This is a genomic window from Lamprocystis purpurea DSM 4197 (genome assembly GCF_000379525.1).
Taxonomy (GTDB): domain Bacteria; phylum Pseudomonadota; class Gammaproteobacteria; order Chromatiales; family Chromatiaceae; genus Thiodictyon; species Thiodictyon purpureum.
The window spans coordinates 57,553-115,223 of sequence record NZ_KB902542.1 but is presented as its reverse complement, the minus strand read 5'-3'; the positions used below and the strand labels follow the sequence as shown (position 1 = coordinate 115,223).

The 57,671-nt window shown below is 64.1% G+C and carries 48 protein-coding genes and 2 pseudogenes (2 of these 50 only partly in view); 29 read left to right on the top strand and 21 right to left on the bottom strand.

Annotation, left to right across the window (positions count from 1 at the left end; all coding sequences use genetic code 11):
* Both A39O_RS35410 and A39O_RS39390 read left to right on the top strand, forming a co-directional pair.
* Positions 1-2, top strand: a pseudogene (locus A39O_RS35410) (transposase); its annotated part reaches 483 nt to the left of the window's first position; the annotation flags it as partial.
* 373 nt (positions 3-375) lie between these two features.
* Positions 376-1,146, top strand: coding sequence for a methyltransferase domain-containing protein (locus A39O_RS39390; RefSeq protein WP_083924911.1), 771 nt, complete (start codon positions 376-378; stop codon positions 1,144-1,146).
* 544 nt (positions 1,147-1,690) lie between these two features.
* Here A39O_RS39390 and A39O_RS37200 read toward each other — a convergent pair.
* The 3 genes from A39O_RS37200 to A39O_RS0126915 form a co-directional block, all read right to left on the bottom strand.
* Entirely contained in the window at positions 1,691-1,945 is a 255-nt protein-coding gene (locus A39O_RS37200) for a hypothetical protein (protein ID WP_020507767.1), read from the bottom strand.
* Between the two features lie 27 nt (positions 1,946-1,972).
* Positions 1,973-2,287, bottom strand: a complete 315-nt coding sequence (locus A39O_RS37195) for a reverse transcriptase domain-containing protein (protein WP_020507766.1) — start codon at positions 2,285-2,287, stop codon at positions 1,973-1,975.
* A 224-nt stretch (positions 2,288-2,511) separates the two neighbouring features.
* Entirely contained in the window at positions 2,512-2,742 is a 231-nt protein-coding gene (locus A39O_RS0126915) for a hypothetical protein (RefSeq protein ID WP_020507765.1), read from the bottom strand.
* Between the two features lie 76 nt (positions 2,743-2,818).
* Between A39O_RS0126915 and A39O_RS43715 the strand changes: the two are divergent.
* From A39O_RS43715 to A39O_RS41305, 4 genes and pseudogenes are all read left to right on the top strand, one after another.
* Positions 2,819-2,940: pseudogene (locus A39O_RS43715) on the top strand (IS91 family transposase); the annotation flags it as partial.
* A gap of 573 nt (positions 2,941-3,513) precedes the next feature.
* Entirely contained in the window at positions 3,514-3,780 is a 267-nt protein-coding gene (locus tag A39O_RS0126910) for a DUF4160 domain-containing protein (RefSeq protein ID WP_026199769.1), read from the top strand.
* Positions 3,781-3,791: 11 nt separating this feature from the next.
* The gene (locus A39O_RS39385; protein WP_083924913.1) at positions 3,792-4,154 is read left to right on the top strand and encodes a DUF2442 domain-containing protein; all 363 of its coding nucleotides are present in this window, start codon (positions 3,792-3,794) and stop codon (positions 4,152-4,154) included.
* Between the two features lie 495 nt (positions 4,155-4,649).
* Complete coding sequence (locus A39O_RS41305; RefSeq protein ID WP_157640439.1) at positions 4,650-4,976, top strand: type 2 periplasmic-binding domain-containing protein; 327 nt, start codon at positions 4,650-4,652, stop codon at positions 4,974-4,976.
* Positions 4,977-5,690: 714 nt separating this feature from the next.
* Here the strand turns inward: A39O_RS41305 and ilvD are convergent.
* Positions 5,691-7,544 carry a dihydroxy-acid dehydratase gene (ilvD, locus tag A39O_RS0126905; protein ID WP_026199768.1) on the bottom strand — a complete coding sequence of 618 codons (1,854 nt, stop codon included), beginning with the start codon at positions 7,542-7,544 and terminating at the stop codon, positions 5,691-5,693.
* A 193-nt stretch (positions 7,545-7,737) separates the two neighbouring features.
* On the opposite strand from ilvD, the gene A39O_RS0126900 reads away from it, so the two are divergent.
* Positions 7,738-9,903 (top strand): GumC family protein, encoded by a 2,166-nt coding sequence (locus tag A39O_RS0126900; RefSeq protein ID WP_020507762.1) that lies wholly within the window; start codon positions 7,738-7,740, stop codon positions 9,901-9,903.
* A complete protein-coding gene (locus A39O_RS0126895; protein WP_026199767.1) occupies positions 9,900-11,141 on the top strand; it encodes a J domain-containing protein in 1,242 nt (413 codons plus the stop codon). The genes A39O_RS0126900 and A39O_RS0126895 overlap by 4 nt, the downstream gene beginning before the upstream one ends.
* 25 nt (positions 11,142-11,166) lie before the next feature.
* Here the strand turns inward: A39O_RS0126895 and A39O_RS35400 are convergent, their stop codons facing one another.
* The 3 genes from A39O_RS35400 to A39O_RS0126880 form a co-directional block, all read right to left on the bottom strand.
* Positions 11,167-12,372 carry a glycosyltransferase family 4 protein gene (locus A39O_RS35400; protein WP_020507761.1) on the bottom strand — a complete coding sequence of 402 codons (1,206 nt, stop codon included), beginning with the start codon at positions 12,370-12,372 and terminating at the stop codon, positions 11,167-11,169.
* The gene (locus A39O_RS0126885) at positions 12,365-13,222 is read right to left on the bottom strand and encodes a lysophospholipid acyltransferase family protein (RefSeq protein ID WP_020507760.1); all 858 of its coding nucleotides are present in this window, start codon (positions 13,220-13,222) and stop codon (positions 12,365-12,367) included. Before A39O_RS0126885 ends, A39O_RS35400 begins: the two co-directional genes overlap by 8 nt.
* Positions 13,223-13,342: 120 nt before the next feature.
* Positions 13,343-14,110, bottom strand: coding sequence for a GNAT family N-acetyltransferase (locus A39O_RS0126880; RefSeq protein ID WP_020507759.1), 768 nt, complete (start codon positions 14,108-14,110; stop codon positions 13,343-13,345).
* Between the two features lie 236 nt (positions 14,111-14,346).
* Here A39O_RS0126880 and A39O_RS0126875 point away from each other — a divergent pair, with 236 nt between their 5' ends.
* From A39O_RS0126875 to A39O_RS0126865, 3 genes are all read left to right on the top strand, one after another.
* Positions 14,347-14,631 carry a type II toxin-antitoxin system TacA family antitoxin gene (locus A39O_RS0126875; protein WP_020507758.1) on the top strand — a complete coding sequence of 95 codons (285 nt, stop codon included), beginning with the start codon at positions 14,347-14,349 and terminating at the stop codon, positions 14,629-14,631.
* Positions 14,628-15,122, top strand: a complete 495-nt coding sequence (locus A39O_RS0126870; protein WP_020507757.1) for a GNAT family N-acetyltransferase — start codon at positions 14,628-14,630, stop codon at positions 15,120-15,122. Before A39O_RS0126875 ends, A39O_RS0126870 begins: the two co-directional genes overlap by 4 nt.
* 471 nt (positions 15,123-15,593) lie before the next feature.
* Positions 15,594-15,833, top strand: a complete 240-nt coding sequence (locus tag A39O_RS0126865; RefSeq protein ID WP_026199766.1) for a DUF433 domain-containing protein — start codon at positions 15,594-15,596, stop codon at positions 15,831-15,833.
* 249 nt (positions 15,834-16,082) lie between these two features.
* Here A39O_RS0126865 and A39O_RS0126860 read toward each other — a convergent pair whose 3' ends face one another.
* Positions 16,083-18,176 (bottom strand): ATP-binding protein, encoded by a 2,094-nt coding sequence (locus A39O_RS0126860; RefSeq protein ID WP_245561989.1) that lies wholly within the window; start codon positions 18,174-18,176, stop codon positions 16,083-16,085.
* 360 nt (positions 18,177-18,536) lie between these two features.
* Here A39O_RS0126860 and A39O_RS0126855 point away from each other — a divergent pair, with 360 nt between their 5' ends.
* Complete coding sequence (locus A39O_RS0126855; RefSeq protein ID WP_020507754.1) at positions 18,537-19,427, top strand: phosphoribulokinase; 891 nt, start codon at positions 18,537-18,539, stop codon at positions 19,425-19,427.
* A gap of 109 nt (positions 19,428-19,536) precedes the next feature.
* Here A39O_RS0126855 and A39O_RS0126850 read toward each other — a convergent pair whose 3' ends face one another.
* Together A39O_RS0126850 and A39O_RS0126845 are read right to left on the bottom strand one after the other, a co-directional pair.
* A complete protein-coding gene (locus tag A39O_RS0126850) occupies positions 19,537-20,814 on the bottom strand; it encodes an NCS2 family permease (protein ID WP_020507753.1) in 1,278 nt (425 codons plus the stop codon).
* Positions 20,815-20,816: 2 nt separating this feature from the next.
* The gene (locus A39O_RS0126845) at positions 20,817-21,815 is read right to left on the bottom strand and encodes a ribonuclease T2 family protein (protein WP_020507752.1); all 999 of its coding nucleotides are present in this window, start codon (positions 21,813-21,815) and stop codon (positions 20,817-20,819) included.
* A gap of 280 nt (positions 21,816-22,095) precedes the next feature.
* Here A39O_RS0126845 and A39O_RS0126840 point away from each other — a divergent pair, with 280 nt between their 5' ends.
* From A39O_RS0126840 to A39O_RS0126805, 8 genes are read left to right on the top strand one after another with little or no spacing between them, the layout of a single operon-like run.
* Positions 22,096-24,099 (top strand): methyl-accepting chemotaxis protein, encoded by a 2,004-nt coding sequence (locus A39O_RS0126840; protein ID WP_020507751.1) that lies wholly within the window; start codon positions 22,096-22,098, stop codon positions 24,097-24,099.
* The gene (gene cheB / locus A39O_RS0126835) at positions 24,099-25,151 is read left to right on the top strand and encodes a chemotaxis-specific protein-glutamate methyltransferase CheB (protein ID WP_020507750.1); all 1,053 of its coding nucleotides are present in this window, start codon (positions 24,099-24,101) and stop codon (positions 25,149-25,151) included. The genes A39O_RS0126840 and cheB overlap by 1 nt, the downstream gene beginning before the upstream one ends.
* On the top strand, positions 25,148-26,734 hold the full coding sequence (locus tag A39O_RS37190; protein ID WP_020507749.1) for a CheR family methyltransferase: 1,587 nt from the start codon (positions 25,148-25,150) through the stop codon (positions 26,732-26,734). The genes cheB and A39O_RS37190 overlap by 4 nt, the downstream gene beginning before the upstream one ends.
* Before the next feature lie 10 nt (positions 26,735-26,744).
* Positions 26,745-28,955 (top strand): hybrid sensor histidine kinase/response regulator, encoded by a 2,211-nt coding sequence (locus A39O_RS0126825; protein WP_020507748.1) that lies wholly within the window; start codon positions 26,745-26,747, stop codon positions 28,953-28,955.
* A 5-nt stretch (positions 28,956-28,960) separates the two neighbouring features.
* Positions 28,961-29,347, top strand: a complete 387-nt coding sequence (locus A39O_RS0126820; RefSeq protein ID WP_040528886.1) for a response regulator — start codon at positions 28,961-28,963, stop codon at positions 29,345-29,347.
* A 51-nt stretch (positions 29,348-29,398) separates the two neighbouring features.
* Positions 29,399-31,141, top strand: coding sequence for a diguanylate cyclase (locus A39O_RS0126815; protein ID WP_020507746.1), 1,743 nt, complete (start codon positions 29,399-29,401; stop codon positions 31,139-31,141).
* The gene (locus A39O_RS0126810) at positions 31,131-31,697 is read left to right on the top strand and encodes a chemotaxis protein CheW (RefSeq protein ID WP_020507745.1); all 567 of its coding nucleotides are present in this window, start codon (positions 31,131-31,133) and stop codon (positions 31,695-31,697) included. The genes A39O_RS0126815 and A39O_RS0126810 overlap by 11 nt, the downstream gene beginning before the upstream one ends.
* 16 nt (positions 31,698-31,713) lie before the next feature.
* Complete coding sequence (locus tag A39O_RS0126805; protein ID WP_020507744.1) at positions 31,714-32,124, top strand: hypothetical protein; 411 nt, start codon at positions 31,714-31,716, stop codon at positions 32,122-32,124.
* Between the two features lie 68 nt (positions 32,125-32,192).
* On the opposite strand, the gene A39O_RS0126800 is transcribed toward A39O_RS0126805, so the two are convergent.
* From A39O_RS0126800 to A39O_RS35380, 11 genes are all read right to left on the bottom strand, one after another.
* Positions 32,193-35,567 (bottom strand): Swt1 family HEPN domain-containing protein, encoded by a 3,375-nt coding sequence (locus tag A39O_RS0126800; RefSeq protein WP_020507743.1) that lies wholly within the window; start codon positions 35,565-35,567, stop codon positions 32,193-32,195.
* 8 nt (positions 35,568-35,575) lie between these two features.
* On the bottom strand, positions 35,576-35,914 hold the full coding sequence (locus A39O_RS0126795; protein ID WP_020507742.1) for a HepT-like ribonuclease domain-containing protein: 339 nt from the start codon (positions 35,912-35,914) through the stop codon (positions 35,576-35,578).
* A complete protein-coding gene (locus A39O_RS0126790) occupies positions 35,904-36,206 on the bottom strand; it encodes a nucleotidyltransferase family protein (protein WP_020507741.1) in 303 nt (100 codons plus the stop codon). The genes A39O_RS0126795 and A39O_RS0126790 overlap by 11 nt, the downstream gene beginning before the upstream one ends.
* A 162-nt stretch (positions 36,207-36,368) precedes the next feature.
* Positions 36,369-36,680, bottom strand: coding sequence for a nucleotidyltransferase domain-containing protein (locus A39O_RS0126785; protein WP_020507740.1), 312 nt, complete (start codon positions 36,678-36,680; stop codon positions 36,369-36,371).
* Positions 36,680-39,628 (bottom strand): DUF1156 domain-containing protein, encoded by a 2,949-nt coding sequence (locus A39O_RS35390; protein WP_020507739.1) that lies wholly within the window; start codon positions 39,626-39,628, stop codon positions 36,680-36,682. Before A39O_RS35390 ends, A39O_RS0126785 begins: the two co-directional genes overlap by 1 nt.
* Before the next feature lie 15 nt (positions 39,629-39,643).
* Positions 39,644-40,333 (bottom strand): RloB family protein, encoded by a 690-nt coding sequence (locus A39O_RS0126775; protein ID WP_020507738.1) that lies wholly within the window; start codon positions 40,331-40,333, stop codon positions 39,644-39,646.
* Positions 40,320-41,756 (bottom strand): AAA family ATPase, encoded by a 1,437-nt coding sequence (locus A39O_RS0126770; RefSeq protein WP_211211740.1) that lies wholly within the window; start codon positions 41,754-41,756, stop codon positions 40,320-40,322. The genes A39O_RS0126775 and A39O_RS0126770 overlap by 14 nt, the downstream gene beginning before the upstream one ends.
* Positions 41,753-45,763: a helicase-related protein gene (locus tag A39O_RS43860; RefSeq protein ID WP_020507736.1), complete on the bottom strand. Its 4,011-nt coding sequence runs from the start codon at positions 45,761-45,763 to the stop codon at positions 41,753-41,755. Before A39O_RS43860 ends, A39O_RS0126770 begins: the two co-directional genes overlap by 4 nt.
* Before the next feature lie 75 nt (positions 45,764-45,838).
* A complete protein-coding gene (locus tag A39O_RS39380) occupies positions 45,839-46,018 on the bottom strand; it encodes a type I restriction-modification system subunit M N-terminal domain-containing protein (RefSeq protein WP_083924908.1) in 180 nt (59 codons plus the stop codon).
* Positions 46,019-46,060: 42 nt separating this feature from the next.
* Entirely contained in the window at positions 46,061-46,726 is a 666-nt protein-coding gene (locus A39O_RS0126760) for a hypothetical protein (protein WP_020507735.1), read from the bottom strand.
* A gap of 5 nt (positions 46,727-46,731) precedes the next feature.
* A complete protein-coding gene (locus A39O_RS35380) occupies positions 46,732-47,133 on the bottom strand; it encodes a S24 family peptidase (protein WP_020507734.1) in 402 nt (133 codons plus the stop codon).
* 109 nt (positions 47,134-47,242) lie between these two features.
* On the opposite strand from A39O_RS35380, the gene A39O_RS0126750 reads away from it, so the two are divergent.
* The 9 genes from A39O_RS0126750 to A39O_RS0126710 form a co-directional block, all read left to right on the top strand.
* Positions 47,243-49,051: an ABCB family ABC transporter ATP-binding protein/permease gene (locus tag A39O_RS0126750; RefSeq protein WP_020507733.1), complete on the top strand. Its 1,809-nt coding sequence runs from the start codon at positions 47,243-47,245 to the stop codon at positions 49,049-49,051.
* Positions 49,048-50,772 carry a sensor histidine kinase gene (locus tag A39O_RS0126745; RefSeq protein WP_020507732.1) on the top strand — a complete coding sequence of 575 codons (1,725 nt, stop codon included), beginning with the start codon at positions 49,048-49,050 and terminating at the stop codon, positions 50,770-50,772. The genes A39O_RS0126750 and A39O_RS0126745 overlap by 4 nt, the downstream gene beginning before the upstream one ends.
* Positions 50,772-51,434: a response regulator gene (locus tag A39O_RS0126740; protein ID WP_020507731.1), complete on the top strand. Its 663-nt coding sequence runs from the start codon at positions 50,772-50,774 to the stop codon at positions 51,432-51,434. The genes A39O_RS0126745 and A39O_RS0126740 overlap by 1 nt, the downstream gene beginning before the upstream one ends.
* 40 nt (positions 51,435-51,474) lie before the next feature.
* Complete coding sequence (locus A39O_RS0126735) at positions 51,475-51,939, top strand: rhodanese-like domain-containing protein (RefSeq protein ID WP_020507730.1); 465 nt, start codon at positions 51,475-51,477, stop codon at positions 51,937-51,939.
* A 155-nt stretch (positions 51,940-52,094) separates the two neighbouring features.
* Positions 52,095-52,865 (top strand): hypothetical protein, encoded by a 771-nt coding sequence (locus tag A39O_RS0126730; RefSeq protein WP_020507729.1) that lies wholly within the window; start codon positions 52,095-52,097, stop codon positions 52,863-52,865.
* Between the two features lie 196 nt (positions 52,866-53,061).
* Complete coding sequence (locus tag A39O_RS0126725; RefSeq protein ID WP_245561988.1) at positions 53,062-54,150, top strand: outer membrane beta-barrel protein; 1,089 nt, start codon at positions 53,062-53,064, stop codon at positions 54,148-54,150.
* 96 nt (positions 54,151-54,246) lie between these two features.
* Positions 54,247-54,747, top strand: coding sequence for a polysaccharide biosynthesis/export family protein (locus tag A39O_RS0126720; RefSeq protein ID WP_169338499.1), 501 nt, complete (start codon positions 54,247-54,249; stop codon positions 54,745-54,747).
* Positions 54,747-57,029 carry a GumC family protein gene (locus A39O_RS35375; protein ID WP_020507726.1) on the top strand — a complete coding sequence of 761 codons (2,283 nt, stop codon included), beginning with the start codon at positions 54,747-54,749 and terminating at the stop codon, positions 57,027-57,029. Before A39O_RS0126720 ends, A39O_RS35375 begins: the two co-directional genes overlap by 1 nt.
* 102 nt (positions 57,030-57,131) lie before the next feature.
* Positions 57,132-57,671, top strand: partial view of a hypothetical protein gene (locus tag A39O_RS0126710; protein WP_157640437.1) — the 5' portion only. The gene runs 150 nt beyond the window's last position; the window shows 540 of its 690 coding nt (coding positions 1-540); it begins with the start codon at positions 57,132-57,134; its stop codon lies off the right edge, out of view.

The window sequence follows — 57,671 nt, the reverse complement described above, 5'->3', positions numbered from 1 at the left end:
GATGAACGCGCCTGCCCCAGCCTAAGCACCAAGGCTCACCCGTCACGTTGGACAGGCCGCATGCGGTCTGCGCTCGCCCCCACGCTGGAACATGGTCTAGAATCGACCCAACATCGTCCGCGTGTCAGCCCCACGTCCTCCTCGGATGTCCACTTTACGCCGCTCTGACCGTCGCCCATGTGCTGAGATACCGCCCGGCACCGGTCGACGACCCTGGGCTCGGGGATACAATTCCCTATCTCTAAAGAAGACCGCGCCCGCAGCGGGCACCGTACCAGGACCGGATTAGTCCAACAAGCGTTTATCCGTTAGCGTAACCTCGGTTATAAATAGGCGGATTGCATATCGCATAACTAAATCACGGAAATCTATAGCATGAATAGAAATAATTTTTTTTCATATCTAAAAAAGACGCTTCAACGGCGTATCGACAATCAACTAATGTTGCATGGCCTCCCTTCCGACTTGGATCTTTCTCTAACACCAGATTATAAAGAGAAAATGCCCATCTTCGCAAAGCACAGGGAAATCTATAAGTGGTTATCCGAGTTTGCCAATAATAAGAATTGCTCAGTGTTAGAAATAGGGGCAAGAAAAGTGCAAATTCCCAAGGAATTTCAATGGATGAACTTTATACCCGAATGTAATTACACCGGCTTTGATGTCCTTCCCGGTGAAAATGTAGATGTTGTCGGAGATGCTCATAATTTGCACGAACACTTTAAACCATCAACATTTGATGTTGTGGTATCTCTAGCAGTTTTTGAACATCTAGCTATGCCTTGGCTTGTTGCTGAAGAAGTTACAAAAGTACTCAAGGTTGGCGGATACGTGGCAATTGAAACACATTTCTCATTTTCAGAACATGAGTTACCATGGCATTTTTTTCAATTCAATAATAGAGGATTGGAAATTCTTTTTAACCCATTGCTTGGGTTTGAAATAATTGACTCAGGCATGTCTAACCCAATTGTAGGGAGGTTTTCTAACTTTGCTTCAGATTATCTCAAAGGTCAGCCTATTGGTAATTTATATTGCCATTCATCTATTATTGCCAAGAAGATAAAGGAACCAATTCCGGATTTTAGCTGGGATAAAGTACTAACCCAAATCAATTCCATGTATCCACCTCCAGAAAAAGGCTGATAGGGAAAGGGGAAACGAAGATCGTCAAAGATCGGGGTCACAAAGATAGCAAAGATAGGGGTCAAGCAAAGATAGGGGTCAGGTCTTTCCTTTTGCCTCCGCTGGCTGACCAAACAACAGATCGCCTAGCAACCGCCTGGCCGCCGACCCAAAACCACGGCCTTGATCATCAATCCGGCCAGATCCAAGCCGACACTCGTCGCGGCCGCGACGGACTGCCGCAGCGACGGGTGGCCGGAATGATGATCAAGGCCAAAACCACGTTATCAGTTCAATGCTAAACTCCAGTTCCGTGCTGGCGGATCTTGGGCCGGCTAGGCGTAACGTAAGCGCACATTCGACAGAGGACCGCATGAATTACGGTGGAATTACGGTGACAGTTTACTAAATGCATTCTTTACTTAATTCCAGAACCGAGAAACGCATAGCGAATGCCTCCGGCGTAGGGACTCCGGTTGCCCGGAGCCCCCGCCACAGACCCGAACGTGCAGTTTTCCCGCATCCGGTTCCTCGGTCGTACTCGCTTTCGCGCGAGCGACACGTTTCACGCAAACACCAGTTCGTGTTGCAAGCAGCGCGACTCGGTGATGCGGGGTTTGGCGATACCAAGCTTTTCGATGGCGCGACCGAAGGCCGCCCATGTGAAACTCTTACGCTTACCCCCGCGCCGGTTCAGCCACTTGAACGCATAGGCAACGGCCGTATTGTAGAAGCGCCACAGGTCCGCCGAGTTACCCCGTAGACCATAGTAATTGTAATACCCTACCAGCCGACGATTGAGTCCTTTGATAAACTCCATGCCCGGCAGGTGCCGGTGGCTCTTGGTCTATTCCTTGATGCGCCGAATCGCCCCTTGCAAGCGCTTGCGGGCCGTGCGACGCTTCACCCGTGGAATGCCTTCCCGGTCGATACACCAGAACAGCTCGAAACCCAGAAAGGTCACGCGCCGTTGCATACTCGGATGGAAGCGGCTAAAACGCAAAACCTGCGTCTTCTCGGGCGCCAGCGCCAGGCCGAATTTCTCCAGCCGTTGCGACAACACCCGATAGAACCGCCGTGCATCCTTCTCGAAGCAGAAGGCGCAGACGAAATCGTCGGCATACCGGCACAGCAGCACCTCGCCCCGACAGCGGGGCTTCACCACGCACTCGAGAGGATGGGGTCACGAGAGGATGGGGTCAGGTCTTTCCTTTTGCCTCGTGTTTGGCGAAAGGAAAGACCTGACCCCTTGCCCATGCTGGCGGGGCCGCGCACGGCCCCGCCAGGGGCGCCCACCACCCCAGCACTACCGCACTGCCTGAGCCGACCGCTCCGGCCCCACCACCGGCCAAGATAATTGTCACTGACCGGCCAAGATAGTTGACATCAGACAGGCTGCGGCGCGTCGGGCGTCGTCTCCTCTTCCATCCCACTGGGTTTGAAGGTCGGCTTGCGCTTCTCGCCCTTGAGCACTGCGATCTCGTCGCACAACTGCTGAATCGTTTCCGCCTGCCGCTGATTTTCCTGCGCCAGCGCTTCGATCAGCACCACCAGCCGCTCGACCAACGGAGTGCGCTCCGCGTCGGGGATCTCGGGCAGGAGGAACGGGCTGGGCATGTCAAAGTGCGGCAGAAGGGTGAGGGTTAATTTCGATGCGATACTTTAACTAATCTCGTCAGCGTACTGATACTGTTGCCGTGACTTTTTGAGAAGTTACCTGCCGAAGGGTTCATCCGGGTGCGGCATTTCGGCTTCCTGGCGAACCACTGCCGGGCGCACTGTCTTGCGCTGTTCCGCTCGGCGCTCGTCACCCCGGCGCCGGAACCTGCTGAAGCACCGTGGGTCCCCGCACCTTTTGACGGCGATCCGTGACCCACGTGCCGTACGGGACGGCTGCATGTGATCCTGCACCTAGCCCCGCGGCGGCGTGGCCAAGGGGTGAAGAACGCGCCTGCCCCAGCCTAAGCACCACGGCTTACCCGTCACGTTGGACAAGCCGCGCGCGGCCTGCGACCTCGCTCGTCCCCACGCTGGAAAATGGTCTACAATCGACTCGAAATCGCGCTCGCGTCAGCCCTGCGGCTCCCTCGGATGCCCGCTTTACGCCGCTCCGACCGTCGCCCACGTGCTGAGATACCGCCCTGCACCGACCGGCGACCCTGGGCTCGGGGATACAATTCCCTATCTCTAATGCGGAAAAGGGGCCAGGCTCGATTACGAATCCAATCACGGAAAAGGGGCCAGGCTCGATTACGAATCCAATAATTGCCTAACGAGCGCCCAAAGAGCGAGCGCGCGCCATCAGGGTTCGAGCTGGTTTGCAGAGTTCGCGGGTGGCGAGCGCCGTCTAGGGCAACGCGTTAGGCGCGGACAGGCTAGGATAAGATCATGCCAACCATATCGATGTTCTACGGGCTCATCATCCGGATGTATTATGCTCCCGGCGAACATCCGCCTCCTCATTTTCATGTTTACTACGGAGAGCACAAAGCTGTAGTCGACATTCGCACTTGCGAGATCAAAGAGGGAAACCTGCCAAAGAAGCAAGCGAAGCTGGTCTTGGCCTGGGCGGAATTACATGAAGAGGACTTGATGGCTGACTGGAATCTTGTCATGAACGGCGAAGAGCCCTTCAGAATTCCGCCGTTGCAATAGTGAGGCACACCATGCACCCTTCTGCTAAGCACGTATCGCCTTTGGCCGATTACGTTTTGTTCATTGAATTCGATAATGACGAAAGCGGTCACCTTGACATGAAGCCCTTTTTGGATTTCGGCGTATTCAATAGAATACGAGATCCCGAAATCTTTAACCAGGTGCGTGTCTCCTTCGACAGCGTCGAATGGCCGAGCGGAATCGATCTAGATCCCGAATTCATTTATACGAAGTGCAACAAGACACCTCACCCAGCAATCGCGTATGCGCCGACCAAGAGCTGCGCGCGCAGCTCAGTGGTAGATTCGAGGCCCGTAAGTTGGGGTGAGGAACGAACCCCAACATTCGCAAGCTCAGACCGAGTTGCGGAATGAATTCAAGAAAGAGCCTCCGGCGTAGGGACTCCGGTTGCCCGGAGCCCCCGCCACAGGACCCGGACGGGAAAAGACCGGGGTCACAAAAGACCGGGGTCAGGTCTTTCCCTTTGCCTCCGCTGGCTGATCAAAAAAATAGATCGCCTGACAACCGCCTAAGCGCCGACCCAATATCACGCTATGAGTTTACTGCTAAACTCCAAGTCCGTGCCGGCGTGGTTTTGGCCGGCTAGGCGTAACGTAGGCGCACATTAGACAGAGGACCGCTGTAATCGAACTGACCAAAGACTTGATCGCTCAATCTCGAGTTATCGCCAAGAGCGAGCGCATACGGGACGTGCAGCGGTTGGTCAATATGTATGGTGGCAAGCCGTCTGGTTGGGCCAAGAAAAGCAGCCCCACACTTGAGCAAGATGGCATCGCCTATGAGTAGCATTGGTACGAGCATTACGGCATTGGCCGATTTGAAACCAAGCTGAAGGTTGTCACACGATAATGATTGTACACCTGAAGTCATCCAATCCACATTATCCCGACCTATCTGCATCTCAACCGTATTTTGTTATCGGGATCGAAGCAGATGATCTTAGAATACTGAATGATAGAGGGAAGCCCTATCTCTATCCTGCGGATCTGTTCGAAGTTATTGATTCAAAGCGCCCCCCGGATTGGGTTACTGAGTTTGGCACTGACGGGGAAGAGTATTCATATCCGGTTTCGTTGAATCAACCCGGCTTCTTCGAGGATTTTTTCGACCAACAGCCTGCGCAGACTTCAACGTTCTGGCACGTGCTCAATCAAACGCTAGCGAAAGCTGCTTGATTGAAAGAAATCGCTAAATGGGCTTAAAACAATGACGGGGTCAGGTCTTTCCTTTTGCCTCGCGTTTGGCAAAGAAGAGGACGGGCAAAAGGAAAGACCTGACCCCTTGCCCCGCGCACCCTATCCTCCCCGGCAGAAAGTGCGTAGTCAGGCCATCCTGGCCTGGCGGCGTCGGGGCTGGAACAGTCAGGGCTGGAAGCCCTGACGACGCAGCCTCGCACGCCGGTCGTTGCGACAGTGGTCGAGAGGACTCTCATGTTCCGGGGTGGCCCAGGCGCCATGGCCGTTAGCCGGTCGACGATTGCGCTGCAATTCTGATTTCGTTGACTTGTTTCCAGGTATCACCCTTCAACAAGCGCGCGCCGTGTTGGAGCACGCGGCACACACGTCAGGCGATTCCCGAGAATAAGCATACCGACGGCGCGTGCCTGCAAGGTCCATAGGGCTGCAGGGGCGTCAGTAGGGGCGACTTAAGTCGCCCCCACAGCCCCCTGCGGATCTTGCTGCACCCGCACAACAGACCGCGGGCCGAGGTTTCAGCCGAAAGCGGTGCCGCCGCCCGCTAAAGCGTCGGCCTCCGGTCGCGTCGCCCCGCTCACCGAAGGTTGAATCCGCGCGCTACGATGTTCTTTGGAAATCGCCTTATCCATCGTATGGAAGGGCGAGGCTTTTCGGCAAACAACGGCCGCGGCTTGCCCGGCCGACCAGCGCCTCTCACCCCAGTTGGGACAGATCCCGCACCGCCCCATGGGCCGCACTGGTGGTGAGCGCGGCATAGGCGCGCAGGGCGGCTGAGACCTCGCGCTGCCGCTTGACCGGCCGCCAGGCGTCTTTCCCGCGGGCGTTCATGGCCGCGCGACGCGCTTCGAGCACGGCGGGCGCGACCAGCAATTCGATGCGCCGGTTGGGGATATCGATCTCGATCAAGTCGCCGTCCTCCACCAAACCGATCAACCCGCCCTCGGCCGCCTCCGGTGAGACATGCCCGATGGAGAGCCCGGAGGTGCCGCCGGAGAAACGCCCGTCGGTCACCAGGGCGCAGGCCTTGCCGAGCCCCTTGGATTTCAGATAGCTGGTGGGATAGAGCATCTCCTGCATGCCTGGACCGCCCTTGGGGCCCTCGTAGCGGATCAGCACCAGGTCGCCTGCGTGGATCTGGTCGGTCAGGATGGCCGTCACGGCGTCTTCCTGGCTCTCGCAAATGCGCGCCGGCCCGCGGAAGGTCAGGTTGGCCGCGTCGACCCCGGCGGTCTTGACGATGCACCCCTGCTCGGCCAGATTGCCGAAGAGGACGGCCAGCCCGCCGTCCAATGAGTAAGCATGTTCCAGGTTACGAATGCAGCCCGCGGCCCGATCCAGATCCAGGTCCGGCCACCGGCTGGACTGACTGAAGGCGACCTGGGTGGGGATGCCGCCGGGGCCGGCCAGGAAGCGGGTCCGCGCGGTCTCCGTGGCCGAGTCGCGGGCGATATCCCAGGCGTCCAGCGCCTCACCCAGGGTGCGCGCGTGCACTGTCGGCACGTCACGGTGGAGCAACCCGGCCCGATCCAGTTCACCCAGGATACCAATGACTCCGCCGGCGCGATGCACATCTTCCATATGGTAAAGATGGCTGGACGGCGCGACCTTGCACAGATTCGGCACCCGGCGGCTCAGGGCGTCCATGTCCGCCATCGTGAAAGCCACCCCGGCCTCGTGGGCCGCCGCCAGCAGGTGCAGGACGGTGTTGGTGGAGCCGCCCATGGCGATATCCAGGCTCATGGCGTTCTCGAAAGCCGCGAAGCTCGCGATGCTGCGCGGCAGGGCCGTGGCATCGTCCTGCTCGTACCAGCGCCGCGCCAGATCCACGATCAGCCGCCCGGCCTCCAGGAACAACTGTTCCCGATCGGCATGAGTGGCAAGCAGGCTGCCGTTGCCGGGCAGGCTCAACCCCAGCGCCTCGGTCAGACAGTTCATCGAGTTGGCGGTGAACATGCCGGAACAGGACCCGCAGGTGGGACAGGCCGAGCGCTCGATGGCGGCGACGTCCGCATCGGTCTCCCCGGCGTCGGCCGCGGCGACCATGGCATCCACCAGATCGAGCTTGATCTCACCCTTGCCGGCCAGTGCGACCTTACCCGCCTCCATGGGTCCGCCCGAGACGAACACCGTCGGGATATTGAGCCGCAAGGCCGCCATCAGCATCCCGGGCGTGATCTTGTCGCAGTTGGAGATGCACACCAGGGCGTCGGCGCAGTGCGCGTTGACCATATACTCCACCGAGTCGGCGATGATATCGCGCGACGGCAGTGAATAGAGCATACCACCATGGCCCATGGCGATCCCGTCGTCGACCGCGATGGTGTTGAATTCCTTGGCGACGCCGCCGGCCCGCTCGATCTCGCGCGCGACCAGTTGGCCCAGGTCCTTCAAATGCACATGACCGGGGACGAACTGGGTGAACGAGTTGGCGACCGCGATGATCGGCTTGTCGAAATCGCCGTCGGTCATGCCGGTGGCGCGCCACAGGGCGCGGGCGCCGGCCATGTTGCGGCCGTGGGTGGTGGTGCGTGAACGGTATTGAGGCATGGTCTTCTCTCGCTGGTCGTGCGCCTGTGCCGGCGGCCTTGAACCGGGTTCGAAAGCGCGGGACTATACACCAGAGGCCCCGCGGGCACCGCCCCGCCAATCTGCGAGGTCGACCGCCTAAAGCCTCGACCTCCGGTCTACTTGCGGCCGGAACGATGATCAAGGCCGCCATGCTGTTGAGGCAGGAACTGACTTGAGCCACTCCGCGACCGGGCCGACCTACCCACTGACCGAGGCCGCGACCGCGGGCGGGCCCGACGGATCCGACCGGCACCGTTACTGGACCGGCGTGCTCCGGCGGCGGTGGAGCATCGCCGCGATCACCCTGACCGCAATCGTCCTGGCACTGCTCATGACCCGCCTCGCCGCGCCCATGTACCGGGGCTCGGTGTTGCTGCAGATCGAGCACGCCGCCGCGGGCCAGGTCGACCCGACCGCCCCCACGAACGCCGACGGCCAATCGGCGTTTTACGGAACCCAGTTTGAATTGCTGCGCAGCCGCGCGCTCGCCCGCCGGGTGATCGACCAACTGGCGCTGCGCGCGACACCGCGGCCGGTATTCGCTGAGCTGGCGGCCGGTGTCGGCAGTCTGTGGACCGGCCGGCCCCCGGAGCCGGCGGAGCTGGAGACGCTCTTTCTGGAACACCTGACGGTGACACCGGTCAAGGACTCTCATCTGGTGCGGATCGCATTCGACAGCCCGGTGCCCGACGAGGCCGCGGCGGTCGCCAACGCGCTCGCCGCGGGCTTCATCAGCGCCACGCGCGAGCGTGGCGACCAGGCCCGCGCGGACGCGCGGGCCGCGCTCGCGGAGCAGTCCCGGCAGGTTCAGGCCGACCTCGCGGCGGCCGAGCGGCGCCTGGCCGCTGCGACCAGCGCGGCGGAAGGCATCGACCCGGAGGCCCAGGCGCAGCTCCTGATGACCCGGCTGAGTGAACTGAGCCGGGAACAAGCCGCCGTCGAAGCCGCGCGCATCGCCGCGCAGGCGCACCACCAACAGTTGGCGCGGGAGGGACCGGCGCGCAGCGCCGAGGTCCTGGCGAACCCGCTGATCCAGACGCTCAAGGAACGCCAGGCGGAACTGTCCGCGCGCTATCAGGAGAAGTTGCAGGTCTATAAGCCCGACTACCCCAAGATGAAGCAGCTCAGGCAGCAACTGGACGTGATCGAGCAGCAGATCGAACAGGAATCCGCCGGCATTGGCGACGCCGCGCGCGCCGCTTATGAGACGACAGTGCGCCGGGAGACGCGGCTGGCCGCGCGCATCGACGCGCTCAAGTCAGAGGTTCTGGCCCTGCAAACCAGCGCCGCCCGGTACCAGGAACTGCAACGCGCGGTCGACACCCAGCGCGAACGCCATGCCGGACTCCTCGAACGCCTCAAAGCCATCGAGGCCAACCCCGGCAGCGCGCCCGGCACCATCGCCATCGTCGATGCCGCCCAGCCCCCGCGCACACCCATTGCTCCGCTGCTGTGGCACAACCTCGCCATCGCCCTCGCGATCGGCCTGTGCGGCGGGATCGCCTTCGCGGTCGTCAGCGAGGCCCTGGACGACACCCTGAAAACCAGCGCCGACACCGAACGCGGCGTCGGGGCGCCGGTATTGAGCCGGATTCCCTGGATGGCCGCGGGACACCAGGACCCGCATGGCGCCGTGCTCATCTGGTTGCCGCTGCGCGATCCTCGCGGCGCGGTGGCCGCGGCCTACCGGTCGCTGTGCGCCGCGCTGAACCGCGCCGGGGACGACGGCGCCCCGCGGGTCATCCACTTTTGCAGCGCCGCGGCCGGCGAGGGCAAGACCAGTTGCGCCGGTGCCACGGCCGTCACCTTCGCCCGGACCGGCAGCAAGGTCCTGTTGATCGACTGCGACCTGCGCCGTCCATCGATCCACCACGCCTTCAATCTCCCCAACACGCGCGGACTCGCCAACTGCCTGAGCGATGGCGCCGACCCGGCCGCGGTCGCGCAGGCCACCGCGGTGGCCGGACTCTTCGTGATCAGCAGCGGCCCACGCCCGCCGCATTCAGCGGCACTGCTCGGCACGGCCCGGATGACCGACCTGATCCGCGATGCCGCCCGGCGTTTCGACCAGGTAATTCTCGATGGACCACCGGTTGCGGGGCGCGCGGACGCCCTGATCCTGGCCGGTCTGGCCCAGGCGACCCTGATGGTGGTTGCCGCCTCGACGACCCGAGCCGGCGCGCTCACCGGGTCGCTGCGGCGGTTGCGCGGCGCCAATGCCAACATCCTGGGTGCCATTCTGGTCAAGTATCGGCGCGGGCCGGACGACGACGGGTCCGACGCGGCGTCCCCGCGCGGAGTCCTGACCGGCGAGCGCACGCGTCGAACGGCCCCATGAGCGCGTTCAGGCGCAAGACGCCACCTCATGCCGGAAGGGACCCGACGCCGGGTGCAGCGCTGCTGGTCCTCGCCCTCGCCTGCCGGGAAGCGCCACAGCGCTATGCGCACCTGCGCGATCCCCGGCGGCCGCTGCCGCCCTGTTTCAACCATCTGCCCAGCGCCTTGAGCGCCGCCCTGGCACCCGGTCAGGCCGCCGCCACCGCCGCCGGCTTGGGAACCGCGCAGGAGCGCCTGCGAACCGCGCTCATGGCCTTGATCCGCGAAGTTCTGCTGCATCCGGATGCCGATCATTACCGCACGCTGGGACTTCCCCGAACGGCCGATCCCGAGTCCATCGCGGCGCATTACCACGCGCTGGTCGGACTCTTTCACCCGGATCGGGCCGCCGACAGCCGCGCGGCCGACACGGCGCGACTCACCGCGCGACTTAATCAGGCCTATCGCTGCCTGAAGGACCCGATCGCACGACGAAACTATGACCGCGAACTGCTGAAAACAGGGTGGGTGCGGCACCGCTGGAGCACCGGGCTCGGGGTTCGGACAAGGGGCGGCGAACCGGGCGCCCGCCCCCGTGCCTGGCTGGTCGGCAGCACCCTCCTGCTGATGGCCGCCGTGCTGGCATTCGCGCTTGGCGGGCCGCGGCAGACACTGCGGATGGCCGAAACCAGCCCTTTGCAGCAGCAGGACACGCGGGTGACTCAGCAGACCCTTGGAGCCCCGCAGCGTCCGCTGCTTGACGCCCACGCGCTCCCTGAAGGCACGGCTGATCCAGGACCGGCAACGTCCGAGCAGGCGTGGGTCCCCAACGCGCCGCCGACCATGGGAACCAGGATTACCAAGGTCGTCGCTTCGCGGCTGCCGCCGGTCGCGCCGGTGAAGCGCCCGGAAGACCTGATCGAGCGCTTCCGGCGCCATTTCGCGGCCGGCGATCTCCCCGCCATCCTCCTACTGCTGGCCGATGATGCACGGATCACCAATCGCGGAGACACGCGGGCGCGGGACCCGGGGGCCGACTTCTTCGCGGTCGCGCTCAACCGGACGCTCCGGCTGACCGCACCACGTCTGGATCCGGGTGACGACGACCGCCGGTTCGCGGCCAACCTCGGCCTGCAACGGGCCAACGGGGCGAGACCGGCCGGCGAGATCCGTCTGGAACTGGAACGCGACGGCAGCGGCTATCGCATCGCCGCCCTGGTGTACCGCATCGACCCCGCGACCAAGAGCACGGGGCATTGATCCTGGAACGGCTCGCTTCCCGCACTCACTCCGGAACTGCTGCCGCGGCCGGGGTCGGCTCCGGATCGCCTTGCCGTCGGCGGATCACCTCGTAGAGCAGTTGTTCCACCCCGCCCAGCACCCGCTCCCAACTCATATGGAGCGCGGTACGGCGGGCGGCCTCGCCCAGTGCGCGCAGCCGGCCGCGATCCTGGATGGCACTCAGACCGGCGGCCACGAAGCCCGCCCGATCCCCCATGGGCGCCGTCACCCCGTTGACCCCGGAGACGATCGCCGCATGCGCCGCGGCATAGTCGAAAGCGACCACCGGCAGCGCGCTCGCCATCGCCTCGGTCACCACGTTGCCGAAGGTCTCGGTCAGACTGGGGAACAGAAACAGGTCGCCGCTCGCGTAGTGAGCGGCCAAGTCTTCGCCGACCCTGGCCCCGGTGCAAATGAAGCGGGGATGGTCACGGTGCAGACCGGCGAGTGCCGGTCCATCCCCGACCAACACGAAACGCGCCGACGGCTGCTGCATCTCGATTGCCGCGAAGGTCTCGCGTGCGAGCTCCAGATTCTTTTCCGCGGCGACCCGCCCGACATAGAGCACCGCCAGATCGTCCGGGCCGCAGCCCCAGGAGGCGCGCAACGCCTCCAGCCGCCGGGTCGGCGCGAACAAGGTGACATCCACACCGCGCCCGAACACCTGCACGTTGGTAAAGCCGGCCGCGGTGAGCTCCGCCCGCAGTTCCGCCGTCGGCACCAGGGTGGCGTCCGAGCGGTTGTGAAAATGCCGCAAGGTGTTGGTGATCTGCCGGGTCAGAAAGCCCAGTCCGTAATGCCGGCTGTACTGCTGAAACTGGGTGTGGAATCCGGTCACGGCGGGGACCCGCAACGCGACCGCGGCAGCCAGCGCCGCATGTCCGAGCGGACCCTGGGTGGCGATATAGATCAGATCCGGCCGCTGGCGACCCCAGAGTCGGCGCAGCCGCCAATAGACCGGCAACCCCAGGCGCAGCCCCCGGTAACCGGGGATCGGAACCCCGGGCACCAGGGTTTGTTCGATCGGCGCGGCAAGGTGCCCGGCGCGCTCTCCCGCTTGTCGCGGACGCACCAGATGCAACTGGTGACCGCGGTCCCTGAATCCCTCGACCAGATGGCGCATGGTATTGGCGACACCGTTGATCTCGGGCGGGTAGGTCTCGGTGACCACCGTCAACCGCAAGGGGGACTGCGACGCGCGCTCATTCATGGGAAGAATCCGCACTGATCCGGGCGGCCGTCTCAGCCTGCAAAGCGCCGGCACGCGCACCGGGACGGGGTGGCGCATCCAGCCCAGCCGCCTCCGGCAAGCCCAGGGCGGTGACGATCCGGCGCCGCGCAAGCGCCGACAGCGCGCGTCGCTGGTCCTCGACACGCGGCCAAATGGGCGGCAGGAACTGCACCTCGCAGACCAATCCGGGATGGCGCAGCACGCGCCACAGGTTGGTCAACAGGGCCTCGTCATCGACGAAGGCGATGTCCTGATCCGGCGTCGGATCGGCCCCGCGGTGATACAGGATGGCCACGGGCTGCACCCCCAGCCCCGGTTGCTGGGCAATGGCGAACAGCCGTGGGTAGAACCGGCGCACCCCCAGGCCGCGGCTGGTGGTGCCCTCGGGAAAGATGGCCAAGGTCTCCCCGCGCGCGATGCGCTCGCTGATCCGGGCGGTCACCGACTCGACCTGATTAGCGCCCCGCGCGATGAACAGCGTGCCGACCAGATCGGACATCCAACCGATCAGGGGCCAGCCGCGGATCTCCGCCTTGGCCAAAAACGCCATGTGTCCCGAGGCGCCCAGGACCATCGGGTCCAGCCAGGAGACGTGATTGCACACCAAGAGGCAGCGGTCCGCGACCGCACCCACGGTGTTCACCCGCACCCCCAGCGCCCGGCTCATCCGCCCGTACCACCACTGCACCACCCCGGGCAGCCAGGCCGGTCGGCGACCCGCGCGGGACACCAGAGCGACCCCGCACAGGATCAGCACGCCGGTGATCACGTGCTCAAGAAAGCGCAAACCCCGCCACAGCGAGCGGAATATCCCAGCGCGTGCCGTCATGTGTCGAGTACCCCGATCCACCTGAAGTTGCACCGTCATTCCGGCAGGATGCCGGAACCCGGTGCCATGGATGGTACCTTGCCGCAAGCACGGACCTGCAAGAGAAGATGGAGCGCCCAACTAGGTCCCCGCCGTCCGTTCCAGGAAATGGCGCGCATAGGAAGGATTCAGATCTTCCATACGCAGCAACATCAGCACATCGGCCACCTGGAAATCCGGATCGCGACAGGCCTCACCGCAGACCTGGGCGCCCAGCCGCACATAGGCGCGCAACAGGGCCGGCAGGGGTGCATCGAGAATCGTATCGGCGACTGAAGTCGTGAGCAATGGCACGCGCGGCGTCACCCGCAACGACTCCGGGGCCAGCGCCTGACGACGCAGCCGGTTCATGATCGCCGCCGCCTGCACATCCCCCTCACCCAACGGGAAACTGGCGCAGCCGAACAGATAATCAAACCCGTGGAGTTGCACATAACCGGCCAGCCCCGACCACAGCACGGCGATGGCCGACCCCTGGCGGTGCGCGGCGGCGATACAGGTCCGCCCCACCTCGAGCTTGCGGCCCGGCAGCGCGGGGATGGGACCCAAATCGAACTCGCTCGCGGAGTAGAACCGCCCCAGGCGGGCGGCCTGGTCGTCGGTCAGGATGCGCGTGCAGCCCACCACCTGACCAGTCCCGGAATCCCGCACCAACAGATGTTGGCAATAGGGGTCCAAGCCATCCACGTCGAGACCAGCCCGCGCGGAATGCAGTTGCGCGCCCAACTCCTGCGCAAAGACCTGGTACCGCAAGGCTTGAGCCTCGCGCACCTCGTGCTCGCTCGCGGCGAGTTCCACATACAAGCGATCACCACGCTTGGCGGCCAGGGCAGACGCGAACGCAACCATCTCACACCCTCGGGGCTGACGAAAGACACCAAATGAAGAGACGAGTAGGATAATTCGCAACTGTTGCGGAGACATGTTGGAGCGATGACGATGTGGTGACCGGACCTGGCCGCTTGGTGAATCACGCGAAGGCCGAGCAGCGGGACCTCAGCCGCGGCTGCGCTTGCTTTGAGACGCTGTCCTTGACACGTCCGTGATTCCGCCGTACATACTTAAGTACCAACAGGAGATCCCACATGCAAGCCGCATCCAACCGCACCGCCCGCCTCGAAGCACGGATTGCGCCCGAGGCACTGGTTCTGGTCAAACGTGCCGCCGAGATTCAGGGGCGCAGCGTCAGCGATTTTGTCGTCGCCGCCGCGCAGGAAGCCGCGTGTCGCGCCATTGAGGAAACCAGCATCATCCGACTGTCCGCGGAGGATCAGCGGCGCTTCGTCGATGCGCTGCTCGATCCCCCGACCCCGACGGCTGCGCTGCTGCGTGCCCAAGAGGCTCACGCCCGACTGTTCGGTTCAGAGTGACGGCGCCGTTTCGACTCGAGCCGCTGGGGCCCCACCATGACCGGAAAGGCTTTGCCTGTGGCGTCGAGGCACTGGATCAGTACTTCGCAGAGCGCGTCACCCAGGATATGCGCCGCCGCCTGACGGCCTGCTATGTCGCCATTGAGGCCGCAACGTCACGGGTTGCCGGGTACTACACGCTGGCCGCCGCGGGCATTCCCTTGGGCGACCTGCCGCAGTCCATTGTCAAGCGTCTGCCGCGGTATCCGTCGATACCCGTGGCCAGGCTGGGTCGCCTCGCTGTCGATCAGGACTATCGAGGTCGACGTCTCGGCAGCGCCATGCTCTGGGATGCGATCACACGGGCCGCGCGCTCAGAGGTGGCGGTCTTTGCCCTGGTCGTCGATGCCAAGGATGCGCAGGCCGAGGCATTTTATCGTCACCAGGGGTTTTCATCTCTTGGCCTGGTTCCAAGGCAACTCTTCCTGCCACTGAAGGATGTCGCGAAATAGTGCCGCCTGCACCGAACCGACGGCGCCTTGCCTTGCCAAAATTTGCCATCGTGGCTACGCTGACGACATGACTACCATAAACTCTCCTTGCCCGACGCGCTCAAGTCATAATGTGAACGAGCAGGTCGCCGGGCGCCGCTTCGGCACCAGCAGTGAGTAGGTGCGCGACCTGATCCGGCGGGACCAGGATCGGCAGCGTTTGCGCGGCTCCTCGCGGGCGCCGACTCCGCCCCGACGGCACCCGCCGACCGGGCCTATTTCGAAGCCCCGCGGGCTCGCGCCGGCCAGTGCTCCGCTGAGTGACCGGCAAGCCCGTCATCCCGCGCGAATGGGCCGTGCGGGATGTCGAGGCGATCATCGACGACTGTCTGGCGGCGGACGCCGCGCCGGCCGCACTGGGCTTCATTGATACAAATGTATCATCGAAGCAACCAGGGCAAGACCGAAGCCCATCATCGGTTGTTGACGACCATGAAACAAGACGATCTTCTGCAACGCATCACCAGCCGCCCCGATGTATTCGGCGGCAAGCCGATCGTTCGCGATCTGCGCATCTCGGTGGAATTGGTCTTGAGCTTATTGGCGCAAGGCGAATCCTCCGCCGCGATCCTGGAGGACTACCCCGATCTGGATCAGGCGGATATCAATGCCTGTCTCGCTGTCGGTACCGAGCGTATCCGGATCTCCCGAATGCCGCCGGACTCCAAATGACAACCGCGAGGAATCCTATATGGCCCGCGTGGGCCTAATCCCCGCGAGCGCGGGGGAACCGCGAAGTCGTGCGGGGCGGCGATGCGGCCTTGATCGTCGTTCCGGCGACTGGAGGTCGAGGCTTTAGCCGGTCCGGCGCGCAAGCACCACTGATTTTCTTTGAGATCTCGGGAATCGCCACAGGCTAAAGCCTCGACCTCCAGTTGCGGACAGGCCGTCGCCGGCCGGAACGATGATCAAGGCCGCCACTCACCGCCCCCGCAGCGCCAGCCGTTCGATGGTCTGACGCAGTAACTCGGGGCTGACCGGTTTCGCCAGGAAGTCGACCATGCCGGCCTCCAGACAGGTCTGCTTGACATCTTCGGACGCGTTCGCCGTCAGAGCGACGATGGGCAGGGGCTGTCCCAGCGCCTGCCGGCGATACGCTTGCGCGAATTGAATACCGTCGAGTTTCGGCATACGCAGATCGACGATGGCGATGCCATAGCCCCCTTGCAAGGCTTCACGCAGGGCCTGCTCACCATCCTCGACCAGGGTGAAGGCGATTCCCATCTTTTGCAGGAAGGCCGTGATCACCTTGGCGGCAATCGCATTGTCCTCGGCGACCAACACCCGGATACCGGCCAGGGTCGCCGGATCGCCCCCGCCGAATCCGCGGTTCTCCTGGTAACAGGGATGCGCCGCGCGCACGAGCCCGAGCAGCGCCTCGACGGCATCGACCAGGTCCCCGGCAAGAAAGGGCTTGCTCAAGCAGCGCGCCGCGGTGCGCGGCACCTCGGGGCGTCGTGCCGCGTAGGTGAGAAAAAGGCAGGGACATTCATAGCCCAACAGGCTGCTGATCTTGGCGCGAGCGGCATCCAGCGCGAACCCGCGCGGCCGGTCGCCGATCACGAGAAAGTCCAGGTTCGCGGCCCCCGACGCCAAGGCGCTGACATCCACCGGGTCGGCCAGGCCCTGGCAGGTGACACCCTCCCGACGCAGCACCTCGCAGACCAGGTCGCGGTGCGTTTGGTTGGCTTCGATCACCAACCCGCGCCGTCCTTGCAGGCGCGCCGATGGGGCGGGCGGCGGGGGCAGCACACCTCCCAGCAACGGCAGCCGCACCCGGAAGCGGCTGCCCTGACCATCGACGCTCTCTACCCCGATGGTACCGCCCATCAGGCGTGACAACTCCAGCGCGATGGTCGTGCCGAGACCAGAGCCGCCGAAGCGGCGGGTGGTGGACTCATCGGCCTGGCTGAAACTCTCGAAGATCTGCTCGAGCTTGTCGGCCGGGATGCCGATCCCGGTATCCTCGACCTCCAATAACAGATGCGGCTCGCTGATCCCCTCCTCCGCGGGCCGCACCAGTACCCGGACCCGGACTTCGCCTTCTTCGGTAAACTTGACCGCGTTACCCACCAGGTTGAACAGAATCTGACGGACCCGTAACTGATCGCCCACGACAGTCTGGGGAACATCGGGCGTCACGATACAGATCAGTTCGACTCCCTCGGCCAAGGCGAGACTCTCAAGCACTCCGCAGACCTCCCGCACCACCGCGCGCGGACTGAAGGGGACCTGCTCCAGGGTCAGTCGTGCCGCATCGATCTTGGAGAAGTCCAGGATATCCCCGATCAGGGCACCGAGCACATTGGCCGAATTGGAAATGGAGAGCAGGTAGTCGCGCTGCTCGGCGTCGAGCGTGGTGCTCTTGAGCAACTCGGTCATGCCGATCACACCGGTGAGCGGCGTGCGCAGTTCATGGGTCATGAAAGCCAGAAAATCGCCCTTGGCCTTGTTGGCGCGTTCCGCCTCGTCCTTGGCCCGCTGCACCCGCCGCAACAGCGCGAACTGATAGAGCGGCAGCAGCAACAGGAAAAAGAGGAAAAAGACCGCTTCATAGGTATGGCGCTGCCACTGACCCAACGCGGTCAAGACCAGGCTGTAGGCGATCACGGCCTCGGCGGAGGCCAGCACCAGATGACTGGTTCCATAGCGGGTCCCGGCCGAGATGAAGATCCAGATGTAGAGCAGATAGAAGGGGCTGATCGCCTCACGGGTGACAAAAATCGCCAGGCTGATGGCGACAATATCCAGCGACAGTGCAACATAACGCCGACTCGGCCAATCGGGACGGACCAGGACGCTGGCGAAGACGGCGGCGTTGATCAGCACAAAAATACTAAAAACTGTAATAAAATAAGGGATATCGACCTTGTAATAACCGGTGATGGCGGCCAGCGAAATATAGCCGGTACCGAAGGTCCAGACCGCGAACCGAACCAGGGCGGATTGGAACTCGGGGTTTGCCCGCATCCCCTCCGGAAGACCCAGATCACCACGCTTGGGTGCCATCGCCATGCTTCGCTACTCCGCCGGCGAACGCCGACGCCGGGCCGCAAAGAACGGCCCATGCGCAGCGACACCTGTTGTTGTCATTGTTTGATCAAGAGCGCCTACCAACCCCGGCGACCCCTTCCCGACCTGGAAGGTCCCGGTCAACCGATCCAGGCACCGTGACGGCGCGGCGCCAAGGCCCTGTTACCGGTTAGAACCCGACAAATTTCCACTGGCACTCGGCCCCCAAACTCATGGTATATTAGCTAATCCTTCTCGAACGACAACGACCAAGCACCGACCAAAACCCCGGCGAGCGCGCCTCACCAGGTGCCTGGGGCCGTGTAAATTAGGCCGGACCTGAGAGAACAAGGGGAGAACGCCATGTCCAAGAAACACCCGATTGTCGCCGTCACCGGCTCGTCCGGCGCCGGTACGACCACCGTCAAGCGCGCTTTCGAACACATTTTTTATCGAGACGGCATTACTGCCGCGGTCATCGAGGGTGACAGCTTTCACCGGTACGACCGTGCCGCCATGAAGGTCGAGGCCACCCGCGCCGCCGCGGAACACCGCAACCTGAGTCATTTCGGCCCCGAGGCCAACCACTTCGAACTGCTGGCGGGGCTATTCCACAGCTACGGCGAGACCGGCACCGGCAAGAAGCGGTATTACATCCATAGCGACAGCGAGGCCGCGGAGCAGAACGCCCGGCTCGGCACCCAACTGACGGCCGGTCAGTTCACGCCGTGGGAAGATCTGCCGGACAACACTGATTTGCTCTTCTACGAAGGCCTGCACGGGCTGGTCGTCACCGAGGAAGACAATGTCGCCGCCCATGTGGACTTGGGCGTGGGCGTGGTGCCCATCGTGAATCTGGAATGGATCCAGAAGATTCACCGTGACAACCTGGAGCGCGGCTACTCGGCCGAGGCCATCGTCGACACCATCATGCGGCGCATGCCGGACTACATCCGCCATATCACGCCCCAGTTTTCACTGACCGACATCAACTTCCAGCGCGTCGCCACGGTCGACACCTCCAACCCGTTCATCGCGCGCGACATCCCCACCGCCGACGAAAGTTTCGTCATCATCCGCTTCAAGGAGCCGGAGAAACTGGAAGTCAGCTTCCCCTACCTGCTCTCCATGATCAAGGACTCCTTCATGTCGCGGCGTAACAGCATGGTGGTGCCCGGCGGCAAGATGGGGATGGCGATGGAGATCATCCTGCAGCCGATCATCGAACGCATGATGGATGCGCGACGGGTCTAGCGGAGCCTTCCCGCAAACCTCAAAGGCATCGCGAGCACCGGAGTCCTGGCGGGACGCCGGGCTCGGGTGCCTGGGATGACGACCCGGCGGCGCACCCGGATGCTGCCGCCTACTGAATCGCAAACTTTGCCGCCGAGGCCGCCGCGATCAGCCACACCGCCCCGCTCACCTCGCGCCGGCGACCGGCGAGCGTCTTGACCACCGCATAGACGATGAACCCCAACCCGATGCCGGCGGCGATCGAGAAGGTGAACGGCATCGTCAGCGCCGTCACCACCGCCGGCAGCGTGTCGGTCAGATCATCCCAGTTGAGATCCCGCAGTGCCTGTGCCATCAGGCAGGCGACGAACACCAGCGCGGGCGCGGTGGCGAAGTCGGGCAGCGCCATGGCGAGCGGGGCGAAGAAGAGGGTCGCGAGGAACAGCACGCCGGTCACCACCGCCGTCAGCCCGGTGCGCCCGCCGGCCTGGATGCCCGCCGCGCTCTCGATGTAGCTGGTGACGGTGGAGGTACCGAGCGCCGCGCCCAGCATGGCGCCGCCCGAATCCGCCGTGAGTGCCTCTTTGAGCCGCGGCACCGTGCCGTCCGGCCGCATCAGCCCGGCGCGGTGAGTGACCGCGATCAGGGTGCCGGCGTTGTCCAGCAGGTCGACCAGGAAAAAAGTCAGCACGATACTGACCACGCCCAGGCTGAGCGCGCCGGGGATGTCCATCTGCAGCAAGGTGGGCGCCAGGGAGGGCGGCATGGCCATCACGCCGTGAAAAGTGGTCAGCCCGAACGGGATGCCGGCCGCGGCAGTCGCCAGGATACCGATCAGCACCGCCGTGGCCAAGCCGCGCGCCGCCAGTCCGGCCATCACCAGGAAGCCGGCGCAGGCGAGCAGCGTCGCGGGGTTACCGAGCTGACCCAGAGTCACGTAGGTAGCCGGGCTCGCCGCGACCACGCCCATATGCTCCAGCCCGATCAGCGCCAGGAAGAAGCCGATGCCGGCACCGATCCCCAGCTTGAGCGACAATGGAATGGCATTGATCAGCCATTCGCGCAGGCGCAGCAGCGAGACGATCAGGAATAAGACGCCGGACAGGAAGACCGCACCCAGCGCGACCTGCCAGGGCACCTGCATGCCGCCCACCACGGCGAAAGCAAAATAGGCATTCAGCCCCATACCGGGCGCCAGCGCCAGCGGGTAGTTGGCATAGACCCCCATGACGATCGAGGCGATGCCGGCACCCAGGCAAGTCGCCACGAACAGTGCTCCCTGGTCCATGCCGGTGGTGGCCAGGATGCTCGGGTTGACCGCCACGATATAGACCATCGCGAGCCAGGTCGTGAAGCCGGCGAGAATCTCGGTCCGGACCGTGGTTCCGGCCTCGCGCAGGTTGAACACGCCTAACGCCCCGGCCCCGCCCGATCCACCCAGCCGCCGCGGCAGCCCAGGGTGCGCGTGGGCGCCGCGCGGATCAGGTCTCCCAAGGTCGACTGGTCGGTGATCACGCCCTTGAGCCCGATCCGCAACTCAGTGATCTGCCCCGCGGGGTCACATTCCAGCCGCACCCGTTCCCCGGTGCCGGGGCCGAACGCACGGTCGAAGGCGTCGCGCACCTGCTCGGCGCGCAGCCGCCGGCCGATGCTCGCTTCGAAGAGCGTCCGCACGTCGGAGGCATTGAGTTGATCGAGCAGGGCCAGCGAGTGACGAAAATAGGTGTCCGCATCCGCGCCGTAACAGGTTCCGTGTTTGAGCCACTCGTGGCGCTCCAGCGCGGAGAGCGTCCCCGGCATCCGCTGTTCCAGCGCGCCGCGGGTGACGGGTTTCAGGTCCGGCGTGGGCAACCGCTGCCAGTCTCCGGATTCCGAATGCTCCCGCTGCGGCCGCTCCACCCCACAGTAGGCGCGGCCGATCGGCTGCGGCCAGAGTCCGTGGAGCGAGAACTGCCTGGCATCGGCGCGTGTCGGGGTCTGACCGCGACATTCGGGCCGACCCTGGCGCTGCTCACAGAAGGCCGGCTGCCAACTCGCCGCCAGCACGAACTGTTGGTCCATGCCGCCGGTCCTGGTCGGTGCGGACACTGGTGCCGATGCCGCGTCCGGCCCCCGCGGAGTATCAGTGACCGCCGGGGCGAGCCGGCCACACGCAACCTCCACCCACCGCTCCCGCGGACGCGCGGACTCGATGCGCACTTGGTAATGCGTCGGCTCCGCCCGATTGCGTGCGACGACCCGATAGGTCTCACCGGGGACCAGGCGGACTTGACCCGGATTTTCCTGATGTTTGGTCGAGATCCCCGCGGGACAGTCCCGTTCGGCAATCAGCCCGGCCGAAAAGGGTTCGGCCAAGCCGACCAGCGGCCAGCAGCAGAGCAAGGCAGTCAGCAGGCACGGCACGTGCATTGGACGGTCCTCGGATAGGGCGCCTTTCCATCCGGAAAAGGCGAAGGATCGCGGGTCAGCACCCGGCGATCCGGAAACCGCGATGCTCGCCCAAGCGCGTCGGGTTGGCAACCACTTCAAGCCCCGCCCGATCACCGGGCGCGAGTGATCCGGCACCTGCCGGTGCATCCTGCGAACCACGGCCTGATCTGCCGTTGAATCCCTGCTACTGTTATGCTTAATTAACCAAACCGATCGCTGGACCAGACCTGGCGCCGCCTGCCGCCTGAGGTGAGTCTCGATGTTCAAGAATCTGCACCTCTGGGCCAACATCATGCTGGGGATGGGCCTAGCGATCCTGCTGGCGGTCAGTGCCCAGGGCTACGGCAATCTGCTCAGCCTGCGCGAGGTGATCCTCACGGCCGAGCGCGCCGAATTGCGCCAATCGATGCAGAGTCTGATCGCCGGGGTGGCGGCCGAAACCCGGTTGGCGCAGGCGCTCAGCGCCCTGGTGGCCAACCTGCCGGAGGTGCAGAGCCATTTCGCCGCCGGCGACCGGGCCTGGCTGCAGGCCACCCTGTTGCCGCCCTACCAGGTTCTGGCGAAGGACTACGGCGCGGTGCAGTTCCAGTTCCATACCCCGCCCGCCACCTCCTTCCTGCGCCTGCACCTGCTAGACAAGTTCGGCGATGACCTGTCGGCCATCCGCAAATCGGTGGTGGAGGCCAATAACACCCGCGCCCCGCAACGCGGTCTCGAGGTCGGGGTCGCCGGGCTCGGTGCCCGCGGGATGGTCCCAGTCTTCGACGGCGGGCAGCATCTGGGTGTGGTCGAATTCGGCATGTCGTTCGGCCAGCCGTTCTTCGATGCATTCAAGGTCAATTTCGGCGTCGATGCCGGACTGCATCTGGTGAGCGACGACACCATCGAGACCTTCGCCACGACCTACGGCAAGCGGGCGCTGCTCGCCCCCGCCGTGCTGCGCGCGGCGCTGGCCGGGGAGCCGCAACTAGTCGAAATCACGGTTGACGGCCGCCAACTGGCGGTCTATGCCGCGGTCGTTCGCGATTATTCCGGTACGCCGCTCGGGGTGGCCGAGGTAGCGCGGGATCGGTCGCTTTATCAGACCGCCATGTCCGACGCCACCACGCAAGCCCGGCTGAGCGGCGGGCTGGCCCTGCTTGTCGGCGTGGGGATCGCGCTGCTGACGGCGCGGGCACTGAGCCGGCGGATTCGACTGTTGACCCAGGGGGTCCAGCGGGTTGCGGCCGGCGATCTCAGCCATGACGTCCCCGCCGGGGGCAAGGATGAACTGGCTGAACTGGCGCGCGCCGCCAATGCGATGCGCGGCCATCTGCATTCGCTGGTGGCGGAGGTGGATACCAATGCCGCCGCGGTGCATCGGGCCGCCCAGGAAATCGCCCAGGCGGTCGATGGCCAGGCCGCCAATTCGACCGAGATGTCCGCCTCGGTGGCGGAAATCACCTCCACCATGGAGGAGCTGTCCGCGTCCTCGACGCAGATCGCCGAGTATTCCGAATCAGTGGTCGAGGTGGCCCGGCGCACCTTCGATCAAAGCCGCGCGGGTGCGCAGGCGATGCAGCGGCTGGCCGACCGGATGGGGGCCATCCGCGGCGACAGCCAGAGCGCACTGGCCGACATCGTCGATCTGGGGCACAAGTCCAAAGAAATCTCCCGGGTCATGGAGATCATCGACACGGTGGCCGATCAGACCAAATTGATTGCATTCAACGCCGCGCTGGAGGCCGCCTCGGCCGGTGAGTCCGGCAAGCGCTTCAGCGTGGTGGCGGCTGAAATCCGCCGCCTGGCCGACTCGGTCACCGAGTCCACCAGCGAGATCGAGACCAAGGTCGGCGAGATCCAGGAGTCGATCAGCCGCCTGGTGGTCACCTCGGAGAAGGGCAACACGGGCATCGCGCAGGGAATGGCCGAATCGGCCCAAGCCGCGGAGTTCCTCAACGCCCTGGTTGCCGATGCCGGGCAGACCACCAGCGCGGCTCAGCAGATCAGCCTCTCCAGTCAACAACAGCGCACGGCCAGCACCCAGGTGGTGGTGGCCCTGCGCGAGATCGTCACCGCCAGCGCCGACACCGCCGGGTCCGTGCGGCGCATCGCCGCCATCGCTCAGGCGATGACGCGGCTCTCCGCGGGACTCAAGGGCCAGGTCGAAGGCTTCAAACTGAATACGCCCGGCCATCCTGATGACGCCGCGGCAACGGACGCGTCTGCCGCACGGGCAGCAGCAGACCGGCAGGCCGCCGCCGGACCGGCGAGCGTCGGCTGATGGCCGCCGCGCGGCACGAGGGACCGGTGCGGGTGCTGGTGGTGGACGACAGTGACACGGCCCGCGGTCTGCTGCGGGCCATGATCGAGGACGACCCGCGGTTGACGGTCTGCGGCGAGGCGGCTGACGGTCAGTCCGCGGTGGAGCAGGCGGGCCGTTTGCGTCCCGACCTCGTGACCATGGACCTGCGCATGCCGGTCATGGACGGGATGCAGGCCATCGCCGAGATCATGGACCGCTGTGCCACCCGTATCCTGGTCGTCTCGGACCTCACCGATGCCGCCCAGGCAATGGCCGCGGTCGCCCGCGGCGCACTCGATGCCATCCCCAAACCCGACACGGACGCCGGGCCGGCCTTCACCGCGCGGCTGCGGATGCTGGCCGGCGTCCCGGTGATCCGGCATTTGCGCGCGCGCCACCCGGGGGCCGCCGCCGCACCCGACCGCAGGCCCGACCACCCCACGACCATCCCGCCCGGTCACCCGGTGATCGCCATTGCCGCGTCGACCGGCGGACCCCAGGCCTTGGCCCAGTTGTTGCCGGTGCTGCCGCCGGGGCTCATGGCCCCGGTCCTGATTGCCCAACACATCTCCGACGGCTTCGCCGCGGGCATGGCTCACTGGCTCGACGATCTTTGTCGGTTACCGGTCGAAGTGGCGCGCGACGGCGATCAACTGGTACCCGGCCGCATCTATGTGGCCGACTCCAGCAGCCACCTGACGGTGCTGGCGGGACGCACCATCCAGCTCTGTCCACGCCTGGAGGGCGACCGCTATCGCCCGAGTTGCGACCGCTTGCTCTGCTCGGTAGCCGCGACCGCCGGGCGCAGCGCAATCGGCATCATCCTTACCGGCATGGGCCGGGACGGCGCGCGCGGCATCGCCGCCATCGCCGCGGCCGGCGGCACCACCATTGCCCAGGACGAGGCGAGCTCGGTGGTCTTCGGCATGAATCGGGAGGCGATCATGGCCGGCGGCGTACAACAGGTACTGCCATTGACCGCCATCGCCGCCGAACTGATCCGGCTCGCCGGCCGCGGCATCGCCGAATGAACCTGACCCAGACCAAGGTGCTGATTCGGGAGCGGCTGGGGTTGCACTTCGACGGCTACCAAGAAGCTTGGCTGCAGCGTGCCGTCGAGGCGCAAATGGCGGCGTTGGGCACGACGGCCCCCGACGTCTACCTGACGCGCCTGCGCGAGGATGCGGCGGTCATGCAAGCGCTGACCAGCCTGCTGACCATCAAGGAGACCTATTTTTACCGCGAGCCTCACCATTTCCGGCTGCTCACCGAGCACCTTGCCCCGCGGCTGCTGCACACGCGCGACCCGAATGATCCGATCCGTATCCTTTCAGTGGGCTGCGCCACCGGCGAGGAGCCCTACTCCATCGCCATCGCCCTGCGCCAGCGCTGGGGTGAGCAGGCGGAACGGTGGTTTCAGATCAGCGCCGCCGATGTGGACGAACGCGCTCTGGAGCAGGCCAGGGGCGGACGCTACCGATCCTTTTCCTTCCGCGCCATGCCGGACGACCTGATCGCCCGCTGGTTCACGTCGGCGCCGGACGGCACCCGACTGATCGCCCCGGCGGTGCGTCGTCAGGTCCGCTTTCGCCCGCTGAACCTGCTCGCCGAGCCGTTCCCTGATGACCTCATCGGGCACGATCTGATCTTCTACCGCAATCTGTCGATCTATTTCGACGCGGCCACCCGCGCCGCCGTGCTGAATCGGCTGAGCGCGCTGCTGCGACCCGACGGCTACCTGATCGTCGGTACCGCCGAGACGCTGGCCAACGACCTCGGCGTGCTGCCGACACGGCACCATGAAGGGGTCTGGTTTTTTGCCAAGCAGTCGCCGGAGCGGCTTCCTGAACCCACCCGCGGTCGCGCCGCGACACCTGCCGGTACACTCCCGAACGGCTGGAGCGCACCGGCCGCGGAGGCACGCACACGCGGGGAAGCAACGTCCCGCCGCGCTGCACCGTCCGCCAACCCGGACTCGCTCGCGGACATGCGGACGCACCCGGATCCGCGCGTTGCCGATGGGAACGCCGCGCGGGTTGTCGCAACGCGACCCTACGCCGCGCCCACGGAGCAAGCCGCGGCGGCGATCCGACCGGCCGCCCGGCGCTACCAGGAAGCGCTCGGTCTGGCGCGTACCGAGCAGGTCGATGCGGCCCTTGCCTGCCTCGCCCCGCTCGGCGTCGCCGCCGCGACAGACCCCGAGTGCATGACCCTGCAAGCGCACCTGTTGCTGGAGCGTGGCGACCTGGAGGCCGCCCGGACCGCGGCGCGGCAGGTGCTGGACGCCGATGCCTGGTCAGTGGACGCGCTGGTCTTGCTCGGCCGCATCGCCCGCGCCCGGGGTGACCTGGACGAGGCTGTCGACGCGCTGCGGCGCGCCATCTACCAGCGTCCGGAGCATTGGCCGGCCCATTTCCAACTGGCCGAATGTCATCGCGATGCCGGCCGTGGCGATGCGGCACGGCGCGAATACCGGATCGTCCTGCGTCAACTGACCAACGCGCGAGCGGGCGTTGGTGCCGCACAGACCGGCCCGCTGCCGTCGGCGCTCTCGCTCACCGACCTGCGGCTGCTGTGTGAGGCACGCCTGCACGGGCTCGCGGACGCCGCCTGAGGCACCCGTCATGGCCCTGGATCTGAGCAAGTTCATCGGACGTTTCAGCGGCGAGGCACGGGATCACCTGACCCGGCTGACGACCGGACTCGCCGCGCTGGAAGCCCAACCGGATGACGCCGAGGCAATCAACGCGCTGTTTCGCTCCGCCCACACCATCAAGGGCTCGGCACGGATGCTCAAGCTCACCGGAATCAGCACGACCGCCCACCACCTGGAAGACCTGCTGGGCGCCCTGCGCGCCGGACACTATCGGGCCAACCCGACCGGCATCAGCCTGCTATTGACCGGAGTCGATGCGATCGCCGCCCAATTGGATCAACTGGAGTCGGTTGGTGGAGACCCACCGGCCGATCCGGCACTCTGCGACACCCTGGCGCGTGCGGCCGCCGCGGGGCTGGCGGCGCCGGCCACCGCGGACCTGATCGGGAGTGGCCAGTCTCCAGTCGATGCCACCCCCGACCAACCAAGCCCGGTCACGCCGCCGGCCGCCGCTGCACCTGCGCAGCACGCGCTCGACAGCGTGCGGGTTCCGTTGGCAAAGCTCGACGAGCTGATCCGTCTGATCGGCGAGGTGACATCGGTTCAAGTCCAACTGCGGCAGCGCGTTCTGGAGGCTCAACACCTGGGCCGGGCGGCACGCAAGCCGGCGGTCGGCGACGGCCGCGCACCCGGCGGCTTGGCCGACCCGGCGGCCGCGCAACGGTTCGCACATGACCTGCGCGATGATGTGCAAGCCCAGGAATTGCTGGTCGCCGGACTGCGCGAGCGGGCACTGGTGCTGCGCATGTTGCCGCTCGCCATGGTTTTCGATCCCGCCGCGCGGATGGTCCGCGAGCTGGCGCGCGCCCAAGGCAAGGAGGTGCGCTGCGAGGTACAGGGCGGTGAGATCGAACTCGACAGGCAACTGATCGAGGGGTTGGGCAGCGCCCTGATCCATGTGCTGCGCAACGCCGTCGATCACGGGATCGAGGACCCCGCGACCCGCCGGGCCGCCGGTAAGCCGGCGGTCGGACAGGTGCGGATCAGCGCGCGCCAGACCGGCGGCGGCGTCGTCCTCGAGGTCAGCGACGACGGCCGCGGCCTGAACCGCGAGCGGATCATTGCCAAGGCACTGCACAAGGGTCTGCTCGACCCCGCGCGGGTCGCCACGCTGACCGACGATCAGGTGTGGGAGCTGAGCTTTGCACCGGGCTTGAGCACCAGCGAGATCATCACCGACCTGTCCGGGCGCGGCGTCGGACTGGACGCGGTCAAACACACTGTCAACGATGTGCTGCAAGGTGCCGTATCACTCGTGAGCCGCACCGGTGAGGGCAGCACCTTCGCCTTCACGCTGCCGTTGTCACTGGCGGTGATGCGGGTGCTGGTGTTTGCCTGCGGCGGGCAACGGTTCGCCCTCGCCGCCCAGCATGTGGTCGAACTGCTGCGGGTGATGGCGCACGAGGCGATCACCCTGGCGGGACGCCCGGCGGTGGTACTGCGCAACGAGTTCGTACCGCTGATCCCATTGGCGGGACTGCTGGGTCTGCCACCCACTCCAGCCGCGCGGGACAGGGCCTCCGGAACCGTGCGACGGGGCGACGGGATGCGCCTCGTGGTCGTGATCGGGGTCCGCCAGGCCAAGTTGGGACTGATCATCGATCAACTGCTCGACGAGCGTGCGATGGTGATCAAGACGCTGCCCGAGCACATGCGCGGCTGCCCCTTGGTCGGTGGTATCGTAGTGACCGGCGACAATGCCCTGGTCAGCGTGCTGCAGGCGCCGAGCCTCATGGAGACCGCGCGCCGCACCCGCGGTGAGACCGCCGTCCAGGGTACGGCCGGCGCCGGCGCACGGCCGGGCCGGGATGAGCCCTGGCACATTCTGGTCGTCGATGACTCGTTCAATACCCGCGAGATCGTCAAGGATGTGCTGGAAGCCTGTGGCTATCGGGTGACCACCGCCGAGGACGGACTCGATGGCTGGCAGAAGGCCCTGGGTGGACGCTTCGATGCCGTGCTGACCGATGTGGAGATGCCTGGTCTCGACGGCTTCTCGCTCACCGCGAAACTGCGCACGCACGACCGCTACCAGGCCACCCCCATCGTGATCATCACCTCGCGTGAACAGGAAGAAGACAAGCGACGCGGGATTCAGGTCGGCGCCGACGCCTACATTGTCAAAGGCGATTTCGATCAATCCAGCCTGCTTGAAACCTTGCACAATTTGCTGGGGTGAAGATCATGCGAATACTTATTGTTGATGACGACCCCCTGGCCGGTGAATTGGCGGCGGCCGTACTGGAAGATGCCGGCCATGACTGCGTCCTGGCCGATAACGGGATCGCGGCGCTGGACCTGCTGGCGGCCGACGCCACCATCGAGCTGATCGTTTCGGACATGAACATGCCGTTGATCAGCGGCCTTGAACTGTTCCGGGAACACGGCGCCCAGGGCCGCGCGCGCCCCTTCATCCTGCTCACCGGCGACGACCCGGAGCCGCTGCACGCCCAGGCTCCGGGGCTGGCAGGGGTGCTGATGAAGGACGCGGCGCTGGAGGATAGGCTGCCGGCCTTGGTCGCGGCACTGGCCGTCGACCCGGCTGGTCTGGTGCAGGGGCGATCCGCATGATGCCGGATCTCAGGCGAAAACACTTCGTGCTCGGCTAGCGATTCGACGGCTATGACAGCACCATCGGACACCTTCAAGACCCGCAAGGCACGGCTGCGGTCCGCATTCCTTGCGCAGTTGCCGCAACGCATCAGCGAGGCGCGCTTGCGGTTGGCGGCGCTCCCGGACACCCCCGTGGAGCCGGAGGCACTAACCGGCTTGGCGCTGGTATTTCACACCATCAAGGGCAGCAGCGCCTCGTTCGGTCTGGCGGCAATCAGCGACCTGGCACGGCAAGCGGAAGATACGGTCCGCCATGCGCTCACCGCCGCCGAACCCATGTCGACGCAGGTGCGCGCAACCCTGGAGCGGACACTCGATCAGTTGGCGGTCCTCCAGGCGCGGCCCGCCGAGGAGACGAACGCGGCCGACCGGTTCGGCTTTGAGCCCCTGCCGGCCGCGGCCGAACCGGCAGTGGTCCATACCGGGCACGCCGCGCAGCGGCGCGCGAAACGGATCTATCTGTGTGATGACGACGGCGATCTTGGCCAGCAACTGTGTACCCAACTCGCCTGCTTCGGCTATCAGGTCACGGCACTGAGCAGTCTCGCCGAACTGCGCGCGGCCGTGGCGGCAGAAGCGCCGGCGGCGGTGATCATGGACGTGATGTTTCCGGAAGGCGAGCATGCCGGTCCGGCCGCGCTCACCGACCTCCATGAGACACTCGGGTACGTGGTCCCGAGCCTGTTCATCTCCAGCCGCGACGATTTTCAGGCGCGGCTGCAGGCGGTCAAAGCCGGCGGCAGCGCCTACTGCACCAAACCCGTGAAGACCACCGAGATGGTCGAGTTCCTGGATGCCCTGACCAACCGGGAGTCGCCCACTCCGTTTCATGTGCTGGTCGTCGATGACGAACCCAACATTGCCCGACTGCACGCGCTGGTGCTGGAGGAGGCGGGCATGACCACGACCATTGCCACCGACCCCGCCGCGGTCATCGACCTGCTCAAGGGATTCAATGCCGATCTGGTGCTGATGGACATGTATATGCCGCAATGTTCCGGCCCTGAACTGGCGCGGGTGTTGCGTCAGATGCCCGGTCACGTCAGCCTGCCCATCATCTATGTGTCATCGGAGACCGACCGTGAGCGCCAGTTCAGGGCACTCGAAGTCGGTGCCGACGGTTTCCTGACCAAACCGGTGGAGCCCGCGCGTCTGGTCAATGAGGTCAGTCTGCGTGCCGAGCGCATGCGCACCCTGCACGCGCTGATGGTGCGCGATGGCCTGACCGGGCTGTTCAACCACAACACCATCATGCAGTTCCTGGAGATCGGGGTCGCCAACGCCCGCCGCGACGGCCGCCCATTGTGCTTCGCCATGATCGATGTCGACCGCTTCAAGCGGGTCAATGATGCCTATGGGCATCCGGCCGGCGATCAGGTGCTGATGGCGCTGAGTCGGGGCCTGCGCCTGCGGTTACGGGAGTGCGACGTGGTCGGACGCTATGGGGGTGAGGAATTCGCGGTGGTGCTGCCCGGCGTCGAGGTGGAAGACGGCAAGGTCATCCTCGACCAACTGCGCACGAGTTTCGCCGAGGTCTTGTTCTATGCCGGCGATGCAACCTTCCGCTGCACCTTCAGTGCGGGGATCGCCGCCTTCCCCCAGATCGCGTCCGCCGACGCGCTGATCGAGGCGGCCGATGTGGCCCTCTACAGCGCCAAGGGGAACGGACGCAACCGGGTCGAGACCGCGTCCGCGAACGACCGCTCCCGGAGCCAGGACCCAATCGCCGCGGAGCACGCGAATGGGCAATGAGTCCAATGGGCGGACCCTTCCGCCAGGCGATGCGCCAATTGATACGCCAATTGATGCACTGGCCGCGGCACTGGAGCGCCGGCGCCGCGGCGATCAGGACATCGTCGCGGTCGATGTGCCCGGCGTGCAATGGGTGGTCTTCACCCTCAGCGGCCGGGCCTTCGCTTTTCCCGGTGCGCAGGTCGCGGAGATCCTGCCGCTCCCGCCCATTTACTTCGTCCCCGGCTGCCCGCCCGCACTCGAGGGGGTGATCGATGTGCGCGGCAACATCTGCTCGGTGCTCCGGCTCGGCGACCTGCTCGATAGTCCCCATGGACCACCAACGCGCCGCACCGCCATCCTGCGCGGCCGCGCGGCCGACATGGAGAGCGGGCTGCGGGTCGATGCGGTCGAAGACGTACTCGAGGTTGCGCCGGAAGCGCTCCTGCCCCCACCCGGCAACCTCCCGGAGCGGCTGCAAGGGCTGGTCACCGGGGTCTTTGAGCATCGCGGACAACTGGTCATGGCGCTGGACATGGAGCGGTTGTTCCGGTCATGGCGCGACGCCCGCCAGTGACACCTGGACCCACGATGTGACCGACATTGACCTGGTCGTGTTCCGCTGGAATGCACTGCGGCTGGGCGTCGCGGCCGGTCAGGTGCTTGCCATGGAGTCGACCCCCGACCCTGACGCGCCCTCGATCGGCGTTCTGCTGGGGTTACCGACGGGGGAAGGCCTACCGGGCGTCGTTACGCGAGCGGGGCCAGCTCGCCTGTTGCGTCTCGCCCACCCGGCCGGCGTGCTGCGCGTGCGCGTCCAGGAACCGGTTGTTCAAGTCCGGCTGCCGGCCTGCGCCATCCACCCGCTGCCGCCGCTGCTCGCCGCCAGGCTGCGCCTGCCCGGCATCCGTGCCCTGGCTTGGCAGCAAGGTCAGGAGCCGGGAGCGCTGATCATCATCCTTGATGTCGGTGGTTTGGCTTGCGACGAGCAGCCGGCAGCATGAACGCCTTCGCACCTGACATCCAGACAGACCCTTTCGAGATTTGCCTGTCGGTGGGCCTTGATCACCTGCTACTCCTTCTCGAACCCCTGGCTCGTGAACTTCAGCGTCCGGCAGTTCTCGGTCACCGTGCGCATCACATGGTCCGACGCGCCGGCCGGAATCGCGGCCTCGACTTCAATGGTCACCGTCACCGTGGTCCCGACCAAGCCGGCGAGGTGCGCGATGACTTCCTCAGCGATCCGGCCCGCGTCACGACCCACGCGGGTCGCGTCGAGTACAGCCGTGCCGTGGAAGCGCTTCGGCTTGGCCGCCGCTGGTTGATGATCGGTTGTCGGTGTTTCGATAGGCTCGGAAGTGCTAGCCGAACCAGGTGTCGTGGTGTTTTCGCCCCCTGGTCCGGTCCCCAGTGAATCCCCAGAAGGACTCACCGGCGCAGTGGCCGCCCGCTCGGCATCCATCTGCCGACGCGTCACGTCCGGCTTCACCACCAGCCCCGGCGCATGGGCATCGATCAGCGTCACCATCTGCCCGCCGCGCAAGCCCTGGTAGCGGCCCGCGGCCGCATCGAACGCATCGGCGAAGCCGAAGCTGTCCTGCGCCCAGGTCAGCAGATTCATCCCATCGCCGATGGCATGGAGCAAGACGCTCGGGTCCTTGAGGCGCGGCAGGTAGAGATAGCGCGCGAAGTCCTCGACCAGTTGCTTGACCGCCACATGATCACCGCGCCATAGCGGCACCCGATCCAGTTCCATCTTGAGGCGCGTCGCGGCGAAGCTGGTCAGGTAGGACTCGTCGGAGCGCAGCTTCTTGCTGGCGCGCATCGCCAGCGCGTCGGTCCCGGAGAGGCGCAGTGCCTCCCAGGTGATGGGGGCCTGCGGCGTGGCTTGTCCCGGCACCAGCAGCCACAGATAGGTCTCCGGCAGCCGCGCCGTCACGGTGCTGTCGGCGGCGGTCCGCTGTGTCTCGGCCTGGGTCACCTGAAACGGCGACAGATTCAGGTTCTTCTGCTCGGCCAGGATCGAGACCCACGCCAAGAACTTCCGCGCCGCCTCGTCCAGGTCCTGCAAACGCGTCTTGTCGGCCGCCAGAAAGACCAGTGTGTTGCGGTACAGGCGGGGCGTGTTGCCGCGCGTCTCCAGGATCGCCTTAGCCGCCAACTCGGCCGGGCTGTTGGTCTCCTTGCTGTACGGATGCCCGATGCCCAGCACCACCAGACGCGCATCCAGATCGTCCGGCACGTCGGCGCCGCTCTGCGGCAGCGGGTGGATGCGGGGGAAGTCGCCCATGCGCGCCAGATCCTTGCGCAGGCGCTGCTCCAACTCATGCGCCACCTTGTCCGGCTCACGCTTGAACTGCTCGGCGCGGTCCTCGGCCAGCTTGGTTACGGTCGGCTGGGTCGAGTACCAGTAGTGCGGCCCGTCCTGATACAGATAAGTCGCCGCGGCGGCCATGCGGCGCAGCGCATCGCCGAATACGGCCGGCGATTCCCCAGGCATGACGCAGCCGAGCTTCACGCGCCGGTCTTCGATTCCTTTGTGCGCGGCGGCCGTGGTCGGCGCCGAGCCCAGGTAGATGGCGCGCGCCACCCGCCGACAGGCCGAGAGCTTGCCCAGGTTGGGCAATTCGCTGTCGAGTTTGAGCGGCAAGGAGTTCGGCCCGTCCACGTCCTTCTCGATCACCGGCACCCAGTTGTCCGAGAGGTAGCGCGTCAGCTCAGACTGCACGCGCGGATCGTCGATTGAAACATTGGCAGGCAGGATCAGCGGATTGCGGTCGCCCTTCTCCCACAGGCTATGGATCACCGCCGCCATCAGCCGCAAGACGCCGCGCGTGCGCTGGAATTTCACCAGGGTCGACCAATCGGTATAGAGCCGGTCGAAGATCTCCGGGTGGATCGGATAGGCCGCCTTGATGCGCTGCTCGTAGTCCGACTCGCGGCACTCGGGCGGAAACTCCGCCTGCTGGGTGCGGTAGAACTCGGCGAAGGCCCGCGCCACCACGTCGCGATCCTTGAACTGGGCCGGGTCGGACAGCGGCTGGAACAGGCGCCGCCGGACGATCTCGAAGCCCTCCTCCGCGCTCGCCGGCCGCCAGGAGGACTCCACCCGCCCCACCACGTTGCGCAACCGGTCCAGCGCCTCGCGCCCACGGGTGCCCCCGACCTCCACATCGTCCGAGTGCGACCGGCCCGAGGTATCCGAGGCCGGCAGACTGATGACCAGCAGGCAATTCCTGGCAAGCTTGGCCGATTCGGTCAGCACTTGGGCGAAGGTGAATTGGGTCTCGAAACCGCCGGCCGGCAGGTCGCTCTGGTCGTGGAGCTGGCGCGCGTAGGCCACCCACTCGTCCACCAGGATCAGGCAGGGACCGTAGTCGTTGAACAGCTCGCGCAGCACATCGCCGGGGCTGGTGGCCTGCGCGTCGTCCGCCTGCACGCGGGCGAAGGCTTGCGGACCGCCCAGTTGCCAGGCCAGTTCACCCCAGAGGGTGCGCACCACGGTGCCGTCAGGCTTGACACTCGGGTTACCGGGCGAAATCTTGTTGCCCACTAAGACCACCCGACGGGCGGTCGGAACCGTGCTTGCCCCGGCGGCTGCCATCACCGCGTCGATGCCAGCCAGTTCGGTCGGTGCGATGCCGGAGAACAGGTGATAGAGCGCCAGCATGGAGTGCGTCTTGCCGCCGCCGAAGTTGGTCTGCAACTGGATGACCGGGTCACCACCCGCCCCGGTTGCGGAGGGCGAGAGCCGCCGCAAGGCACCCACCAGCATCCCCTTGAGGCTCTCGGTGAGATAGGTGCGCCGGAAGAACTCGACCGGGTCGCGGTACTCGGCCGTGCCCTCGCCCAGGTGGACCTGCCACAGGTCGGCGGCGAACTCGGCCTGCTGGTACCGGCCGCTGGCCACGTCCTCGTGCGGCATCACCACCTCACGCCAGGGTTTCAGGCTGCCCGTCACCCCGCTCTCGATGGCCTGGCTGACCGACTTGCGTTTCTCGCCGCGCGCCTGCTCGTCGAAGCGCTGACGCAGCAGCTCCATCTTCATCCTGCCGACTTCGTCGGCCTCGGGGGCCGAGACGGCAGACAACAGCCGTTCCGCGGAGTCCAGGGCGCGGTAGGCGTCATCGCTGGAGATGGGCTCCTGATGCGCCCACTTGTTGCGCCAACTCCTGACCTCCGACACCAGACTGCGTTCCGCGTAACCCAGCGTCCTGCGGAACACCTCGTTCCAGGTCTCCCACATCAGCTTGAGTTGCGCCGCGGCGTCCCACTCGCAGATGCCCCGGTTGGCGAGGTTCGGGTCGTCGACGAAGCCCTTGACCTTCTCCATGGAGATGGCGTTGGCGGCGATGGCGGCATGAATCTCGCGCTCGACGAATGGGCCGAGCCCGGCCTTCAGATGCTCCAGCGATTTGCCGACACGCTCATGGTTGGTGATGGCCATGATGTTCTCTATGGTGTCCTTGTGAGCGCCTTCACTTGAGCCAGCAGCGCCGGAATCTCCACGGTCACCGCAACCCAGAGAATATCCGCGTCGATATCGAAGTAGGCATGTACCAGGCGGTTGCGCATGCCAATGATGGACTTCCAGGGAATGCCCGCGTGAGCGTTTCGAGTCTCATCCGAGACCTTGCTGGCCGCCTCGCCGATGATCTCGACGGCACGCACCAGCGCAAACAGCAGCATGCGATTGGTGTCCAGGTCCGCACGGGTGCGTCCTGCAATGAACCCCAGTGCGTCCTCGGCGGCCTCGATCATGTGGCCAACACGGATGCGATCCTCATCCTGCATATTGCACCTCAGCCATGCGCAAGACATCATCACGGAAATAGTGTGACAAGTCCCCTGCTGTACGCAGATCGACTGGTTTCCCTCCAAGCATCTCCGACAGCTCGATTTCCATTCCGGAAATACTAAGCAAACCAGGGATATGTTGCGGCTCGAATTCAACCAACAGGTCCAAATCGCTATCCGCCCGCGCAGTTCCCTTTAACTGCGACCCAAACAGCGACAGACGGCGAATGTGATGTCGTTTGCAGAATTGAACCAAGGCGTCTTCGTGGAGATTCAAAGCTGAGTGCATGGCATCCTCCGGAATGAACGAGGTTTCGCTTCTGGCTCCCACACTCCGGCGTGGGAGCAAGTCCCGACGCGCAAGCCGCGCGTGAGAACTCGGGCCGCTGGAGCGGCCAAAACTGCATTCCCACGCGGAGCGTGGAAACGAGGTAGACGGGCCGGCGTAAGCTCAAGCGGCCAAGTCATACGCCTGCCCTTCCTGTGCCGCGCGCCAGGCCAGGGTGTTGATCACCGTTTTCTGGCGCTCGAAGGCGTCCGCGCTCATCACCACCACGTCGGCGGGAATCAGACTCCGACCCAGCAGGGTGGCCAGGCGTGCCATCTCCGCGAAGCGGTCGGGCACCTCCTGTTCCACCACTAGCAAGTCGAGGTCGCTGTCTGCCCGTGCATCACCACGCGCCTGCGAACCGAACACAATCAGCAGGGTGCCAGCCGGAACTGCTGGCTTGAGGCAGGCCAGTGCGTCGTCGATCAGACTCATCATCGCCCCCCGTCGTCATCGAACAGATCACCGGTACCAGGAGTGGCGGCGCGCGGCGATGCCTGCGCCAGTCGGGTGATCTCGGGCCAGCTCTGCACCAGGCCGTTGTAGGCCATCGCCTCGGTTGCGCGCTTCTTGCGCTCGCACAGGGTGTAGAGGCGGTAGCACAGTTCGCGGGCGGTCTCGGCTTTGCTTCCGAGCTTGGCGACCAAGGCCGCCGCCGCGCCTTCGCCGCCGGTCTCCAGCACGCGAATCAGTTGGTGGACCATCATCCAGTGAGGAGTGAGTCGAGAGGAGGGAGGAGTGAGAGAAGAACCCTCTCGTTTCTCACTTCTCTTTCCTCTTTTCTCGTCCTCCGGGTCCCAGTCGGCGGGTAATTCGGCGGGTTTCAGCAGGCGCACCTTACCGGCCTTGGACACCAGGATGCCGGCCTCGACCAGCCCGGCCACGGCGGTGTTCTTGGACTTGGAGAGCTGTTCGGCGACGCCGTAATCGCCCTCGGCAAAGCCGGTCTGCTCGAACCAGGTCAGCGCCCAGCGGCTGTCGGCGTCGAAGTCGCCCTCCTGCTCGGCCAGGGCCTCGTCCAGCGTCTGATTGATTAGCGCCAGCGCGGCGCGCACCGGGAGCGGGTTGCCCTCGGCGTCGAGCACCTTTGCATAACGGGTGTAGACCGCCATGCCGGGGCCGATGGCCGCTTGGGCCAGATCGACTGGAGCGATGTTGCCCTTCTGCAAGTGAGCCAGCGCCGCCGGCAGTTCGGCCTTGAGTGCGGTGACGAATTCGCGGCGGGTCGCGGTTGGGGCGTCGGTGGGGCGTTGGCGACAAACGATGACAATGCTGGAGGCAAGTGCGTTAGTTCCGAGTCCAATTGAGCGAGATCCCCGCTCGGTTCGCATCGGCAAGGTGCCGGTGATCCCGAAGCCAGCTTCGATGACTGCGGCGAGAAAGGTATCCCAGCCGGTATTTGTCGTGCCGTCGGCGCTGTCACTCTCCGATTGCTTAAAGGCATAATAGATCGTCACCGGAAAGGCGGGGTGCGCCTGTTCGGCCAGTCGGCTCATGGCTTGTGTCATACCCTTGAGAAAAAACGCTTCTGCCTTTTCTTTGCTGCCATGACGGTACGGCGTGGCCACCAGTTCCGCCGCCTTGGGTACAGCCAACGTAGCAAAAAGCGCTGGAAAGACAGGCTTCAGAGAACGGCGCAACCAAACATAGAAGAAATCCGACAAATCGGCATAGCCGATATTGTCATAATACGGTGGATCGGTCGATACTACGGCGCCATTAGCAAGCTCAGTTACAATAGCGTCGACTTGTTCAGCGAAGGCCGGTGGTCCACCCGCAGCACAGCCGGAGAGAGCGCCGGAAACTATACCGACTGAGCCAATAAATGTCCCTCCTATATCTGCGAGCGGATTGACCTCGGCGTAGTCCCAAACCATTGGTATCGCATGGCGTGCAAACAAGCCCTTGGGGCGATCCTCCTTAGCATACCAAGGAACGATCGTACAGCCGTATTCGGCTGCCTTGTCCTCGGCCATCGCCAAGTACACCGCCACCGCATCAGCATAGGCCGTAGCGCCGGCGCCGCGTTTCTCCAAGGCTTTGCCATCATCGGAAAGCCCGGCCTGGATTGCGTCGCCTTTCACTTGTTCGCGCACCTCCTGCACCAGATCGGAGAAAGTCGTCAGCGCCACGAGTTGGCGGGGGGTGAAGAGATCACCCCACGAAGTCAAGCCGTAGGGCGTGCAATTGCCACCGGTCATTCGGGCAGCGATTTCACCTTCTGGCCGCCACGTTGGCTGTGCCTTTCGCGCTGCATTCTCATGCGAAGACGTGGGCGCGAGGTAGACCCGCCCTCTCAAACCCAAGGCAACGACTGCCATCAGCCGCGCACCCATACGCCCCGCCTTTGCCTCCACCTTGATGTAGTCCCCCGAGACGGGCGTACCGGACATCAGGCAAGAAAAATTCCCTCTGGCCAGTTTGGTACCCTTTTTCGCTGCATTCTCATCCTTTGGCTTACCCACTTTCACGGTGAAGCGGTAGCTACCATTTTCAATCACCGGCTCAACATACACCTCCTTGCCGGCCTTGGTGGAGAGCATGAAGGTGGACGCAAGCGGTACCTCAATGTTGGGAAAAGCCGGGTTGGGGCTCTTCACCGTACGCGCCCAAAGCCATGCAATGACGGTAAGTTTCTCACCGAGAGAACTTTTCAGATCCGGCCTTTTCTGGGCCAACTCCGCCGTGACCTCAACCTTGGGGTAGAGGTGGCCGATGCGCTTTGCCGCCTCGTCCCGCATCCAGTGCCCGTAATAGCGCACATCCTCGGCCAATCCGGTCGCGCCCATCCAAGTGCCTCCGCTTACGGCATCTGCACGCGAATTCGGATTCACTGGTGGTTTGCCTGCAAATCGTGGCGGAATTTCGATCATCGCCTTGTTGATCAGCACCGCCACCGGATTGAGGTCGGAGGCATAGCTCTCCAGCCCCAGCCGCTGTGCCTCCGACGGCAGTGTCCCGCCACCGGCGAAAGGATCATAAAAGGCAGGCAGCTTGTAGCGGTCGAACAACTCCTTAGCGCGCGGATAGTCGGCGTTCTCGGCGCAGGTATATCGCCAGCTCTGCCATATTTCATCGCGCGCCTGCTGCAATACCGTCTCATTGTTTGTGCTCTCCCATTTCACGAGTTCCTCAATGATGCGAAACAGTCGCTGCCGCTCTTTTTCTTGTGCCTTTTCGGTCTTGAAGAGGTCCGGATGGGCCGATGGGTCATCGACCATCTGCGCAAAGATCACGGCCCGTGCTGCCGCCAGCGGTCGCTGTGCCCACCATTTGTGCAGAGCTGAGGGGTTGCCTCGATAGATGAAGCCCTCCCGTAGCGATGCCTTATTGATCGCCTCCAGAGGCAGAGCGACCTCGATCAGTTTTTTCTTGATGGTCATGAAACAGTCTGACTGTTATCCTCTGGGGCCATGTGTCTTCGCCAGCTCTTGGATCTCTAGCACAAGATGATGAACGCTGGTGGTGGGATTATCTTCGCCGGTCTTCTCGGCATCCGTTTCAGCCCATTGGGCATGCTTGATGGCCGTTTCGATCCCGTCTTTCAATAGGTGGTAGGTGTTTCTTTGCGCTTTGGCGTATTCAAAAAATCCTGGTTGCCTACGCAGATCACGAATCACGGCATCGCAGAGAGATTGCTTGTCGGCGGCTTGAAAATGTTGGCGGGAATACGTGAAGTGGAGCAGCAACCAGTATTCGAAGCAGGGAATCGAGGGAATGGCCCGAAAGGGTTTTCCCAGGGTCTCAATGCGCTGAATGGTCGCCTTGTAGTGCTCATGCTGGTCGCGGTCAATGACACAGAAGACCTGGTCGAAACGATCGGACCCCAGTTGAGCGTCTTCCTCGTACAGCTTTTTCGCGTAATCGAGTACTCTATTAGGAGATGAACCCTCTGCTCCCGGCGCGATCTTCACGCGAAGCGTGTGAAGCTTGTAAGCATTGCAGAGTTCCGTAAAGTAGTAGGGTTCGGTCTTCATGCCTTCACAGACGATGAGGAAGCGCTTGCCTTCCTGGCGTTGCTGCTGCTGCCGTGCGATGGTAGCAGCCGTTTGTGCCTTCCGCTTCTTGAAGATGTCATCCGATCCCATTGAAGTCCAAGTCCTTTAGAAAGGGAATTCCGCCATAGCGGCCGTTCAGATAGCCCCGCTCAATGGCCTCATTATCACGAGGACTATAGTCTGACAAGGGGTAAAGCTGGGTTGCGTTCTTCTCGTCTTTTTCCATAAACCAGATCTGATCGCGCCGCAGGATCTTCTGGCTGAGGATCGTGGTGTCGTGGGTAGTAAAAATGAGCTGCGCCTTGCGCTCCTGGTGGTGCAGCAGTTTCACCAGATAGTGGACCATCAAAGGATGCAGACTTGCGTCGAGCTCGTCGACGATCAGCACCCGCTCATTCTCAATGACATCCAGCCACATGCCTGAAAAAGAAAAAAGCGCTCGTGTGCCGTCCGACTCGTCTTCCTGGTCGAACTCGACAAGCTCTCGACTTTCGATATCTTCGTGCATAAACTTAACCTCCATGATTTCTTGACCAGTCATTTGCTCACTGATCTCGTCACGCAAGGCCCCAGAGATTTCTTTAGGTAGAAATTCTGGCGAGAATACTTGGGTCTTGATACGAATATCCGCGATGGAGAGATCCGCCGAATTCATGAACTCCAACACACGGTGCTTGTGCTGCTCGTCTCGACAGCGCTTCATAGTGAAGTTTGGAAGGAAAAGCTGGTGTGCCTCGATAATCCTCAACCGTTGTTGGAACCAATTCAACACCGGTTTGAGTTGCTCGTTATTGAGTTGGATCGCGGTTGACAAAAACAAGGCATTGGCGCGCGTCTGCTCTCGCCAGTCCTGCCGCTTACGGCCGCCTAGAAACGACGAGCTGAATCGGTAATCGTCCTTATTGGCCGCCGCGTCATAAACCCGCTGAAACCACTTCTGCGCGCGGCCCTCCGGATAGGCGAACAGCCATTCCTCGGTGAAGCGTTGCCGGTTGCAGCGAAATCCGTATTGGTAGCGTACCCCGTCTTCGATAAACGCGACCTCAAACTCACTGTCCTCGGCGCGCGAGGCGGCGGTGAGCTTGAACGGCGTAACGTCGATCTCCTCGTTGGCCTGGCTTTCCTTGGCGGAGTTGATGATTAGATCACGTACAAAATCCATCGCACGAACTAGGGTGCTCTTACCTGATGCATTAGGGCCATAGATGACATTCGAGCGAAGCAGGCGAGGGACGGACTCGACAGCGCCCGTTTCAAAGGTATTCTCGGGCTCTAACTCTTTGAAATATTTCGATGCAGACATGCTCAAGGTCTGCTGATCGAGAATGGAGCGATAATTCTTGACGCTGAACTGGATAAGCATATTAGAGACGGCGGGAAAATATATCTTAGTTCGATTTTCCACCTTGGCACGCAAAAAATGCAACATAATATTTCGCAGGGGGAAATCGCTTGGACGGGTGCTCGCCCCCCGTTCGAGCCCTGCTGCTGCATCAATCGGGCGAAGTCTCAACGCGGTGTCTCGGCACGCGCAAGCAGCTCGGCAAAATCGTAGTTCACGCTGGTGACCCCGAAATCCGGCTCGCGAAGGAACGGCCGGCGCAGGTAGTGGACCCGGTGTGCGTCGTCGTCATGGAACTCGACGATGGCGAGGATAAAGTCATCCGGCTTGTTCAGAGAGTACAGAATCTCATTGCGGGTCACGGTGATAGTTGGGGCACCCGAGACGCGGCCCTTCACCTCAATGAAGCGCAGCTTGCCGGTGCCGGGGACGCGGCTCTCGATGTCGTAGCCGAGCTTGTCGAACTCCCGGTCGGTGGGGTCGAAGCCAAGGCGGCGCTCGATGTCCATGACGATTGCGCGGGCACGAGCGGCGCTGATCTGGGTATCCACAGGCACAGTCGGCGCGGCCGGTGCCTGCCCGGTTATGGCCTTGATCAAGCCGATCGGCACCACCAGCAGTCCGCCCAGCACCACCGGCGGCAGGGGCGAGAGTTGGGCTTCGAGCTTCAGGTCTTCCAGCCGTTTTTGCAGCCGCCCTTGCAGCAGGTCGGCCCGTTTGCGCGCCTCGCCGGAGTTGAGTCTAGCGTTGGGTTTGCCGGCCGCCTCCTGGAGCTTCAGCTCCTCGGCACGGTGGTCCCAGTAGGTGATCTCCTTGGTGAGGCGATCCTTGACCGCCGCCTCGGTCTTTGCGATGAGGTCCAGCTTGCGGCCTTTCACCTCGGCAAGGTGCTCCGGCACGACCTGGGCGATGGCGTAACCCTGTGCCTTTTTCTCCAGTTCGCGGTCGATCCACTGGCACTCTGGCCGGCCGAGGATGGCGTCGACACCGGGCTCTCCCGCGTCCAGTGGGCGGTAGTCGAGATAGGGGGCGTAGGAGAGGTGAGAAAAGAGCAGTGAGGAGTGAGAAACCAGGAGTGAGGAGTGAGTGGCTAGGTCTGGCGGCGGTTGCGACGCATCACCGTCAGCATTCGGCTCACTTCGTCCAACAAGCCTCGCAGCCGGGCTGTCTCCGGTTTGGGAAACCAACCGAGATCCTCGCACAGCGTCAGCAGGGTCTCCGTCTCCGCTAGCGAACCCTGAGCGATCGCCAGGAACTGCGCCTTTTCCCGCACCCCCTCCCGCGTCCATCCCTCCGCGATGTTCGCCGGCACTGAAACTGCGGCGCGGGTGATCTGGGACCGCATCCCGTAAGTTTCTTCCCTCGGCAGCAGCGGGACGAGCCGATAGACCTCCCGCGCCACCGACATGGCTTTCTGCCAGACAGTTGTCTCTCGATAATGCATCGCTCCCCCTCTCGCTCCTCTCGCCCGTCTCGCTCCTCACTCCTCTCCCCTCACTCCTCGCCCTAGCCTCGACATAGAGCATCCGCTTGGAGACGACCCGGCGCTCACCCGCGCGGGTCAGGCCGGCGTCCTGGATGGCGTGCTCCAGGTAGAAGAGCACCCGCGGTTGTGTGCCCAGATCGCGCTCGTCCACCAGGACGGTACCGCGCTTGAGCAAATCGCGGTTGCGCTCCAGGGTAAGGTCGATGACGGCATCCAACAGCGGATGGCCGGGGCAAACGAAGGCGGCGAGCGGCTGGCCCTGGGGTGCGACCAGGGCCTTGTCGAAGGCGATACGCTCGTAGCGCGGCAGCACCGGCTCGCCGATGCCGATGAGGCGGTCGCGGTTGCGCACCGGGGCGGGGACATGGCTGATCTCGTAGCGGCGGGGCTCGCGCTGTTTGGCGGTGCCGCCGAGTCGCTTGAATGCCTCATGGAAAAAGGACTCGATGTAGTGCGGTTGCAGGCGGCGGGCGTCCGCGCGCTCCATGTCTTCGCGGATGCGCCGGACCCCGCTCGCGTCCATGGCGTCATGGGCGAGGACGCGCTCATCGATCAGCTCTTGCAAGTGCCCCCGGTCGAGCGTGGTGTCGAGCACCGTGGTGAGGAAGGCTTTGACCTCGGGCCGTTCGCCGTGGCGGATCGCTTCGATCAGCAGTTCGCGCAGTGACTTGCCCTGAAACTGGAGCTTGCCGAGTACGTCGAAGACCTGGCCGCCCAGGGCCTGGCGCGCCTGTTCGAGCTTCTCCAAGAGCTTGCGGTAGACATCGCCCTCGCGGGTGTCGTCCGCCACCAGGTTCCATAGGTGGCAGACTTCGGTCTGGCCGATACGGTGGATGCGCCCGAAGCGTTGCTCCAGGCGGTTGGGGTTCCAGGGCAGGTCGTAGTTGACCATCAGGTGGGCACGCTGGAGGTTGATGCCCTCGCCCGCGGCGTCGGTGGCCAGCAGAACCTGGACCTCGGGGTCGTGCTTGAAGGACTCCTGGACCTTCAGGCGCGCTTCCCGACCGATGCCGCCGTGGATGATGACCACGGCGTCCTTGCGTCCGAGCAAGGTGGTGATGCGGCCCTCCAGGTAGTTCAGCGTGTCGCGGTGTTCGGTGAAGATGACCAGCTTCTGGTGCGGCGACGGCGTTGGCGGCGGGATCGGTCCCGCTCCGTAAGGTGCCTTGGCTTCTTCGATGCGGTCGCCCAACGCGGCCGGGGTGAAGACCGCGCCAAGCAGACTCGAAAGCTCCATCCATTTGGTGTCGTTGCCGCTGCGGCGCACCGTCAGGGCCTGGGCTTCGAGCCGGCGGAGGGTGTCGATCTCGATGCGCAGCTCGGCGATGGAGCGGGCGGCGGTGGCCTGGTCGAGGATGGCCTCTTCGACTGTCGCGACCTCGTCTTCGGGGGCGTCTTCGAGGTCTTCGAGGTCGTCGGCGTCCAGTGCCGCAGTCGGGGGCGGGACGCCCCCGCTCCGATGGAGCACATCAAGCTCGCGCAGCCGACTTTCCAGCCGTTCGCGGCGACGGCGCAGGGACTGGTAGATGGCCTCGGGCGAGGAGGCGAGACGCCGTTGCAGGATGGTCAGGGCAAAGCCGACGGTGCCGGCGCGCTTGTCGTTCTCCAGGGCCTCGGCGCGGTTGAACTCCTCGCGCACGTACTCGGTGACTGCCTGGTAGAGCGCGGCCTCGGGGTCCGAGAGCTTGTAGGGCACGGTGTAGGCGATGCGCTCGGGGAACAGCGGGGTGCCGTCGAACTTGAGCAGGCTCTCTTTGACCATTCGGCGCATCAGGTCAGAGACATCCGCGGTGTGCACGCCGTCGCGGAAGCGTCCCTCGAAGCGATCTCCATCCAGGAGCGCCATGAAGAGCTGGAAGTCCGCTTCCTTGCCGTTGTGCGGCGTGGCCGACATCAGCAGGAAGTGACGGGTCAGGGTCGAGAGCAGTTGCCCGAGCTTATAGCGCTTGGTGTACCTTGCCTCACCGCCGAACACCGTGGCTGATAGCTTGTGGGCCTCGTCGCAGACCACCAGGTCCCAGCGACAATCCGGGGCCTGAAGCTTCTGCTGCACGTCCTCATTGCGCGAGAGCTTATCGAGACGCGCGATGGCGAGGTTGGTCTCCAGGAACCAGTTGCCGGTGCGTGCGGCCTCCAGCTTATCGTTGGTGAGGATCTCGAAGGGCAGGTGGAAGCGGCGATACAGTTCGTCCTGCCACTGCTCGGCCAGGCTGCCGGGACAGACGATGAGGCAGCGTTGCAGGTCGCCGCGGGCGACCAGTTCCTTGATGAGCAGGCCCGCCATGATGGTCTTGCCGGCGCCGGGGTCGTCGGCCAGCAGGAAGCGCAACGGCTGGCGCGGCAGCATCGCCTCGTAGACGGCGGTGATCTGGTGCGGCAGCGGGTCGACCATGGAGGTATGCACCGCCAGCACCGGGTCGAACAGGTGGGCCAGACGAATGCGGTGGGCCTCCGACACCAGCCGGAAGAGCGCGCCGTCACCATCGAAGCTCCAGGGGCGGCCCTGTTCGACCAACTCCAGGCGAGGTTCGTCGTGGCGGTAGAGCAGCTCGTTGGCAACCTTGCCGGCCGAGGTTTTGTAGGTCAGTTCCAGCGCCTCGGAACCGAACCACTGGACGCTGACGACCGTCACCAGGGCATCGGGGAGGATGCCGCGGATGGCCGCATTGGTCTGGAGTTGTTCGAGCTGCATCGTCAGGTGCCGCGTCCTTGTTCTTCGCGTTTGTGCAAGTCTCGCATTGTTCATGCACAACTGCACGCCGGGGCGTCACTGATGGGGTGGACTGGAAGAAGAGCCCGGCGCTGAAAGTCCTGCGTAAGCTCTTTGGATGACGACCATGGGCAGGATGCAGTCGCGGTACTTGCCGCGCTGGTAGACATCGCGCAGGACATCGTCGGCAATACCCCAGATGAAGCTGACGAGCCGGTTGCATTGGGCCTGGTCCATGAACTGACGATTCCTGCTGGCGAAGCGGTGCAAGCCCCTACATCAACCCCGCGCCAACTCGGCCGTCGCACATTGCACGACTCCCGGCTCGGTCAGCGGATAGGCGGCGATATGCAGCCGCTGCAGGCGCTCCTGATAGGCGGTGCAAAACTCGTGGTGGAAGGTCAGAAACATCGGGTGGGAGGTGATACCCCACACGTCCTCGATGAACCCCAGGTAGTTGCGGGTCTGGCCCATGTGAAAGGATGACGGGGTCTCGCACAAACGAAAGCGCTCGATCCGCTTGTTCCACATCGGGAACACCGCCGGATTGGCCAGATGCAGCACCGTGGATGCGCCCACCAGCGAACCCAGGCAGGCGGCGATCGGGTCGATCAGATCGCGGCTGATGGTCACTCCATTCGCCTTGACCGAGGCGAATGACGCTGCCGCGGCAGGCAGGAAATCCTCGTCGATCTTCAGCGCCTTGGGCATCCAGGCATAAGCGAGGGCAGCGGTTCGCAGGAAGGGTTCCAGGGGATCGTCAGCATCCACCCGCGCCGCCGCCACCAACGCCGGATAGGCGCGCAGAAAGCTCGCCTCTTTGGAACTTGCCCCGAAGCGGTGTTCGCGCACACGTTCCACGGCGGGATAGAGGTTCTCGATGTTCATGAACTCTGGTCGCTGATCGCTGATCGGGTGCGCGGCCGCACGGTCGCGGCGGGCCATGGGGACTACTGGAATGGGCGATCCCTTGCGGGCGCCCCCCGGCCTTGGTCGAGTCCCGCCTCGGATCCGTGTGAATAGTCGTAGTGCTTGATCTTACGTCGAATGTTACGCTGAATGATGACTCCAAGCACGGTCCATTCGAGCCCCCTGAGGTCGATCTCCGGATAGACGGGGTTCTCCGCCCGCAAGGACTCGGCACCACCGGCATCTTTGACATACTTGCGGAACCAGCGCACCCCCTCGACCTCGACGAAGATGTAAGACCCGTTGCGGCAGGTGTCGGTTGGTTCGATGATCACGATGCAGCCGGCCGGGAATTCGGGCTCCATCTGGTCGCCAAGTACCTGGAGCGCGTAAGGCTCGTGCAGGGCGCAACCGGTGCTGTCGAGGGTGGGATCTGCCATCATTCGTCCTCATCTAGAGCGCTGTTCGTCTGCCGGGTCGCTGAGCGGTGCGCACGCCGCGCTGCCGGGGGGCAAGGTGGCACCCGCGCCGCAAGAAAGCAACCAGATCGCCATGCAACCACGAATCATCGCAACCGAGCGCGTCCACGGAGATCGCCGGGACTGGCAGAACCTGCGCGGGATGCTGCCCTATCTGTGGGAGTTCCGCGGCCGCGCCGCGGTCGCGCTGGTGTGCCTGGTGATGGCCAAGGTCGCGACCGTCGGCATCCCGCTGACACTCAAGGGAATCGTCGATGCCTTCGACGGAACCAGGGGCCAGGTCTTGGTGTTGCCGCTGTCGTTGCTCCTGGTCTATGGCGCACTCAAGCTCAGCAACGCCCTCTTCAACGAACTGCGCGATGTGGTGTTCGCGCGCGTGCGTTACCGCGCCATGCGCCGACTCTCGACGCGGGTCCTGGAGCAGTTGCACGCTCTGTCGCTGCGCTATCACCTGGAGCGACGCAGCGGGGCGGTCAGCCGGGATCTGGAGCGCGGGACCCGCTCGGTCTCCACCATCCTCAATTATATGGCGTTCAGCGTGCTGCCGGTGCTGGTGGAGTTCGGTCTGGTGGCAGCGGTCATGCTCGGGCGCTATGCCCCGATTTTCGCCCTGGTGACCTTCGGCACGGTCGCGGTCTATGTCGCCTTCACCCTGGCCATCACTGAATGGCGCATGGACTACCGGCATGAGATGAACCGCCTGGACTCCCTGGGGAATGCCCAGGCGTTCGACAGTCTGCTCAACTACGAAACGGTGAAATATTTCGGCAACGAGCGCATGGAAATCGATCGCTACGATGCCACCCTGGCCGGCTGGGAGGAGATGGCGGTCAAGAGTCAGACCTCCATGTCCGTGCTGAATTTCGGTCAAGGCGCCATCATCGCGCTGGGGGTAACGCTGCTGATGGTGTTTGCCGCCCAGGGTGTGGTCGCCGGGGAACTCAGCGTCGGCGACTTGGTGCTCGTCAATGCGCTGCTGCTCCAGCTTTTTATTCCGCTCGGCTTCCTCGGGGTCGTCTATCGTCAGATCAAGTACGCTCTGGCCGACATGGATCTGGTGTTCAAACTGCTGGAGCGGCGCCCCGAGATTACGGATCGGCCCACCGCCAGACCGCTCGCGCCAGGGTCTGGCGGTATCCGCTTCGCGCATGTCGACTTCCACTATCAACCCGAACGGCCAATCCTCAAAGACCTGGACTTCCACATCGAACCCGGGCAGACCCTCGCCGTGGTCGGCCACAGCGGCGCCGGCAAGTCGACCCTGGCGCGCTTGCTGTTCCGTTTCTATGAAGTCAGCGGCGGTCGGATTCTGATCGACGGGCAGGACCTGCGCGACCTGACCCAGGCCAGTCTGCGCGCCGCCATCGGCATCGTCCCCCAGGATACGGTCCTGTTCAACGAGAGCATCTACTACAACCTGCTGTACGGACGCCCGCAAGCGACCCGCGCCGAGGTCGAGCGCGCGGCCGAAATGGCGCACATCCGCGCCTTCGTCGAGAGTCTGCCGGACGGCTGGAACACGGTGGTGGGTGAGCGGGGGTTGAAACTCTCGGGCGGGGAAAAACAACGGGTGGCCATCGCCCGCGCCATCCTGAAGCGCCCGCGCATCCTGATCTTCGACGAGGCCACCTCATCGCTCGACAGCCACACCGAACAGGCGATCCAGCAGACCCTGGCCGAGGTGGCGGAGGATCACACCACTCTGGTGATCGCGCATCGGCTGTCCACCGTGGTGGATGCAGACCGCATCCTGGTCATGGCGCAAGGGCGCATCCGCGAGCAGGGGACGCATCGCCAACTCCTCGACGCCGGCGGGCATTATGCGGCGATGTGGGATTTGCAGCAGCGCGAAGGCAGCACGGCACCGGAGGTCAGCGCATGAACGCCCCTGCGGACCGCTGGTCCGGAGCGCACACAAGCCCGGCACCGACGGCCGATGCCGACGCGGCACCGCCGCGGCGGATCACTGAACCCCAGGAGACCCACGCCGCCGTCCAACCTGGTGTGCATGGCCCCGCCGCCGATCCAGGCCGCGACGCGGCCCGCATCCGCGAGATGCTGCGCACTGCCGGTCTCAGCGGTCCCCTGATCCTGGTGGGAACCACCCTGGGTGTCACCTTGTCGATGCTGCTGCTGCACTCGACCCAACCGGGGCTGGCCTGGCCCCCCGTGGTGTGTCTGATCTTTCTGCTCGCCGGGGTCAGCGGCTGCGCGGCGACCTGGCAGCGCCTGCGGGGCCGGCTCCTGCTCCCGCTGGTACGTTTGGAGGACTCGGTCGCCCGCATCAATCAAGGTGAGCCGGGCGCCAGTGAGGCCCTGCACGACGCGGGCGTCCTGGACCGCATGGCCCGGGATATCGGCGGCCTCAATGCGGAGCTCACCGACCTCTACGAGGACATGGACAGCCGGGTCGCCCGCCAGACCAAGCGCCTGGCGCAAAAGACCGCCTCACTCAAGATCCTCTACGACGTCGCCGCGAGCATCCACCAGGCCGATTCCCTGGAGGCGCTCCTGTTGCGCTTCTTGCGTGTACTCAAGGAGATGGTCAACGGCCGCGCCGCGACCGTGCGGCTGGTCCTGGCGGACGGGACCCGCCGCCTGGTCGGCTCCATCGGCCTGGACGACGATCTGGTGCGGGAGCAGGACATGGCCCCGGTCGACCTGTGCCGGTGCGGCAGCGTGCTCGCACCCGGCGATATCCTGTGTGATCGGGACGCCCGATACTGCTCACGAATCGATGGTCGGCGGATGTTCGGGTCGAACGAGCTGGAAGTGGTGACCGTCCCCCTGGAGCATCGCGACGAGCTCCTGGGCATTTACACGATCTTCGTCGACCCGCCCGGAGTGAGGGCGCGGGAAGACATCATGGACATTTTATTGACAGTGGGGCATCACCTGGGCGTGGCGATTGCCAAACACCGCTCGGATGCCGAGGCGCGCCGGCTGTCGATCGTCGAGGAACGCAATGCGCTCGCCCATGAACTGCATGATTCGCTCGCCCAAACCTTGGCGAGCCTGCGTTTTCAGGTGCGGATGTTCGAGGACGCGCTGGGCGACACGCCGATCCCCACCGCCGCCCGCAATGACCTGATCAGGGTGCGTGTCGGCCTGGACGAGGCGCACACCGAACTGCGTGAATTGCTGGCCAGCGTGCGCTCCTCCCTGGACCGGCGCGGCCTGGTGCCCGCCCTCGAGAAATTGACCCTGAGCCTCGGCCGGGAAACCGGCGCCCATGTGCTATTTCAGAACGACTGTCGCCCCTTCGATCTCTCGGCCACACAGGAACTGCAGGTTCTGCGCATCGTGCAGGAGTCCTTGACCAACATCCGCAAGCACGCGCACGCCCATACCGTGCGCCTGCTGCTGACGCGCCAGCCGGACGGTGCCTATCGCGTACTGATCGAGGACGACGGTGTTGGTTTCCGCACCCCGACCACCGGGGAAGGCCCCGGCGACCATATCGGACTTGCCATCATGGCTGAGCGGGCGCGGCGCATCGGCGCCGAGTTGCGGATCGAGAGCGAACCGGGCGAAGGCACGCGCGTGGAACTGACGTTCGAGGTGCCGCGCGCCGACGCGCATCCGCGGCGGGTGAGACTTTGATGCGCGTCCTGCTGATCGACGACCACGCGCTGTTCCGACTGGGCCTACAAGAACTGCTTGAACGCAGAGGCATCGAGGTCGTCGCCGCGCTGCGCGACGGCGCGGCCGGTGCGGCAAGGGTGGCCGAGACCTTGCCGGACGTGGTCCTGCTGGACCTGCGCATGCCTGAACACGGCGGGGTGGAAATCTTACGTGAACTGCGCAGAGCCCATCCGCGCATGCCGATCGCCATGCTGACCACGAGTGCGGACGAGCGCGACGTGATTGCCAGTCTCCAGGCGGGGGCTCAGGGGTACCTGCTCAAGGACATGGAACCGGATGCGCTGATTGCGGCCTTGGGTGAGGTGGTCCGCGGCCGCACCGTGGTCGCCCCGGAACTGATCGGCATTCTGGCGCGCGCGGTCCAGGGCGACGCGAACGGCGACCAGCACCACCAGCGCCATGCGGATTTGACCCCGCGCGAGCAAGAGATCCTCTGCCACCTGGCGGAGGGGCATAGCAACAAGACGATTGGTCGGCTGCTGGGGATCACGGACGGCACCGTGAAACTCCACGTCAAGTCGATCCTGCGTAAACTCGAAGTCCATTCACGGGTCGAGGCAGCGGTCATCGCCGTTGAGCGCTGCCTCTGTGCACGACCCCGGCAAGACGACGAGCCGTGAACACAGCCGCGTCGCAACCCCATTCTCTACAGGAGATCCGATGAAAAATTTTCTCGAACTGGTCAGAGGATGCCTGGTCGACATCCGGGAGATCATGCCCTGGGATCTGGCGGAGCGCAGGCACGAGAATCCGGATGTCATGATCGTGGATGTCCGCGAACCGGATGAGTTCGCCGCGATGCATATCGCCGGCTCGCTGAACGTTCCGCGGGGCATTCTGGAATCCGCCTGCGAGTGGGACTACGAGGAAACTGTACCGGAACTGGTACAGGCACGGCAGCGAGAGGTCGTTGTTGTGTGTCGATCCGGCTATCGCAGCGTGTTAGCGGCCAACTCCATGCTGCTGCTGGGATACGAAAATGTTGCCTCGCTCCAGACCGGGCTGCGCGGCTGGAACGATTTCGAGCAACCCTTGGTCGACAATGCAGGACGGGGCGTAGAACTCGAGGATGCAGATGTGTATTTCACCCCACATCTGCGGCCGGATCAGTTTCGTCCGAAGTAGGCGTCATGTGCTTTTTGACGAAAATGCAACAGTAGCATTTTCGGCAACTGATGCTAATATCAGGCTGAGTGATCGACCCCTCCCGACGGAGCACATGAGGTGATCCGCCGGCCGGCGCGCGGCGAACGTCGTTTCCTAAGAACAGAGTGACGCAGATGAGCCTCAAGTTACGCATCGGTATTCTGGGGATTGCCTTGAGCGGATCGGCATTCAGTCTCGCGGCTCAGTCACCGACCGAGATGTCCGTGGTGATTTCCCCCGAAATACGGGAGATGGCCGGGCGCTTGGGCCCTCCCGTGGCTCCGGCCGGCACCGCGGCAGAGACCACGGCACGTTCAGCGCTCACTGACGACCCGCGTGCCGGGCTCAAGCAACGCATTGGCGCGGAATGCCCGTCCGCCGAGGATGCGGGCAACATCACCGAGGCCCTGTTGGTGGCGGGTCACGATCTCTTCACGGCGGTCTATGAGACGATCCTGGTCTGTGCGGCCGCCGAGACCGGTCCGGGAGTCGCGGCGGCGGCAGCGCGCCGGGCGTTCTTTCTCAGAGGGACAGCACCGCGTTATCTGATCGACGCCGCCGTCCTGGAAGCGGCCGCAGAGATCGCGGAGCGACAACGACAATCCGCGACAACGAGCGCCGCGGTGGTCACATCAGCGAGCACTGGACAAACACAACAGCGCGCCCTGGAAAAAGAACGTCTGCGGCGTATGATGGAAAAGGGCCTGATCGGCGACGAGTATCGGGATTATGTCGATGACCGGCGCGCCTTAGCCGAAGCGATGACCCCGCCGGCGGATCCCGCTGCCGACTGGTATGAGAACGTATACAACAACTTGTTTACCATCGGCCTGGTGGGCGGCGGCGGCTATGACAACTGGTTGGACGTAACCGAAGACTCGGGCGGCGCGGCCAGCGCCCAGTGAGCACCCCGTAGGTTGCCGCATTCCAAATCGACGCACTGTAAATACACCGAGCGAAAAAACGATGCACGGTCAACGACACCTCATCGCCGCGGGGATGCTCTACGGCATCCTGGTCCCTACGCTGTCCACGGCCCAGCCGGTCGGTACCGGGTTCGATCTGGGAGGGTTTCGTGCCTACCCTTGGCTCAATCTGCTCTTGGGCTACGAGACCAACTATTATCACAGCAATAATCAAATCGAGGATCTCGGCTATCTCGGGGTCATGAGCACCTTTGAAAGCATCGTCGAGCCCGGCATTCGCTTGACTGCCCTGAAGGGTCCGGACTCCTATAATCTCGCGTATTTCGCGCGCATCGGCAACGTCTTCGAAAGCTCGGCCGATGACTTTGTCGATCATCAGGCCAGCGCAACGGCAAATTGGGATCTGGGTCTGCGCCATCGCGCATCCGCCGATTATCAATTCTGGCACTGGCATGATCGGCGCGGCACCGGCTCACCGGTGGATGGTTCACGTGCCAACTTCTCGGATTCACCCGACCTTTGGAACTCCAATCGTGTCAGGCTGGGATACAGCTACGGCGCCCCCGGCGCGCGCGGCCGACTGGACCTGTCAGCCGGCTTCCTGACCCGCGACTACATCAATAACGATCAAGAAGCCCGAAACAATGACCGCACGCCGCTCGGCGCCACCGTCTACGCGCGCATCAGACCCAAGGTATCCTTACTCTTCGAATTGGGCTGGGAGAATATTGAATACATTAATCAACAAGCCGGCGCGGAGACGCTCGACAGCGAGCAACTGCTCGCCTATGGCGGTATCACCTGGGACGCGACCGCGAAGACCAGTGGTACCCTGAAACTGGGTTGGCTCGGCAAGGACTTCACTGCAGAAGAGCGCGGCAACATCAGCGACCTGGGATGGTCAGCAACGGCCCAATACCGGCCCAAACCTTACTCCACCTTCAACCTGGCGACTCTCCGCGCCCCCGAGGAGTCCACGACGGGTTTGGCGGATGCGGTCGTGGTCAGTTCAGTGAATCTGGATTGGGTGCACTACTGGAAGCCGGCCATCCACACGCGCTTCGGCCTGCTGGGGACAAACGACGACTACGTGGGTGAACCGCGCACGGATCATCGCTATAATGTCGCCGGGGGGATATTCTACCAGATGCGCCGATGGCTTGAACTCGGGCTCGACTACACCTATGAATCGCGAACATCGGACCAATCTTTAGCCGAATACACGGATAATGTTTTCTTGTTCTCGATACGCACGGCTTACTAGGTTCCCGGTCACATGAATATGGCGTCTTCGTCACCAGTTTTTTTGCGACACCGTGGACACTCGTGGCGGCTGATTGCCGCCTTGGCCGGATGGTTGGTGCTGCTTCTCCCATGGGGGCTCGGACACGGCAGTGATGCGCTTCAGGGCTACCGACTGAGTGCGGGAGACAAGGTACGAATCGCCGTTTTCGGTGAGGACGACCTGACCGTGACCAGCCGGGTCAGTGCCCGCGGTACGATCTCCTTTCCACTACTCGGCGAACTGAAGGTTGCGGACCTCACGCCGGGTGACCTCGAAGAGCTGGTCGCCTCGCGCCTGCGCGGTCCCTATCTTGTCGACCCGCGAGTCAGCGTGAGTATTGAGGAGTATCGGCAGTTCTTCGTTATGGGGCAGGTGAACAGGCCCGGAAGCTATGCCTACCTGCCTGGCTTGACGGTACGTAAAGCGGTATCGATTGCCGGCGGCTATACGGAGCGGGCGTCACGCAATAAGATTTTTGTCGTGTCGGAGGGGAATTCCCGGCAGGAACGCAAGGTGGGCCAGGATGATCCACTCGGCCCCGGAGACACCATCATCGTCAAGGAAAGCTTCTTCTGATGAATCGCCGCGAATCCGTTTTCGATGCGGTCGTCACCGGATCATCACCAGAACGCGATGCAGTCGCCGCGACAACAACAGTGGCGACACTCAATGTGGAGACCTACTGGCGGATCATACGACGGTATTGGGCGCAGATCCTGGGGCTGGCGCTCGCTGTCGGTCTGCTCGCCGGCTTGATCGCGCAGTCGCTGGAGCCGGTTTACCAGTCGTCGACCACCATCCTGATCGACACGAGCCGCCGCGGGTTCAGCCCGGTGCAGGATGACGCGGTGAACGGTTGGTACTCGTTTCTCTCCACCCAGAGCTATCTGCAGACTCAGATCCTGCTGCTGCAATCGCAAGCGCTCGCGGCCAGTGTCGCCGATCGCTTGAATCTATGGACCAATCCGGAATTCGATCCCCGTCAGCAGGCGCCGCGTCGGGCACGCTTCCAACTCAATCTCAGCGGCATCCTCCCCAATTGGGCAGCGGGACCGGGTGTTGAAACCGTCATCCCCGAAGCGGACGTCCGCCGCAGCGTGGTCGCCGCCTTGAGCGGAAATGTCAAAGCTGAGGTCTTGCCGGACTCGGATATGGTTCGCGTCTCGTTCGATGCCCATGATCCGGAACTCGCGGCCAGCGTGGCGGCGGCTTACGCTGATGCCTATATCGAGTTCGGGCTGGAAACGCGTTTGGAGACAGTCAAGAAGGCGGCGAGCTGGTTGACGAAGCGTCTCGATGGGATGCGGTCACAGGTCGACACCTCAGAGCGCAAGCTGCAAAGCTATCGGGAAGAGCAGGGGTTGATCGACGTCAAGGGTGATCTGGACCTGACTGATCGTGAACTCAGTGACCTCGCACAACGACTGGTGGAGGCCCGCGCCAGAAAAGAAGGGCTCGGCAATGAATTCGATCAGGTACGTAAGCTGCGGGATCTGGACAGTACGGAGTTGAGCTCCAACGCGGTGGTGACCCGTAACCCCATCATTCAGACACTCAAGACCGAGGAAGTGCGCGCCGAGCGGAATGCCTCGGAATTGGCGGGACGCTATGGCGCCCAACATCCGAAGCTGGTGTCCGCGCGCTCCGACCTGAATACGATCCGCGCCAAGCTGCGCGCCGAGATCGATAACACCATCGCGGCGGTCAAGAAAGAGTACGACATCGCCAAGTCCCGCACCGATCAGTTGCAACGGGAATTCGACGCCATGAAGGCGCGCGCTCAGGATGTCACCCGCAAAGAGTTCACCCTGCGCTCGCTGGATCGTGAAGTGGAAAGCAACCGCCAAATTTACGACATGTTCCTGACGCGCTTCAAAGAGACCGACCTGGGCGCGGACGTCGAGTCCACCAATGCACGGGTCATCGATGCCGCGCTGGTCCCCACGACGCCAATCAGACCACGCAAGACCCGCATTATCGTGGTCGCCGTCGTGCTTGCCCTCCTCATCGGTGTCGGCTTGGCGGTCCTCGAAGACCACCTGGACAACACCCTGAAGGACGCTGAGGAGGTCGAGAATCACACCCAGCTCGCAACCCTGGGGACCGTGCCGCTCCTGAACCGGCGGGGGATCCGTAACGCGCCACCCGAGCGGGTCTTTTTCGATTGGCCCAAAAGCGATTTCGCCGAGGCGATCCGCACGGTCAGAACCGCGGTGGTGCTCTCCGGCCTCGATGCCCCCCATCGGGTGGTCCTGGTGACGTCAACGGTACCCGGCGAGGGTAAGACGACGATCGCGATCAATCTCGCGGCGGCCCTCGGTCAGTTGGAGCGGGTCCTGCTGATCGACGCCGATATGCGGCGCTCCTCGGTCGCACAGCGCCTCGGTCTGCCGGCCGAGGCCCCCGGCCTGTCCAATCTGGTCGCCGGCACGGCGACGCTGGACGAGTGCATTCACCCCGTGGAGGGGACCAAGCTGCATCTCCTGCCGGCTGGATTGCTGCCACCCAATCCGCTTGAACTCCTGTCCTCCCAGCGCTTCCAGCAGACCCTCGAGGATCTTGAGCAACGTTACGACCGTATCGTGCTGGATTCCGCCCCAGCCCAGGCGGTGAGCGACGCCCTGGTCCTTTCCCGGCTGTGCAATGCCGTGGTCTTCGTCGTTCGCGCGGATGCCACGCCACGTCAATTGGTGCAACTCGCCATCAAGAGGCTACACCGCGTGGACGCTCCGCTGATCGGCGTCGTCTTGAATCAGTTCGACAACGCCAAGCGCGTCGGCTATGGGCGTTACCGCAAGTATGCCTATGCGTATAGCGGCTACACTCAGTACGACCGTGAAAACGCGCGAAATGTGTAAATGCGTCATCGGGCGTACCCGGTGCCCAAGGGCTGGCGCGGGTCGACCGGCCATCGGGGCGACAGGCCGCGCCCGAGCACACTTTGACCAGCGGTCGTGCCGGTGAGCCGCGCCGCGCTGATTTCGCTGTTGATCCTGATCTCGGCCGCTGGGTTCTGGAGCTTGCTCGCTGGCGCGGCGAGCGTATTCGCTTGGCAGGCGGACCGGATCGGCGCGCTTGCGCCTGGGCTCGGGGTGCCGGCCGGGGGCGTTGACGACCAAGCCATTCGCCGATCGCTGATGCTTGCGCAACGGATGGACCCCAGCAACGCCGGCTATCGCGGACAACTCGCACTGCATCTGGAACGTCTGGCGTTGCAGACCCAGCCCCGAGGACCGGTCGAGAGCGAGCGCTTGAGCGAGGCGGAGCACCTGCATGTCCAGACCGTGGAGCAGCGCCCCACCTGGCCCCTGGGGCTGACGTCGGTATTGCGCACCCGCTTCAAGCTCGGCCGATCAGGTCATGAATTCACACGCATCTACCGCCGCGCGGCCGATCTGGGCCGCTACGAGCCCGCCGCGTTGCGCGCGCTGGTGGACTTGGGCCTGATCTCCTGGCCCTTACTCGATCCCGACGGGCGGCTCGCCGTCCAGGACCTCCTG

What these genes read in the sequence shown, in the direction of transcription:
- A39O_RS39390 (WP_083924911.1), top strand. Translation starts at nt 376, where the DNA reads ATGAATAGAAATAATTTTTTTTCATATCTAAAAAAGACGCTTCAACGG.
- A39O_RS37200 (WP_020507767.1), bottom strand. Translation starts at nt 1,945, where the DNA reads ATGGAGTTTATCAAAGGACTCAATCGTCGGCTGGTAGGGTATTACAAT.
- A39O_RS0126915 (WP_020507765.1), bottom strand. Translation starts at nt 2,742, where the DNA reads ATGCCCAGCCCGTTCCTCCTGCCCGAGATCCCCGACGCGGAGCGCACT.
- A39O_RS0126910 (WP_026199769.1), top strand. Translation starts at nt 3,514, where the DNA reads ATGCCAACCATATCGATGTTCTACGGGCTCATCATCCGGATGTATTAT.
- A39O_RS39385 (WP_083924913.1), top strand. Translation starts at nt 3,792, where the DNA reads ATGCACCCTTCTGCTAAGCACGTATCGCCTTTGGCCGATTACGTTTTG.
- A39O_RS41305 (WP_157640439.1), top strand. Translation starts at nt 4,650, where the DNA reads ATGATTGTACACCTGAAGTCATCCAATCCACATTATCCCGACCTATCT.
- ilvD (WP_026199768.1), bottom strand. Translation starts at nt 7,544, where the DNA reads ATGCCTCAATACCGTTCACGCACCACCACCCACGGCCGCAACATGGCC.
- A39O_RS0126895 (WP_026199767.1), top strand. Translation starts at nt 9,900, where the DNA reads ATGAGCGCGTTCAGGCGCAAGACGCCACCTCATGCCGGAAGGGACCCG.
- A39O_RS35400 (WP_020507761.1), bottom strand. Translation starts at nt 12,372, where the DNA reads ATGAATGAGCGCGCGTCGCAGTCCCCCTTGCGGTTGACGGTGGTCACC.
- A39O_RS0126885 (WP_020507760.1), bottom strand. Translation starts at nt 13,222, where the DNA reads ATGACGGCACGCGCTGGGATATTCCGCTCGCTGTGGCGGGGTTTGCGC.
- A39O_RS0126880 (WP_020507759.1), bottom strand. Translation starts at nt 14,110, where the DNA reads ATGGTTGCGTTCGCGTCTGCCCTGGCCGCCAAGCGTGGTGATCGCTTG.
- A39O_RS0126875 (WP_020507758.1), top strand. Translation starts at nt 14,347, where the DNA reads ATGCAAGCCGCATCCAACCGCACCGCCCGCCTCGAAGCACGGATTGCG.
- A39O_RS0126865 (WP_026199766.1), top strand. Translation starts at nt 15,594, where the DNA reads ATGAAACAAGACGATCTTCTGCAACGCATCACCAGCCGCCCCGATGTA.
- A39O_RS0126860 (WP_245561989.1), bottom strand. Translation starts at nt 18,176, where the DNA reads ATGGCGATGGCACCCAAGCGTGGTGATCTGGGTCTTCCGGAGGGGATG.
- A39O_RS0126855 (WP_020507754.1), top strand. Translation starts at nt 18,537, where the DNA reads ATGTCCAAGAAACACCCGATTGTCGCCGTCACCGGCTCGTCCGGCGCC.
- A39O_RS0126845 (WP_020507752.1), bottom strand. Translation starts at nt 21,815, where the DNA reads ATGCACGTGCCGTGCCTGCTGACTGCCTTGCTCTGCTGCTGGCCGCTG.
- A39O_RS0126840 (WP_020507751.1), top strand. Translation starts at nt 22,096, where the DNA reads ATGTTCAAGAATCTGCACCTCTGGGCCAACATCATGCTGGGGATGGGC.
- cheB (WP_020507750.1), top strand. Translation starts at nt 24,099, where the DNA reads ATGGCCGCCGCGCGGCACGAGGGACCGGTGCGGGTGCTGGTGGTGGAC.
- A39O_RS37190 (WP_020507749.1), top strand. Translation starts at nt 25,148, where the DNA reads ATGAACCTGACCCAGACCAAGGTGCTGATTCGGGAGCGGCTGGGGTTG.
- A39O_RS0126825 (WP_020507748.1), top strand. Translation starts at nt 26,745, where the DNA reads ATGGCCCTGGATCTGAGCAAGTTCATCGGACGTTTCAGCGGCGAGGCA.
- A39O_RS0126820 (WP_040528886.1), top strand. Translation starts at nt 28,961, where the DNA reads ATGCGAATACTTATTGTTGATGACGACCCCCTGGCCGGTGAATTGGCG.
- A39O_RS0126815 (WP_020507746.1), top strand. Translation starts at nt 29,399, where the DNA reads ATGACAGCACCATCGGACACCTTCAAGACCCGCAAGGCACGGCTGCGG.
- A39O_RS0126810 (WP_020507745.1), top strand. Translation starts at nt 31,131, where the DNA reads ATGGGCAATGAGTCCAATGGGCGGACCCTTCCGCCAGGCGATGCGCCA.
- A39O_RS0126800 (WP_020507743.1), bottom strand. Translation starts at nt 35,567, where the DNA reads ATGGCCATCACCAACCATGAGCGTGTCGGCAAATCGCTGGAGCATCTG.
- A39O_RS0126795 (WP_020507742.1), bottom strand. Translation starts at nt 35,914, where the DNA reads ATGCAGGATGAGGATCGCATCCGTGTTGGCCACATGATCGAGGCCGCC.
- A39O_RS0126790 (WP_020507741.1), bottom strand. Translation starts at nt 36,206, where the DNA reads ATGCACTCAGCTTTGAATCTCCACGAAGACGCCTTGGTTCAATTCTGC.
- A39O_RS0126785 (WP_020507740.1), bottom strand. Translation starts at nt 36,680, where the DNA reads ATGAGTCTGATCGACGACGCACTGGCCTGCCTCAAGCCAGCAGTTCCG.
- A39O_RS35390 (WP_020507739.1), bottom strand. Translation starts at nt 39,628, where the DNA reads ATGACCATCAAGAAAAAACTGATCGAGGTCGCTCTGCCTCTGGAGGCG.
- A39O_RS0126775 (WP_020507738.1), bottom strand. Translation starts at nt 40,333, where the DNA reads ATGGGATCGGATGACATCTTCAAGAAGCGGAAGGCACAAACGGCTGCT.
- A39O_RS43860 (WP_020507736.1), bottom strand. Translation starts at nt 45,763, where the DNA reads ATGCAGCTCGAACAACTCCAGACCAATGCGGCCATCCGCGGCATCCTC.
- A39O_RS39380 (WP_083924908.1), bottom strand. Translation starts at nt 46,018, where the DNA reads ATGGACCAGGCCCAATGCAACCGGCTCGTCAGCTTCATCTGGGGTATT.
- A39O_RS0126760 (WP_020507735.1), bottom strand. Translation starts at nt 46,726, where the DNA reads ATGGCCCGCCGCGACCGTGCGGCCGCGCACCCGATCAGCGATCAGCGA.
- A39O_RS35380 (WP_020507734.1), bottom strand. Translation starts at nt 47,133, where the DNA reads ATGATGGCAGATCCCACCCTCGACAGCACCGGTTGCGCCCTGCACGAG.
- A39O_RS0126750 (WP_020507733.1), top strand. Translation starts at nt 47,243, where the DNA reads ATGCAACCACGAATCATCGCAACCGAGCGCGTCCACGGAGATCGCCGG.
- A39O_RS0126745 (WP_020507732.1), top strand. Translation starts at nt 49,048, where the DNA reads ATGAACGCCCCTGCGGACCGCTGGTCCGGAGCGCACACAAGCCCGGCA.
- A39O_RS0126740 (WP_020507731.1), top strand. Translation starts at nt 50,772, where the DNA reads ATGCGCGTCCTGCTGATCGACGACCACGCGCTGTTCCGACTGGGCCTA.
- A39O_RS0126735 (WP_020507730.1), top strand. Translation starts at nt 51,475, where the DNA reads ATGAAAAATTTTCTCGAACTGGTCAGAGGATGCCTGGTCGACATCCGG.
- A39O_RS0126730 (WP_020507729.1), top strand. Translation starts at nt 52,095, where the DNA reads ATGAGCCTCAAGTTACGCATCGGTATTCTGGGGATTGCCTTGAGCGGA.
- A39O_RS35375 (WP_020507726.1), top strand. Translation starts at nt 54,747, where the DNA reads ATGAATCGCCGCGAATCCGTTTTCGATGCGGTCGTCACCGGATCATCA.